This is a genomic window from Leuconostoc fallax KCTC 3537, from assembly GCF_000165675.1.
Classification (GTDB): Bacteria; Bacillota; Bacilli; order Lactobacillales; family Lactobacillaceae; genus Leuconostoc_B; species Leuconostoc_B fallax.
In genome coordinates this window covers 57,672-115,342 of the sequence record NZ_AEIZ01000002.1, presented here as the reverse complement: position 1 = coordinate 115,342, position 57,671 = coordinate 57,672, and the positions used below count along the sequence as shown (strand labels likewise).

The following is a 57,671-nucleotide window of genomic DNA, read 5'->3' as shown; positions in this document are numbered from 1 at the left end:
GAAGTGCTCATTAAATATGGCTTTAATCATTGCAAAGTCGTTATACTTGAAGGCATTTTGCGTAAAGATGTATATGGTGAAATGATATTGGATGCCAGTAAACAATTTGCAGAGGCTAATTTTAGATATTATTTGAATGTTTCATTCGAAGATACTATTAAGTACAATGCTTGGAAAGCGCACCCGTTTAGTGTGGAAACTTTGAAAAAATGGTGGCGTAATGAAGATTATTTGAATAAGTCAGATATTATATTAAATGAAAATAGTGTGGATAGTTTATGTCATCGCATTATTTCAGATGTTAGCCGATATATATAGAACGAAATGGTGTCTTTATAAGACTTTAATACAAGCACATAACGATTGCGTGTTATGTGTTTGTCTGGCATCGCATGCTGAATTATTATTCACGGTGAACAGTTCGGTGCATGAGCACACTCTGCTTGTTTAATACGATATGACAAATTTCTTGGGCAAAAAAATCTCGGGAAACTGGGCGGAGTTGTTTAAAGTAATTTATCCAGGTAAGATGTGCCAAAATAATACCAGGAATATAAGAACTTTTACGTGCTTTATCAAAGATAATACCAGGATAAACACTATATGATCGATTTGGTAGGCGCTCTGTCATCTCCTTTTCAACAGCATACTTAGCATTTAAATATGGTTTCATAAAGAAGGGACCACTGTTGGCTGAGATAAACAGGAACTTTGGTTTTGGCTCTCGAATGAGGACATCAATTATATTTTTAGCTGGCTGGTAACTACTATTATGGTAATTTTGCTTTTTGATTGGATTGGGTAATAATATTCCCACAGCATCGATAACCCAGTCAGCATTAGCAGCAATATGTTGCCACTGATCCGGCTGGCTTAAATCAACAGCATGATAGGTGGCATGGTCTATCAATCCTGGTTTAAAGCCATGTCGAGATAAACTGTGTATATCAAATAAATCAGGTGAAAGTGCTTTAATGATACCCTGGCCTACGAATCCCGTACCACCAGCGATAACAATTTTTGTTTTTCTAAATGTTGCATGACGTTACGTCCTTTCACATTTTTATTGATTAATCCGTCGCTGTACTTAGTATACAAATCAGATATTATATTTCACACAGAGATGCTCAATATGCATAAAATATTGTGCTTAAGATGATAATGTCGTTTAATCATTGACAAGCAAGGACCATTTGGTTATATTATCTTCACTATAACTATTTCGAATACAGACAAGGGGTATGCAATGTTTATTATTGATTTGACTTATACTAAACCATTATCAGAGGTGGAAAAATATTTACCAGATCATATTCAATATTTGGAAAAATATTATGAATCTGGGCATTTTATGATGTCAGGTCGTAAAGATCCTCGCGTAGGTGGTGTAATCCTTGCTAAGGGAGAGTCTCTTGAAACTATAACAAGTATTTATCATGAAGATCCTTTTTTATAAATGAAATTGCAACGTATACTGTCACAACATTCATCCCCTCAAAATGGGCAGCAGATTTTCAAAACATCTTGGGCTAATATCAGCCATATTTAGATTATAATGTGAGCTAAAGGAGGTGCTTTACGATGAATGTTATTTTTCATATTGATGAAACTAATCGATGGCAGACAGCGTTAGCTAATATTAAAAATTTTTCTGAATGGCAAAAACAACATGCTGATAAAGGAACAATTGAGTTGTTAATTAATGGTGAGGCTGTTGAGCAGGCTGTTACTGGAGACGCCATTAATCTTGAGCAATTGGTAAATAATGGTATTGATGTTGCTGTGTGTCAGAATGCCATGCGGCAACGTCAGATAACGCATACCGATTTACAACAAGGTGTCAGAATTGTACCTGCTGGTGTTGTCGAGTTGGCTATGAAACAAACAGAGGGCTTTAGCTACATTAAACCTTAACCTGCATCACTATTTTTGTGTACGAGAGAACATTTAAACTGAGTTTAATTTTGTGGGCTTATGCTATAGGTTGTAGGAGGATAGTTATGTCTAAACGTATTGCAATTAGCGTAATATTAGATAATCTAAAAGCCTTATTGGGGGAGTATTTAGGTGTCCAAATTTTTGATAAAGCGATTATGCATTTATCATTATCAGAACCAATTAGTGATGGTGCAATTTCAAGTGAGAATGCATTAAAAATTATGGATTTTGTACGATCTCAAGCACAGATACCAAAAAGCAAACTTATTTTGGTCGACAAATTTAGGCACGCAATTATTGAATCAGCGTAAATTAAAACAAAGAATCCGAAAGGGTTCTTTTTATTATGGTTTGCAAAATTATTTCAAAAAATAATTTTTTGTTAATTTTATTGTCATTTTGTTCTAAATGCGTTAGATTATACCGGAGATTCTTTTTAGGGGGACAGATTTTGTTGGAAAGAAAGCATGTAAATATTATATTCGGTGGTCTAAGCGCAATATTATTTGGTATCAGTGGCATCTTAGCGAGTGTGTTGTTTCAACGTATTAATATGGTGCCTGAATGGTTAGTTGGCATGCGTATGTTTTGGTCTGGTCTATTATTAATCCTTGTTTTAGCGTGTAAATTCGGTGGTTCAATTTTTAGCATATGGTATCGTAAGGCTGATGCTATATTGATTATTTTATTTGGCGTTATCGGTGTTTTATTAGCACAATCGAGTTTTTTCTTATCTGTTTATTTTGGTAATGCAGCGATGGCAACTATTTTACAATCGTTGGGACCCACTATTATTATTATTTTATTGAGTATATTTTATCGAAAATTACCAGTACGAATGGATACTGTATCGATTATTATTGCTTTAATTGGTGTCTTTTTATTGGTGACCAATGGTGATATTGGACATTTAAAAGTGACAACTCAAGCTCTTTTTTGGGGTATTATATCAGCATTTGGTGTAGCAGCATATACTTTAATACCACGACCATTACTTCAGCAACATCACGCATTGCTAGTTGTCGCTTGGGGATTATTAATCGGTGGTATTGCTGAAAATTTGATACAACCGCTGTGGCATATACCAAATAATTTACAAGTGATTGATTGGTCAATGATTGGCTTTATCATCATTGGTGGTACTTTAGTGCCCTATGCTTTATACGTTTTGAGCCTATGTCATCTCGCACCAACAACCGCAAGTTTGCTAGGAATTATTGAGCCGCTCACGGCTACGTTGATTTCTGTTACTTTGCTGGGTGTGCAATTATTACCTGTTCAAATGATTGGTGTGTGCCTCATTCTCTCAACAATTATTTTGATTAGCTTACCGGTGGAACGTATCGTTGAAAAATTTTTAAAACGGCGCGCATAATGTTTCACGTGAAACATTACTCAGAAAAACGCATTACGTTGGCCAGAACACAATTACTAATTTTTAACAATCAAGTTCAATATATCCAAACGCAACATTAGGTACCATTATGATTGAGTACAATTTAACGCCGTAAGCTGTAAAATACCTATAGGGAGTTAATTAAAAAAATGAAAATAAGTATTATTCAGCATGTCGCATTTGAAAAACCAGGTTTAATAGCGGAGTGGGCGCAATTTCATCAGCATGATGTTAATATAATTGAGATTTTTAAACAGCAAAAGTTACCTAGGATTCAGGACTTTGATTTGCTAATTGTTTTAGGTGGACCGATGAGCGCAGATGATGATATATCATGGTTATTTGAAGAACGCCGCTTGATTAAAGAAGTAGTGGATCAAAATAAACCAATGCTGGGTATTTGCTTGGGTGCTCAACAATTAGCAAAAGCTTATGGTGGCCGCATTGTAGCAACACCCAAGGAAGTGGGTTGGGCAAGTGTCACTAGTTCAGCAGCGATACAGCCATTGTTTTCTGAAGCTGTTCATTGTACTGCTTTGCATTGGCATGGTGAAGGTTTCACGTTGCCTGAGGGTGCTCAACGGCTTTTTACCAGTGATTTGTGGGAAAACCAAGGATTCATGTTGAAGAATGCTATTGGCTTACAGTTCCACTTGGAGACGACATTAGAAACACTGCAGAACATCATTAAAAATGATGCTGCATTTGTTGAAAACTCAAAATTAGAACAAAGTGTCGCAGACATATTAGCGACGACGCCATCGGCAATAAACAAAAAATATTATTTCAGATATTAGATTATTTATCTCAAGTAGCGTCATAATATAATGAACGGGGGAAATCAGATGTTATCTAAACAACCAATTGGGGTTTTTGATTCAGGTGTGGGTGGTATTAGTACATTAAGGGTACTGACACAAATGCTTCCTAATGAAGATTTTATATTCTTTGGGGATTCATTACATGCACCATATGGCAGTAAAACAGCAGGACAGGTGGTTGATCTATCACAAAAAGTTGTGGACACGCTTTTGGCGCAAAACGTGAAAGCAATTGTTATTGCTTGTAATACTGCGACAAGTTCTGCCAAACCATGGTTAGTTGACCATTATCCGAATGTACCAATTATTGGGATTGAACCAGCATTAAAAGAAGCGGTTGATGATGGTCATCAGGATATTTTAGTTTTAGGAACAGCCTTGACACTAAGCCTACCAAAGTTCCAAACGCAACTGGACCAATATCAAGAGAATCATCATATTACAGTATTACCCTGCCCTGGATTAGCAGATTTGATTGAGCAAGGTGATAAGCGATTAACCGATATTAAAGCATTACTGATTGATTTATTTAAGGATATTCAAAATAGGTCGTTTAGCGCTGTTGTTTTGGGCTGTACACATTATCCATTTATCCAACCGCTCATTGAAACGTATTTGGCACAGAAAAATAATATTAAGTTCTATACAGGTTATGAGGGAATTGGGCGTCAGTTAATTCGGACACTCGAACAAAAAATTTATTGCGTGAAAACCATGACAAACGTTATATTAAATTTTTAACGAGTAAAAAAGGGCAAGATGAACTTGAATTGTATAAGAAATTATTTAAAAATGGCATTCAATTATAAATGTGTGATTTCATGGTAAAATATTGACCACCTTAATATTATTAGGTACAATTGCTTTACTAGCTTTCTAGGGTTCCGCTATTCATAGGTCTGGTCCAAGAGAAAGCCTACAATATGATTGTATTGTAGCCACGGAAGGATAAAAGCCTGGGAGATATTTCTTAATTGGAGTATGTCTCGGGCTTTTTATATTAGGAGGAAATTATGGAACTTGTTGTATTGGCTGAGCCGTTATCTGTTTTTCAAATTCATGACGTTAAGGACATCGATTTGTCAGTTAGACCTTTGTACCTTGGTTTAACACAAGACGAATTGTCTGTTGTTGCGCCAACAACGGCAGTACCTGAACAGACTGTTAATCGTGAAGATGGATGGCGCGCTTTCAAGATCAGTGGTGTATTAGATTTTAGTTTGGTAGGTATTTTAGCTAAAATATCATCATTATTAGCGGACGAATCAATTAGTATATTTGCCATTTCAACTTATAATACAGATTATGTGCTAGTAAAAGAAGAAAATTATCATAATGCCGTAGCAGCATTACAACATGCGAATTATACAGTAATTACAGCGGATTAAATTATAAAAGAGCAGCCTATTTGGTTGCTCTTTTATAGTTATTTTTATAAAGTGAAATTAAATGTATTGTCGTCAGTGTATGCTACTTTGGAGGAAACACTATGTTGAATTTTGGCGTTATTGGTACAAATTGGATATCAAAGAAATTTATATCCGCCACGCAAACACATCATCATGCACAAACAGTGGCTGTTTTTTCAAGGCGTCAGCAATCAGGGCAGGCGTTTAAAGCGGATATTGGCATAGATTTTACGGTATATGATCAATTGGAAAGCTTTTTGAACCATCCATCAATGAATGTTGTCTATATTGCCTCGCCTAACCATGTTCATTTTGATCAAATTATGATGGCTTTAAAAGCCAACAAACATGTGTTGGTTGAAAAACCAGCAGTTATTTCATCACAAGAATTACAACAAATCCAAGATTATCTACGTGAGCACCCACAATTATACTTTATGGAAGCCGTGAAGCAAACTTTCTTTACTGCATTTCATGCTGTTGAAAAGGCATTACCAGGAATTGGTCACATTATTGGTGCTAATTTAAATTATTTAGCATATGATGAAAATAAAATTCAGTTTGCTAAGCAGGAGCCATTACCAAGTGTTTTATCCGCGGCGTGCAGCCAGAGGTGTCCTGTATGATTTAGGCGTGTATTTGGTGCATAATGCCTTGCGCTGGTTTGGGGAACCATTAGATTATCATTACAAAGCAAGTATTGTAGATCATCCTGATGGCGCGGATTATTTTGGTGTCGGGACACTCATTTATGATGACTATCAGATTAATTTTTCTGTTGGGAATCATACATATAGTGAATTAAAGAGTGAAATTTATGGTGACCATGGGACAGTGATTCTTGAACATCCGACACATTTGGAACATATTAAAGTGATAACTGATGATCAAAATCAGCAAAGCACCTCTTACCCAAAAATGGCCAATACGATGATGCCGGAATTGGATTATTTTATCAATATGGTTCAAGATAATCAGAGTCAGAAAATGTGGCGGCAAATGCATTTCACCGATAAGGCAGTTGAAATATTAGAAAATATGCGACAATCAGCGCATATTACTTTTAATTAAAATCTGAATACACCATCGTATAAATATTCATATACTTATATTTTAGAATATTTATACATTATGAACTATTTGTTTTAATTTGTATAAAAAAGCAGCCTCTGAACTATCGGAGGCTGCTTTTATTTGTATTATTTTTGGTTATCCAGTAATCGACCCATCTTTGGTTACTATAGGATTGGTTAATTTTTGAATCATAATAGCTAGAACGAAACCAATCAGACATGGGACTACCCAGCCAAGCCCGTGATTGGCTAGAGGGAATATTGCATAGTATGTGGTTGTTAACTGCGTCATGCTAGAAGATTGCGTTAAGGGAAGGTGCGTTAGAGCATCCATGATAGCGGGCAGAATTACTGCAGCAATGGTTATTCTATAAACAAGTGCAGAGTGGTTAAAATATTTAGCAGTTAGAGATAATAAGATTAAGGTTAGGACTAATGGATATAAGAACATAAGGACGGGGACGGCCCAGGACACAATGTTGGTGAGTCCAGCATTAGCAGTGATAAAGGAGCCAATTGATGTCACGCGTAACCAGTTAACATAGCTAACTTTCGGGAGTACCCGATGTAAATCTTGTGCAAATGATGAAATGATGCCCATTGCCGTAGTGAATACGGCTAATGTAATGACAATACTTGTTAAAATATTACCGAAGCTACCAGTATAATGTGTGATAATTGCCGCAAAAGTTTCACCGCCATTGGGATAAATTGCGAGTTGACCTAAGCTCATAACGCCCATTAGTACGAGTCCTGTATATAGAATAGCTTCGGCGATAATACTAATTAATCCTGCTTTGGCTAGTGTTTTAGGTAAATGATGATCAGCAAAGCCTAATCCTTTAACGGCATAGACGATGGTGACGGCAAAGGCAAGTAAACCTAAACCATCCATTGTATTATAGCCATCAAGAAAACCTTGAAAGAATGCAGCGTTTTTGTAGGCAGCCTGTACTGGCTGATTTAAGTTACCCATTGGTAAAGTAAAGGTAATCACAAGTACCGTACCAATTAAAATTAGAAATATTGGATTTAAATATTTGCCAATCCAATGTGTAAGATTTGTGCGATGAACCGTTGCAAGATAAGCTAAAACGAAGAAACATAATGAGAAGACAAACATGCCTAAACTCTGGTATTGCGTACCAATTAATTGTGAAATACCCATGGAATAGGCAGTAGCAGCTGTACGTGGGGTTGCAAAGAACGGCCCCAATGTTAAGTGTACGAGAATTAGAAAGGCAGTTGCAAACCATGGGGCAACGGGTTTGGCGATGTCATAAATGCCCTTACTACTGGTTACACCGATTGCCAACATAGCTAAAAATGGCACTAATGTTCCGGTAATTAAGAATCCTAATGTAGCCGGTAACCAATTACTTCCAGCAAGTTGCCCAAGTTGGATGGGAAAGATTAAATTCCCTGCGCCAAAGAACATACCGAAAATTAGGGATGCAACGAGCAATATTTTTTGGCGTTCATTTTTGTGTGTCATGAACAGTCTCCTCAAGATGTTATTAGCAAATAAAAAACCTGATGAACTGTAGAACAGCTGATCAGGTTTAAGTTAATAGTGCTTCACTTACCCATTATTAGCTGCCCATCAAAAATAGAATTGACGGGCAAAACAAAACGACGCCCGTCGTCAATAGACACTGACGACGACGCTAGGTAAAATTTGTTCAGTTGATGTAAATTGAATGGACATCATTAACCTCTTACTATAATTAGCATTATAAATGAAATAATCGAAAGAAGTCAATTTAATTTTTGGATATTTCTGATGAAATAACGCGTTATTTTAATTGCTGATTCATTAACTTTACGAGTTTAATTGCCAGTTTAGCTTCAAAATAGGGTTCATGGGTGTCGTTAATGGCCACTAAGAAAATGTGATCGTCTAATGTGACCTCAACCATACGATTACCTAATATTCTGATAAATAGCGTTGCACTCACTAATTCTAAGACAATCTTACTTTGACTCACTTTGTTAAATGATTTCATATAGGCACCAGATTGCTTTTCAAGCGCCTCTGGCAGGGCATCAAAGTTAATAATCAGTTGATTGTTAGCAGTAAAAATATTTTCAATTCTTTCTGCTAGTTCGTCAGCATTTATGTCCAAATTTTGTATATCATGGGTTATAATCATTTTTAAATCCTCTATTGTTATCTTGCAATAATTCAATTTAATTATAGTTTACTTATATTAAATTAGGATAAAATATGCCGTAAAATCAAGGGGTGCTCAACATTAGATAGGCATAACATTATATGAGAATGTACTGTAAGGAGGCTAATTATGGTCAATAAGGTGACATCTATTGGAGGATCGGATACTAGCGGTGGCGGTGGCATTGAAGCAGATATTCGAACATTTCAACAGTGCGGGCTGTTTGGTTTATCTGTAATTGAAAATATTGTGACAATGACACCACAGGACTGGCACGTGACACGTTACGCAATAGAAAATACTATTTTTAAAGCGCAACTGGATACTTTGAATGGTATTGCATTATCTGGAATTAAAGTTGGCATGATAGCAAATCAAGATAATTTTTGGGATTTGGTGAAATATCTAGATCAAGTACAGACAAAGTATATCCTACTTGATCCTGTATTAATGACCAAATTGGCTGTTTCAGATCATGATAATATTGCCTTGAATACCTATCGGGAGGCATTGCTACCCAAAGTACAGGTGATAACGCCAAATATTTTAGAAGCAGCTCTTTTAACGGGGATGTCATCGATTAATACCATTACAGAAATGCAAGTAGCTGCTCAGAAATTATTTGACCAAGGGCCACAGTATATTATTATTAAAACTGGCAGCCGTTGGCAAGGTGACACGGCGTTAGATTTGCTTTATGATGGCCATCACTTTTATGTATTTGAAATGAAACGCATAGCTGGTCAAGCTAACCATGGGGCAGGGTGTACTTTCTCGGCCGCAATATTAGCAGGTCTAGTATCTGGAAAAGATATTATAACTGCAGTAGCGGATGCTAAGCAATTGACGCATCGGGCAATATATCACGCTGTTAAAATTAATCAATATGTCGGCCATGTGTGGCAAGGAGTAAGTAATGAACAATCAACGAATCAAGAAAATGACGACGTTATCACTGTTAATCGCCTTTAATATTGCATTATCATATATTGTTAAAATTCCAGTACCTGCTACGAATGGCTTTGTTAATTTGGTTGAAGCAGGTATCTTTTTAGCTGCTTTGGGTGGTGGTGCCCGCAGTGGCCTGATTGTCGGCGGTGCCAGCGGGTTGTTACTTGATTTACTCGCCGGATACCCGCAATGGATGATTTTCTCATTGGTTATTCACGGATTGGAGGGATGGCTTGTAGGCTTAATTGGTGCTAAAAAAGGCTATTGGCAACAAGCTATCGCACTTCTGATTGGTGCACTTGTGATGATTGTTGGTTATGTATTGGCTGGGGCGGTGCTTTACAATTGGGCTGCTGGAGTAGCCTCAATTCCTGGTAATATTGCACAAAATGTTATGGGTGTTATTGTGGTTTTGATACTATTACCCATAGTGAAAAGATTACCTATAGTGAACGGCATAATATGAAAGTTGAGCTAGACCGAATTGTCAATAATACGGTCTGGCTTTTTATTTTCTATTGGGTAAGGAATTAAGTTATGGTGTTAACCTTGTTTGATTTGATAGTTGACCAAAAGTGTAGGGCATGCTATTATTTTATAAAATGACACATCTGTCATTTTATAATGTGGATTAGGATTAAAGCGTGATGAGTAGAACTGTAGATGAAAAAGTACATCAAAAAAAGCGACAACATATTTTAAAAGCAGCTAGACAAATTTTATTAAAAAAGGGATATTCAAATACTTCGATGTTGGATGTCGCATCTGCAGCTGGAATTAGTAGAGGTGGTTTGTATTTATATTTTTCATCTGTAGAAGAAATAATGCAAACGATCTTAATTGAAAAAGATCAGCATCGATTTGACCCAATTCGAGCTGCTATCATTGATAAACAAGACTTTTTACAAGTCTTAGATCAGTACTTAACAATTCAAAAGCAGCGGCTATTAAATATTTCAAAATCATTATTAATGTCAGGATATGAATATTATGCCTTTGAAAAGTCAGCGAGTTCGCAAGAATTTTTAACAAAAAGCTTAGCCGATACACGTCGAACAGTATTAGGCTTGTTGATGCTGGGGGTTGATCAAGAAAAAATGCATGATCAACAGATTGAAGACTTAGCTGACTATTGCATTTTAACGATTGAGGGATTGAGTCTCTTTTGTTACTTACATCAGGCAGATGAGAAATACATTAATCGCCAATTGGCATTATTGAAAAAACGATAATGAATAATAAAAGAAATTGAGAAAATAAAAATGAATAATGTCCGTAAAATTACAATTCTTTCGGTTCTTATTGCTTTGAATATTATATTAGGCAAGTTGAGTTTTGGCCCTGAATTTGCCAAGGTGAACTTGGGATTTATTGCATTGATTATCTCAGGTTTTTTATATGGTAGCCGTGCAACATTAGTTGTGGCAGGATTGGCTAATGTTTTAACGTTTACTTTGTTAGGTAATGGAACATTCTCTTTTTGGTTCTTAATACCAGCACTTTTGGCGGGTGCAACTTATGGGTTATTGGACAAGCCAACGTGGATACGCATCATTTTAGTTAACGTTGTTGTTATGGTGGGGATTAGCTTTATTTTAAATACTTGGCTGATTGCGGCTATTTATCATCTTGATTACAGTGCATTGCTAAGTGTGAGAATAATTAAAATGATTGTGAGTTTGTTGTTCCAAATTATTTTGAGTTTTATTCTACTTAGAAATCGAGTATTTCAACAATTTAAAGATAAATTAACGATGAATGTGTGGTAGAAAAGAGGACTTTTAATGTTAGATTAACGTCTATTTAAAGTGTACTTAATCGAGTAAGGACATACTTAATGCATGGACAACAAGCATACATTTCTTAACTCTTACTCATAAATATCTCTTCTCCCACAACGATATATTTCCAGTTGCTGTCCAAAAAATGCTACGATCTCACAAGATAGTAGCACTTTTTAATTGTTATGATTTAACTTTTAATAGCAGCATTAAGATGTTGTATTTCTTTTTTGCAGAATACATAAATACTGTCCATATCAAACAATAGATGATGATGTAAATCACAGTAAAGGAAATAAAGCTGGGTAAATTAATTGGAAACCAGCCACTTAAAATAGCCAGCGGTAGGAATAAACTATAGCAAATAATAAAATGGGTGATGGTCATTTTAGTGATACTCCAGTCAGTCTCTGAAAAATAAGGCTGCTAACAGAAAACACAATACCAATTAGTGACCATAATATAATAGAAATGGCAAAGGCATTTAAAGATGAGGCAAAGTGATGCATAAATCTAGGTGGCGCTGGAAGCAGCGTTGTGGACTGGTAAAAATAGGAAAAGAACAAAGAAAAACATAAGCCAATGAATGTACCACTAAATATACCAAAGCAAGTATGCTGAATTATTTTTTTAATCATAGTAATATTTCCTTAATTTTCTTTAAATAGCGTCGAGATGAATAGGTTTGTTGTTTGTCACTAAAAGTAATTCGTACAAGACCATTTTTACTTAAACTAAAATGATCGATAAAATCTATATTAATGATTTCAGTATGAGATATTCTTAAAAAATTAGTTGGTAATTTCTGTTCTAGTTCGTATAAGCGGTAAGCTGTTATGAATTCTGATTCTGTTGTGCGGACATAAATTTTTTGTCTTTGGAAAAGAATTGTATACAATGCGCGCTTGGTATCATATAATGTTTATCCAAAAATTTACCACGTACTGAAAAATGGTGAAACTCAATATTTTGAATAATCGACATGACCTGAGGGTTTTTTCTTTGGCACCAATGAGTAGCGTATCACGTGCTAGCTCAGCCATTGTTTGATATTGGACTTTCATTTGGTTGCTCCTTATTTGATTAATTTTTATCATATAATATTATTATTATGATAGATATGGCAATCAGCTAGGTGGCTAAATTTCAGAGATAAATGGTCTGCACACAAAAAGTCTAGAAGATATCTTCTAGATTTTTTTATAAAACTGTTATTAATTTTTTCGGAATGTAGCGAATACATCATAGACAACGGGAAGCTTTGTCGTACCATCGCGATCAATAAAATGTTGACCATGTGGCATCAAAATAAATGGAGCATCCAGATCACGTGCTAATTTTTCAGTATGTCGATAAGGTACGATATCATCATCCCGCGCAGATATAACAGTGATTTGATTGATTTTGGGCAATAGTTGCTGTATATCGAGCGGCTGTTGTGTAAATCCATCTAATTCAGGCAAAGTTTCAATTTTGTCATCAAAGCCAGAAACCAAAATTAAATTGACATTCTTGATGGTTTGTTTTTCTAGAAAACGAAGTGCTGTAATGCAACCAAGACTGTGCCCAATCAATGTTATGCCATCAGAACTATCAATATCACGTTCACAAGCACCGAGCCATGCTTCTAAATTAGGATGGTTGGTGTCGGGCATTGTCAGAATATTTAATTCTTGATTCAAATGTATGTTGAGCTGTGTTTTTAACCAGGGAAACCAGTTGGCTGTAGGCGTTGCTGAGTAACCGTGAATGAGATAGTTGTTTTGATCTGTTGTCATGATAACCTCTAATATATTTGAAATTTACTGCTTGATTACCTCGATGATATGTGGAATAAACCACGATAGGAAACCACCGATGGGGAATATGAGCCACCAATAGCTTTCAGCAAACTGCCAAAAATTGGTGGGGTGCTCATTATGTCTGTGATGAGACGAATCATTTAATACAAGTTCATCTAATGAAACATCAAATAGCCGGGATAATTGTACCAATTGACTTAAATTTGGGGTTGCCTCATCATTTTCCCATTGACTGATTGTTTCACGAGATATGAACAATTTATTTGCAATTTCTTCCTGTGAAAGATCTTGATGTCGTCTTATTTTTTAAATTGTTCCGAAAAAGTTGTTGTCATGATATATCTTCTCCTTTTTGTATTTTTTGTTCAGATCTGAACGTATAGTGAATATTGTATGAAAACAATTGTTTTGAAAGCGTTTAAGGTGTTAATTTGACCGTAGATAGTTTACAATTTACCTATATTATAAAGCATATCCTGGCTAGTGACGACTAATTGATAATGTTTCACGTGAAACATTATCATTAACAGCCACGTTACCTGATAAAAGTAGTGTCATCAGACACCATAAATAGAAAAAGTATAATAGAATTGTTGTGAATGAGGAGAGCGTATGAAGCGTGCATATGTCAAATGGTTAATTGCAGTCATGGTGATTATTTTGTTAATTGGCATGGTTTATACACTAGAACACCAAACGATTAATCGCCTAAAGAATCAAACGACAAAGACGAAAAACAGTGGAAATCAGACGACATTAAAGGCTGCGATAACCTCTAATCAGAATACACAGTCTTCAGCAGCAATGAGCAGTCGTTCGACTAGTCATGTAGATAGTCGCCAATCACAGTCAAGTGATGACAAAATGCAGTCAACTAAACTATGGAGTACGACCAAGCTGACTCAACTGGATAATTTCATTGCATCCTGGGGTGTCACTATGGCGCAAAGTTACAAACGTTATTATCCTGAAAACGGCGCTGGCGAAATGAATTATTATGGCGTTAGTTATCCACGAGATTTGGCTAAAAATAATTTTGCTGTTGATGATCACCAGGTGAATATGGGATTGAGTCAGGATGGTAGTGGTCATTATGATTATAATATTGTTGCGATTTATTCTGATTCGGCAGATAAAAATGTTGCGATGAATGCTCATTTGTATTTCTTCACTATTCATGAAGGACGTCCCGTAGTCTTGGTAACACAACAAAATCAAGGTATGCCGGATAATCTCATTCACTTTAAAGAAACAGCGAACGTTGATTTAAAAAGTGAATTTCAGAATTTAGTAAATCCTTAGTATTAGGTAGGGCATTGACATGACAATTTTAGAAACAAACCGTTTAATATTGAGACCTTGGCGCCTAGATGATGCGCCACAACTTTACCAGTATGCTAAAGATAGTCGCGTAGGTCCTGCAGCTGGTTGGCCTGCTCATCACAGTGTTCAAGAAAGTAAAAGTGTGATTGAAAATGTGTTGATGACCACTGGAACATTTGCAATGGCTTTTAAAGAAACACCGAATATGATTATTGGTAGTGCGGGATTGAAATTTACTCACAGTATAGATTATCCAACTTTTATGACTGATAAAAGCGCAGAAATTGGTTATTGGATTGGTGTGCCATTCTGGGGTCAAGGTTTAATGCCAGAGGCTATTAATCGACTGTTACTTTACGGTTTTAATCAACTCGAGTTAGCTGAAATTTGGGCTGGCTATTATGAAGGTAATCAGCAGTCAAGACGGGTTCAGGAAAAGTGTGGTTTAAGCTATCAACTGACGGTTGTCGATAAATATGTACCGTTATTAAAGCTTTATAAAGATGAACATTTTTTACGTATTACACGTGAAGAATGGCAAAATAAATGATATATGAATGCCATTAAGGTTAAAAGTGATGCCTATCTTAAAGGATAGTATCGCTTTTTTATATGGTAAGAAAAGATACTTATTTGCAGATAAGTTACCACATGTTGAGTGATACACAAAGATATTGTTATACTGATTATTGTGTGTTACCAAGGAATTTAAATTTAAATGGAGATGAGAGAAACGTGATGGAAGCTAAGCGGAGATTTAAATTATTTAAAAATGGTAAAAGTTGGTGTGTTGGTGCAGCGACTATCGCAGCATTGGGAGCTAGTGCGATCGTTCATCCTGCATTTGCAGATGATGTTAATCATGACACCCAAACAATGACAGTTGGTATTTCAGATAAACAGCCTGATGAGACGACAATGCATCATGACGACAGTAAGCAAACGACACCAGTAGTAGCGCAACAAAACACAACAGATAGTGTATCCACAGCGGATAGTGTGTCAACAGTCGATAATCAGCAAACTAGTAGTGATGTTAAGATGGCTACTAAAAACGATCAGAACGTTGCGGTAACAGTCGATAAGCAGGATACTACTAACATTGAACAATCAGCGCATGATGAAAAAGTAGTACAAATAGGTGCGAGTGACACAAAAGCACAAGACACAAAAGCACAAAATAATGTTAGTGATAATCAGACAACAACAACGTCGATAGATGTAAAATCAGTACAAGAAACAAGTGTACATATAGAACGTTCAGTAGCTACAAGCGCAGCGCAGCGCGCTGTTCAACAGCAGCCAGTACAAAATCGTGGTTTCGTTACGAACCAAAATAAAACATATTATTACAATGATCAAGGGCAAGTAACGTACGGCCAACAGAAAATAAATCAGAATTGGTATTTATTCAACGCGACAGATGGCGCCATGCAAGTGGGATTTCAAAATATTCCAGAACAAAAGAAAACCGTTTATTATGCGACAGATGGTCAAATGCAATATGGTCAACAGCGCATTCAATCTAAGTGGTATTTATTTGATAAACGAACTGGTGCCATGAAAACTGGTTTTCAAATCATACCAGAGCAACAGAAGACAGTTTATTATGCTAGCAATGGACAGATGCAGTACGGTCAACAGCGTATTCAAAAAATTGGTACTTGTTTAATGCACAAACGGGTGCAATGAAAACAGGATTTCAAAATATAACCAATCAACAGAAGACCGTTTATTATGCAACCGATGGTCGAATGCAATACGGTCAACAACGGATTAATCGTCACTGGTATTTGTTCCAAAAACAAACAGGTGCCATGCAAACGGGCATTCAATATATTCCTGAACAGCATAAGACCGTTTATTATGCAACAGATGGTCAAATGCAGTATGGCCAACAAGTCATTGCTAATGTATGGTATCAGAGTAACAAAATAACAGGTGCATTAATCTATGCACCTAATCAAGCGCACAAGGTAGATATTGTAAAAACTGTTGAGTGGTTTGAGGCGAATAAGAATAAGTTAACATACAGCATGTATGGCTCTCGGAATGGCACTGATGGGACTGCTGACTGTTCTGGTTCCGTAACCGAAGCATTGTATGAAGCAGGTGCAACACAACCAGATTATCTTTATAGTACGGAAGGTCTACATCGTTATTTATTAGCCAATGGGTTCAAATTGGTAGTTGATAATGATCAAAATGGATGGCATTCAAACTATGGGGATGTTGTCATTTGGGGTCAAAAAGGCTACAGTTTAGGTGCCGGTGGTCATGTTGGCTTAATCAGTTCTTCTGACGATGATAATCCAGCATTTATTTCAACATGTTATTATACAGGTGGTCAGAAAAATACTGCCGTTCAGGAGTTGAGTTATAATGATTTTGTTAAACGTGCAAATTATCCATATTATTATGTGTATCGATTAGCTTGATAAAAAAGCAGCCGCAGGGCTGCTTTTTTATTGGGAAAGATGTGGCGCATACAAATTGTATAAAAATGCGTAAATTTATGTTATGAATATTTATACAAAATAATATCTAATGGTGAGTTCATAAATGTTAAAGAAAGATGAGACGAAAGTGAGGAGATTGATTTGAAGGCGTTTACACAAGAAAAAATATAACGATTGTGGCTGTTATAAACAGATGATTTGCAATGCTTCTGATACGTTTGTTAGGGTTTACGTAAAGCAACTTCCTTTCTGGACTATTGAACAGTTTGGGGATTGCATGTTGCATTTAGTGGTAATAACGGAAGGAGGCTTTCATGACAGATCAAAAATATTTTTCAGGGGATTTTGAAAAGCAATCACAGCCTGAGCCGGGTTTACAAAAAAGATGATGCCAGTACCTGATGATGGTGCCACGACGTATCAAGGCGCCCAACGTTTATTACACAAGAAAGCATTGGTTACCGGTGGGGACTCGGGTATAGGACGTGCGGTGGCGATTGCTTATGCCAAAGAGGGTGCAGATATTGTTCTAAATTATTTACCAGATGAGGAAGAAGATGCACAAGACGTGCGCCGGATTATTGAAGCTATTGGTGGCACAGTTATTTTGATTCCGGGTGATTTAAAGTCGGAAGCCTTTAATCAAAATTTAATAACGCGTACGATTAATGAACTCGGTGGCTTGGATATCATGGCGCTTGTAGCTGGTAAGCAGCAGGCCCAAGAAGATGTGGTGCAGTTGTCAACGCAACAATTAGTCGACACGTACACGACGAATGTTTTCAGTTTAATATGGCTTGTCAAAGCTGCAGTGCCACATCTAGCAGCAGGGGCCAGCATCATTACAACTAATTCAATACAAGCTGTACAACCGTCTGAATTTTTGGTTGATTATGCTGGGACGAAAGCGGCTATTCGAAATACAACAATTAGTTTGGCCAAGCAGTTAGCTAGTCAAGGTATTCGTGTGAATAGTGTGGCTCCAGGCCCAATTTGGACACCGCTGCAGGTAGCAGGTGGACAACTGCAAGAGAACTTACCGCATTTTGGTCAACGCACACCCCTTGGTAGAGCGGGTCAACCAGCTGAATTAGCGAGTGCTTATGTTTATTTAGCATCAGATGACGCAAGTTATGTTACTGGAGAATCACTCAACGTGACGGGTGGATTAGTATAATCAAAGGAGAAATGATTTATGACAGATAAGCAAAAAGAATATCAAGAAGCCGATAATAAGAAGCAAAAGACAACAGATGTCAAGCAACCTGAGGCAGATAAAAACACTGAAAGTAATAAAAATGAGGCTAATCCTAAAGTGGCTGATTATAAGAAAGCGGACTAATTAATGAAGAAAAAGCAAAAAATAATCGTTACAGTTGGTGGTCTAAATTTTCGCTGTTTTTAACATTGTTTCAATTAACATGGGCAATATGGCGAGAGATTAAATCATATCGACGACGAGAAAAAACAAATAAATAATGTATTCGTTGGACGAAAAGCATGCAGATTTTTGCATGCTTTTTGCCTGTGAAATTCGAAGAAATATAATTTATTTTTTATCTAAAATATGAGGACGTGTCATAATGTCAAGTGTATTACGTACTATATAATACCAGCTGGAAATAGATGCAATATGCGCTTGAAATTTCTTGTGTGAGTGTAGTATAATAGTAAATTGTGAATGCACAAGAGTGTGCTCACTCCTTGCAGCCAAGGCTGCCAGAGACCAAAAGGAGGAAATAAACATGGCTACATCATACGAATTGACTTATATCGTTCGCCCTGATTTGGAAGCGGATGCTAAAAAGGCGCTTGTTGAGCGTTTTGATGGTATCTTGACTACTGACGGTGCAACGATCACTAAATCAGCTGATTGGGCAACACGTCGTTTCGCTTATGAAATTGATGGTTATCGTGAAGGTACTTATCACGTTATCAACTTCAACGCGGACAACGATGACGCAATCAACGAATTTGACCGTTTGGCAAAGATTTCACAAGATATCTTACGTCACATGGTTGTTAAGCGCGACGCTGAATAATTCATTTTCCACTGGGAAAGGAGCTTTTTAATGATTAATCGAGTTGTATTAGTTGGGCGATTGACCCGTGATGTGGAATTACGTTACACCCAGTCGGGTGTGGCAGTAGGATCATTCTCGTTGGCGGTTAACCGCCAATTTACCAATGCGAGTGGTGAACGTGAAGCTGATTTTATTAATGCTGTTATTTGGCGTAAATCAGCAGAGAATTTTGCAAACTTTACTGGCAAGGGGTCACTTGTGGCTGTTGAAGGTCGTTTGCAAACGAGAAATTACGAAAATAACCAAGGTCAACGTGTTTACGTTACTGAAGTTGTAGTTGATAATTTTTCACTTCTAGAGTCACGTGCTGAAAGTGAGAAACGTCGCGCTACTGGTGGCGGTTCATCTAATAATAATAATAGTGGCTTTTCAGACAACAATGCATTTGGTAATAACAATAATTTTAGTGGTGTTGATCCATTTGCTAATGCAAATGATAATTCTAATAAACAGAATCAAACATCATCACAAAATAATGATGCCCCGAACCCATTTGCGGCCGGTGGTAACGAAATTGATATTTCAGACGATGATTTACCATTTTAAATTTTGAATATAACAAACAAATGAAAGGAGTCTTGTCATGTCAGAAGAAAGAAAGACACAAAACAGTGAGCGTCCATCACGCCCACGCCGTCCTCAAGGTGGCCCACGTCGTCGCCGTAAGGTTGATTTTATTGCAGCTAATCACATTGAGTATATCGATTACAAAAATGTTGAATTGTTGGAACGCTTCATCTCAGAACGCGGTAAGATTTTGCCACGTCGTGTGACTGGAACATCAGCTAAAAATCAACGTAAAGTAACAACTGCTGTTAAGCGTGCTCGTATCATGGGCTTGCTACCATTCGTTACTGAAGACTAATATTAATTTAACTTAATCAGTCAAAAAGTGGTATTAACATACATGTTAATACCACTTTTTTTACCACTATGAATAGCTTGAGTTTATGGTAGCCTTGGTTATTTTGTAAATGTGTTAAAATAGGAAAGATAGTAAATTACGAAACGTCGTTTGAAATTGCCCAAAAGTTAGAGGTTGATTACTTTGAAGAAATTTTTTGATTTTAAAAATCTACCAATATTTTTCCAGAATTCTAAATTAGGAGCAGTTGCATTTCTGCTCCTGGCAGTCAGCGTACTCAGCGTTATTTTTGCAACACTTTATAATTGGATATTTGGTTTACTGTGGTTTGTCATTGTTGTGATAAGTCTTTTTTATAGCACGCGAGCGCTTAGAGAGGTAAATGAAAATACGCAAGCTTATTTATCAGGCCTTGGATATCGTATTTTGCGTAGTGAACAAGAAGCATTAATTCGCATGCCAATTGGTATTATTCTTTTAAATGATGCAGGTAAAATCGATTGGATTAATCCCTATATGCAAATGTATTTTGGCGAACGAGATATTTTAGGCTCAACGTTAAAAGAAGTCGACGAACAATTAGCCAATAGTATTGATAGTTATTCTGATTCAAAGAAGACGAATACGATTACTTGGCAAGATAAGCAGTTCTTAGTATATGTACAACATAATTTGAGAGTTGCTTATCTAACTGATATTAGTGAATATGCAGCAATAGCAGAAGAGTATAAAGATCACCAGATATTTAGTGGGTTGATTTCTGTGGATAACTATGAAGAAGTTACTGACGGTATGAGCGAGTCAGAGGCTTCCGGACTTAGAACATACGTGACACGCGCTTTATCAGATTGGGCATTGGCGAACGATATTTATTTGCGCCGTCTTAATTCTGTACATTATATGATGTTTGGTTATCAAAAAGCATTGCAAGTGGTTGAGGATGATAAATTCAGTGTCTTAAAGGTAATTCGAGAAACAACGGCTCAACAAAATTCTCCACTAACGTTATCCATGGGGATTGCTTATGGCGAACGAGATATTAATCAGTTAGCTAAGTTAGCTCAAACAAACTTAGACCTGGCTTTGGGTCGAGGTGGTGATCAGGTTGTTGTGAAATCCAACAAAGCAGCAGCACGTTTTTATGGTGGTGCTACTAATCCAATGGAAAAAAGAACGCGTGTACGTGCGCGCATGATTAGTCAAACAATCGGCGAACTCGTTGAACAAGCAGATAATGTGATGATTGTTGGACATGCTTCACCAGACTTAGATGCTGTTGGTTCAGGGTTAGGCGTTTGGCGATTGGCGCAAACTAAAAACAAGCCGGCATTTTTGGTGTTAGATGAAAAAACGGTATACAGTGATATCATATTATTATTGAAAGAGTTACGGAAACAACCAAATGATATTGTCGCACCTGGTAGTGAGATTAATGATTCGATTGTAGATGAGGCTCGGGCGCTAAAGCTTGTACGTGAACAAACGCTGATCGTCTTAGTCGATCATGCGCGCGCATCTATTACTAGTGCACCAACATTACTCAAACGATTAGGTAATCGTGTTGTGGTGATTGATCATCATCGTTTATCAGAAGACGGATTATCTGAAAAGCCACTGTTGTCATATATTGAACCCTATGCATCATCCACTTCCGAGTTGGTAGTTGAGCTTTTGCAGTATCAAGATCAAAGTGAAGCCCCAATTACCAAATTAGAAGCCACAGCAATGTTAGGTGGCATTCAAATTGACACGAAAAACTTTACGTTGCGTACTGGTTCGCGAACGTTTGATGCCGCTAGTTACTTGCGTGCCAACGGTGCCGATAATAATTTGATACAATCATTTATGAAAGAGCAATTTAGTGATTTTAAAGCACGGACACATCTTGTGAACATGGTTGAAATATTAGAAGATAATGCCATCGTAACAGGTGAAGATGATAGCATATATTCTGGTATTATTACCGCTCAAGCAGCAGATGAATTATTGCAAGTGAGTGGTGTTGATGCTTCCTTTGTTATTACTAAACGTAATGATGGTCGTGTCGGTATTTCAGCACGATCAACGGGCGAGCGTAACGTTCAAACAATTATGGAAGCAATGGGTGGCGGTGGACATCTGTCTAATGCGGCTACTCAAATAGATGATATAACACCTGAGGAAGTCAAATCACAATTATTAGATGTTATTTCACAGCAATATAGTGAGTAATCACAATAAATTCGGAGGATGATATGAAAGTTATATTTTTAGAAGACGTTAAAGGACGCGGTAAGCGCGGGGAAGTCAAGAATGTTCCGGATGGTTATGCCAATAATTTCTTAATTAAAAATCATAAAGCGTTACCAGCAACACCAGCCAATGTGTCAGCACAAGCTGGTAAAGAAAAATTCGAAGCCAAAACAGCAGCAGCGGTTTTGAATGAGGCAAAGCAACTAAAATCAAAGTTAGAAAATGCAAAAACGGTTGTTGAGTTAACTGGAAAAACAGGTAAAGATGGTCGCCTATTTGGTGCAGTATCAACTAAACAAATTGTTGCGGCGCTATCTGATCAATATAGTATTAAGATTGACAAGCGTAAGATGGATTTAAAGATGCCAATCAGAACATTGGGGTATACTGATGTACCGGTTAAGTTACATCACGAAGTTACGGCTAACCTACGTGTTCATGTTAGCGAGGGATAAGCATGGATAATCCTGCATTAGGGGCTGAGTATCGGCAAGTACCACAAGACATTGATGCTGAAAGAGCGGTTCTTGGTGCGATTTTTTTGATATCAATTCTGATTCTGCTATGGTTGCAGCAAGTGCGATTTTAGATCCTGATGATTTTTATCGGCAAGCACATCAACAAATTTTTAAAGCCATGCAGTTATTGGTAGATGAACAGCGACCTGTCGATATGTTAACCCTTCAAGACAAACTTAACAGTATGCAACAGTTAGATAATGTTGGGGGAGTCGCTTATTTGGCTGAAATATCAGAAGCCAGTGCTTCGGCTGCCAATTTGCGTCACTATGCAAATATTGTACGTGAAAAAGCTGTCTTACGCCGGATTATCGAGACCCTGACCCGTACCATTTCAACGGCGTATGAGGCTTCTGAATCAAGCGATACGGTTTTAGATCAGTTAAGTCGCCAAATCGATAATATAGCTGATAACCGTGGGGATGAAGATTTCAAAACAATTAAAAAAGTTTTGGAAGAATTCAACGAAAATCTTGAAAATGCTGCTAATAATGAAAGTGATGTGACGGGATTAGCTACTGGTTATCCTGAATTGGATCATTATACACATGGTTTCAAAGAAGATGAGCTAATCATTGTTGCTGCCAGACCTGCTGTGGGAAAGACAGCTTTTGTATTGAACCTTGCTAAGAATGTTGCTAAAAATGAAAAAGTACCTGTGGCCATCTTTAGTTTGGAAATGGGTGCGGTTTCATTAGTCAATCGTTTGGTTGCTGCCGAAGGTGCTATTGACTCTAATCATCTGACTACTGGTCAGATGACAAATGATGATTGGCAAGCTTTGACATTAGCTATGCAGTCTTTATCAAATATGCAAATTTATATGGACGATACACCAGGTATTAAAATGAGCCAGATTACGGCTAAGTTGCGTACCTTAGAAAAAGATTTATTAAATCAAATGACCAAGGAACAACGCATTGAAAATCCGCATCCTGTTGGCATGGTGGTCATTGATTACTTGCAATTGATTGAATCAAATAATCATGAGAATCGACAGCAAGAAGTGTCAGATATTTCACGTTCTTTAAAGAAGTTGGCTAAAGAATTACATACGCCTATTTTGGCATTATCACAATTGAGTCGAGGTGTGGAAGCGCGTCAAGATAAGCGTCCGGTATTATCGGATATTCGTGAGTCGGGTTCTATTGAGCAAGATGCAGATATTGTGGCTTTCTTGTATCGTGAAGATTACTATCGAGATAGCGAATCAGATGATGAAGGTGATCCGCGAGACCAAGAGCAGCAGGAGACAGGACCGATTGAAGTTATTATTGAAAAAAATCGGTCGGGTGCTCGAGGCACTGCAACATTGATGTTTAATAAACCAACATTTAAATTTAGTCCAATGGCGCCAATATATCGTGATGATATGGCTGCTGGAGCGCCAGATCCAAAAGTTTGGTAATAAAAAATGAGCTATTAATTTAGCTCATTTTTTTATTCGTTGATATTAATCATCGTTGTGCTCTAATAGGTCAGCAAAGTCGGCTTGCACGAGTGTTGCCATTTGTTGTGGGTTTACTTTATCAGATTGACCAAGTTCACCAGCACTGACAATAATGTAGTCAGCATTTTGTGCGGTCATATCAAAATAAATGGGGAACTTTTTATTTTGCCAAATACCTACTGGATTGTTGGCACCGTGAATATAACCAGTTGTCTTCTCTAATTCTTTCATGGGAATCATTTTGACTTTTTTATTATGAGAAGCGCTTGCCAATTTTTTAGTTGAGAGATGTTGTGTGATTGGTAGAACAGCAACAACCGGCCCTGTTTTGTCACCGTGAGCAGCTAGTGTTTTGTAGATATCTGATTTTTTAACTTGAAAATGATCAAGTAATTGTGTAATTTCTTCATCAGTTTTATCCAAAATATTTAATTCGAGATGTTCATAATTAACCTGATGGGCATCCATAATGTGCTCAGGTAATGTTTTCTTTATTTTTTCTTTGCCATAATATAAATATTTTACCACGATTAGAATTAATTACTGCTGACTATTAATTGGTCTGACCAGTATGCTATACTATTACAGTTATGTTAGAAGCTATTTATATCAAGGTGCAAGCCGACTTAAAACAAAAAATATATCGTGGTGAATTTCCCAGTATGAAGTTACCGGATGAGCGTACATTAGCTGAACAGTATCATGTCTCGCGTTCATCAATTAAAAGAGCACTGAATGTCTTAGCACAGCAGGGTGTTATTTTTAAGAAACGTGGTAGTGGTACTTTTGTGAATCCATTATATCTGAAAAATCAAGATATTTTTAGATATAATGGCTCTAATCTTGGGGTCACCGACTCATTTCGTATTCATGGCGAAACACCTACGATTGAAGTGTTAGATTTTCAGGTCTTACCTGCAACGAAAGAACAGCAATTGGCACTGTTTCTAAATGAAGATGACTTTGTTTATTGGATTAAGCGATTACGTCGATTAGCAGGTAAACCCTTCATGATTGAAAATGGGTATGTGCCGATTCGTGTATTACCTAGTTTAACGCAAAAAGATGTATCAGGATCAGTTTATGAGTATGTTGAACGCACAAAAAAGCGTAGTGTTACTAAATCATTTATGACGATTATGGCAGAACCTAGTAACAACGAAGATCAAACATTGTTAGAGTTGTCTCCAACCGAACCTGTGGGTATTATGGAGGGAATCTTTTTTATGGATGATGGGACGCCATTAGAGTATACAACTATGCGACTTCATTACCAGTATTTACACTATAGCGCTTTTGTAAGCTTGGATGGCGAGTAAATTTTAGCCATTATAACGATTGGGTCGCACCAATGATTTAAAAAGTTGAAACACTTATCTAAAATGCGTTATAATTAATAGTGTAAATAGCGGAGCAATCGATTCGTGGTTTACGATTCTCGCAAAGATTAAAGGAGTAACTAATCTCATGGTAGATTACGATTCAAAAGAGTACTTGGAACTCGTTGATAAGTGGTGGCGTGCAACAAACTATTTGTCAGCTGGGATGATCTTCTTGAAGAGCAACCCATTGTTCTCAGTTACTAACACACCTATTAAGGCTGAAGATGTTAAAGTTAAGCCTATTGGTCACTGGGGTACAATCTCAGGTCAAACATTCTTGTATGCACATGCAAACCGTTTGATCAACAAGTATGATGTTAACATGTTCTACATCGGTGGCCCTGGTCACGGTGGTCAAGTCATGGTTACAAACGCATACTTGGATGGTGAATATACTGATGATTATCCTGAAATTACTCAGGACGTTGAAGGTATGAGCCGTTTGTTCAAGCGTTTCTCATTCCCAGGCGGAATTGGTTCACACATGACTGCTCAAACACCAGGTTCATTGCACGAAGGTGGTGAATTGGGTTATTCATTGAGCCACGCTTTCGGTGCAGTATTTGATAATCCTGATCAAATTGCCTTTGCAGTTGTTGGTGATGGTGAATCTGAAACAGGTCCATCAATGGCCTCATGGCATTCAAACAAGTTCTTGAACCCTAAGAACGATGGTGCCGTATTGCCTATCTTGGATTTGAACGGATTTAAGATTTCAAACCCAACAATCTTCTCACGCATGAGTGATGAAGAAATTACAAAGTTCTTTGAAGGTTTGGGTTACTCACCTCGCTTCATCGAAAACGATGATATCCATGATTACGCAGCTTACCACGAACTTGCTGCTAAGGTTTTGGATCAAGCTATTGAAGATATTCAAGCTATCCAAAAGGATGCACGTGAAAATGGTAAGTACCAAGACGGTACAATTGCTGCATGGCCTGTAATTATCGCACGTTTGCCAAAGGGTTGGGGTGGACCTACTCACGACGCTGATGGTAATCCTATCGAAAATTCATTCCGTGCGCACCAAGTGCCATTGCCTTTGGAACAAGGTGATCTTTCTACATTGCCAAAGTTTGAAGAATGGATGAATTCATACAAGCCAGAAGAATTATTCAATGCTGATGGTTCTTTGAAGGATGAGTTGAAGGCGATTGCACCTAAGGGTGACAAGCGTATGTCAGCTAACCCTATCACAAATGGTGGCTTGGACCGTTCAGACTTGAAGTTGCCTAACTGGAAGGACTTTGCTAACGATATCAACGATGATACACGTGGTAAGGAATTTGCAGATAACAAGCAAAACATGGACATGGCAACATTGTCTAACTACTTGGGTGCCGTTTCAGAATTGAACCCAACACGTTTCCGTTTCTTCGGTCCTGATGAAACAATGTCAAACCGTTTGTGGGGCTTGTTCAAGGTAACACCTCGTCAATGGATGGAAGAAGTTAAGGAACCTAATGACCAACTTGTTTCACCAGAAGGTCGTATTATTGATTCACAGTTGTCAGAGCACCAAGCTGAAGGTTGGCTTGAAGGTTATACTTTGACAGGTCGTGTTGGAATCTTCGCTTCATACGAATCATTCTTGCGCGTTGTGGATTCAATGATTACTCAGCACTTCAAGTGGTTGCGTCATGCATCAGAACAATCATGGCGTCATGATTACCCATCATTGAACTTGATTGCAACTTCAACTGCTTTCCAACAAGATCACAACGGTTATACTCACCAAGATCCAGGTCTATTGACACACTTGGCTGAAAAGAAGAGTAACTTCGTTCGTGAATATTTGCCTGCTGATGGAAACTCATTGTTAGCCGTTCAAGAACGTGCTTTCTCAGAACGTCACAAGGTTAACTTGTTAGTTGCTTCTAAGCAACCACGTCAACAATGGTTTACAGTTGAAGAAGCTGAAGAATTGGCTAACGAAGGTTTGAAGATCATTGATTGGGCTTCTACTGCACCTGAAGGCGATGTAGATATTACATTTGCATCGGCTGGTACAGAACCAACTATCGAAACTTTGGCTGGTTTGTGGTTAGTTAACCAAGCATTCCCAGATGTTAAGTTCCGTTATGTGAACATTGTTGAATTACTTCGTTTGCAAAAGAAGTCAACACCTAAGATGAACGACGAACGTGAATTGACAGATGCTGAATTTGACAAGTTCTTCCAACCTGACACACCAGTTATCTTTGGTTTCCACGGTTTCGAAGACTTAGTCGAAAGTTTCTTCTTCGAGCGTAAGTTCCGCGGCGATGTTTACCCACACGGTTACCGTGAAGATGGTGACATCACAACAACTTACGACATGCGTGTATACTCAGAACTAGATCGTTTCCACCAAGCTAAGCAAGCCGTTGAGGTATTGTCAGCAAATGGTGTTGTTGATCAAGCTAAGGCTGATTTGTTCATCGAACAAATGGATAAGACTTTGGCAAAGCACTTTGATGTTACTCGTAACGAAGGTCGCGATATTGAAGAATTCACTAAGTGGGAATGGAGTCCTTTGAAGTAATCTTATTACTTTGAAGCATTCGAACACTTAAATGATTTCGGATAACTTATAAAAGTTAGTTTTTGGTTAAAACCAAGAGCTAACTTTTTATTTTGAAAAAATGTGATATTTTAGTTTGCTTTTATACGTGCAAACGATAGAATAAAACTATTAATATCATAAGAGGTAATGATTATGCTAAAAAAGATGGCCATACCCATACAAAATGGTCGCATCATGGCTCGAATCAATCACTAGAAGAATATATAGAACGTGCAATTGCTTTAGGATTTGATGAGTATACAGTGAGTGAACATGCGCCGTTGCCTCTTGATTTTTTAAAAAATTCGATTGGTCCTATAGATGATAGTGCGATGCATTGGGAAGAGCTTAATGACTATCAGGCTGAAGTGACCCGCTTGAAGAAAAAATATGCAGCAAAAATCAATATCAAGCAAGGCTTTGAAATTGATTATATTGCTGATTATGAACCACAAATTCGAGCATTTTTACGTGATAATAGTGATTGGATTGATGAAATTGTGCTGTCCGTTCATTTTATGAAAAATCGTGCTGGTCAATTATATGGTATTGATTATTCACCAGAGTTATTAGCCGAAGGTTTTAAGCTAGAGTTAGCAAATCCACAAGAACTTTTCCAACGTTATTATGCAACGTTAGCCCAAAGTGTAGAATTTATTACAGGGTTACCCCAAAATATTAATATTAGAATTGGCCATATGACACTGATTAGAAAGTATCAAAAGTATTTTGATTTACCGGATTTTGATCATAAAATTTATAGCACTATTCGTGATATTTTGGAAATGTTGCATAATCGCCATTATCAACTTGATTTTAATGCGGCTGGTATCAGCAAACCATACAATGGGGAGCCATACCCTAGCTTGGATATCGCAAAAGCTGCACATGAGATGGGCATTACGCTGGTTTATGGATCTGATGCACATCAAGTTCAAGACGTTGGTCAGCATTTTGATATCATCCAACAAGCCATGCAATCTTTTGACAAGATAGTTCATGATGAACAGGCTTGATTGATAAATAGTATTGTGAAATCACGTGAGTAACGTATAATGGAAGTAATTTATTAACTAAAAATAAGGATACTAATTATGGCCGCAGTAAAAGTTATTTCAATTGATATTGATGGCACATTGCTTAATGATGACCGTCAAATTACGACTGATGTTAAACAAGCCATTCAAACAGCGCTAGCACAAGGTATTAAAATTGTGATTACAACTGGAAGACCCTTACCTGGTGTTCGAGATATTTTAGATGAACTTGGCATTTATGGTTCGGACCAGTATGTGATTACTTATAATGGCGGTATGGTTCAAACAGCAGATGGGCGAAAAACATTATTTAGCCTGCCGTTAGATGTCAAAGAATTTCATAAAATTAATCAATTTATGCGTGAACAATCAACATATGTTCAAGTTGAAACACGAGATGCTGCGTATACAACACATCATACAATTCATCGCTGGGCAAGTTTTGAAAATAGTTTAGTTAATTTACCACTATATGTACTTGACCAAGATGCACAGCTAAATGAAATCGACTTCATTAAGGCTATTGCCAATGCTGAGAGTGATGAATTGGATGCCGTTCAAGCAGCCATTCCAGCAGAAATCGCAAATCATGTTAATGTTATTCGTTCAACTGCCAATAATTTGGAATTTATTGATGCCAAAGCCTCTAAGGGTAATGCTTTAGCAGCGTTAGTCGAGGTGTTAGGCATTGATATTTCCGAAACAATGGCCATCGGCGATCAGGAAAATGATTATTCTATGATTGAACGAGCTGGTATTGGTGTTGCAATGGGCAACGCAATTGATAAAATTAAGGCAGTGGCTAATTGTCAAACAGATACGAATAATCGCTCAGGTGTCGCGCGAGTAATTGAACAGTATGCATTGGAGGTGCAACTATGAACGTTACAGTAGAAGGTAAAATCGTTGAATTAGAAGGAACACCAGTAGCAGTTGGCGAAACACTACCACATTTTAAGTTAGAAGATGACAGTGGTAATAAAGTTAAAACCGCTGATTTAATTGGTCAATTAACGTTGATTTCTGTTGTACCAGATTTAAATACGGGGACTTGTACATTACAAACACGTCACTTTAATAAAACCGTTGACCAGTACCCAAATATTCAATTTTTGACGATATCAACCAATACACCAGCCGAACAAAAAGATTGGTGTGCGGCTGAAGGTATTAACAACTTGAAGATGCTATCTGACGAACAAGAGTCATTTGGCTATGCCATGAATCTGTATGTACCTGCACTAGGCTTTGATACGCGTGCTCTTTATATTGTTGATGCATCAGGCACTGTACAATATGCACAAATCGTACCAGAGGTTGCAGATGAACCGGATTATGACGATGCACTAAAAGTGTTGAATCAACTAATGTCTTAAAATTAACCACGATCATGATTGAGATTCGATTAAGCTATAGGCTTAGTCGGATTTTTTTGCTAAAATAGAAGTAGTGTGATTTAGAATATATCGTAAAAAATTATTTGGAGCCAGACATGACAGAACCTAAATTGAAACTGTTTTCATTGAGTTCAAACGAACCACTTGCGCAAAAAATTGCGAACGTTGTTGGTGTTCCGCTAAGTAAAATTTCAGTTAAGCGATTTAGCGATGGTGAAGTACAAATTAACATTGAAGAGAGTATTCGAGGAGACAATGTCTTCGTGATACAATCAACCTCAGCGCCGGTTAATGATAATTTGATGGAATTGTTAATTATGATTGATGCACTTCGTCGTGCGAGTGCCAATCAAATTAATGTTGTCTTGCCTTATTATGGGTATGCGCGTCAAGATCGTAAAGCACGATCACGCGAACCCATTACGGCAAAACTTGTTGCAAACATGTTAGAACGTGCGGGTGCAACACGTGTTTTGGCTTTGGATTTACATGCTGCTCAAATTCAAGGATTCTTTGATATCCCAATGGATCATCTTCAGGGTGCTCCATTATTAGCAGATTATTTAATTGAATCAGGTATTGCGGACAAAGAAAACGCCGTGGTTGTATCACCTGATCATGGTGGCATGACGCGTGCCCGTAATTTGAATAACTTACTCGAATTAGAAGCACCAGTGGCTGTGATCGATAAGCGTCGCCCTAAGCCAAATGTGGCTGAAATTGGTAGTATTGTTGGTGATGTTGATGGTAAAATCGCCATCATGGTTGATGATATGATTGACACTGCCGGTACAATTACACAAGGTGCCGAACTCGTCATGAAGCATGGCGCCAAGGAAGTTTATGTTGTGGCTTCACACGCTGTTTTGTCTGGACCAGCCGTTGAGCGTCTACAAAACTCACCATTTACTAAGGTCATTTTAACGGATTCAATCCAATTACCAAAGGATAAATATTTCGATAAGTTGGAGATTGTAACAGTTGCTGAGTTAATTGGTGAAGCAATTCGTCGTGTCAGCAATAATGAGGCGATTAGTTCATTATTCGTGACGCGTTTTCACAGACTTGATAACTAAGCTAATATCCTGTTTTAAAGCAGCCAAGGGCTGCTTTTTAGTATACAAAGATGATCAATTATGACATAGTCTTTAAAAATGATATACTAAATTAGTAATACTATAATGCATAAGCGTTTTTAAAAAGGAGTACGGCCATGAGTAAAATTTTGGTTGTCGATGATGAAAAACCGATTTCAGATATAATTAAATTTAACCTTACTAAGGAAGGCTATGATGTCATTACTGCTGCAGACGGTAAAGAGGCATTGAGCTTATATAGCGATGAATCACCTGATTTGGTATTATTGGATCAAATGTTACCAGAAGTTGATGGTATTGAGGTCCTCAGACAAATTAGATCAAATGATGATACCCCAGTTATTATGGTGACCGCTAAGGATAGTGAGATTGATAAGGTACTTGGTTTAGAGATGGGTGCTGATGATTATGTCACAAAACCTTTTTCAAATCGGGAATTAGTTGCACGTGTTAAAGCAAACTTACGTCGCCAAAAGGTAACCGTGCAAAATACAGATGCAGTGGTAGATAGCACTGAGGATATTGAGTTAGGGGACTTAACGATTCATCCGCAAGCTTATATGGTTTCAAAAAACGGTGTGGACATTGAATTGACGCATCGAGAATTTGAATTATTGTACTATTTAGCACAACATATTGGCCAAGTCATGACACGTGAACATTTATTACAACAAGTATGGGGTTATGACTATTTCGGTGATGTCCGTACAGTTGATGTGACCGTGCGTCGTTTGCGTGAGAAAATTGAAGATAATCCTAGCCATCCAAATTGGTTAGCTACTCGTCGAGGTGTTGGTTATTATCTACGACCAACTGAAGAGTAAGTTGTCTTTAATAAACGATGTGTGATAATATATGACAAACGTTTAACAAATAACGATTCTTTTAAAAATCAGTAGGAGACATGCAATAGTGAAAAATGTAACTAAATTTTTTCAATCTATTCGTTTTCGCATTGCGCTTGTATTTGTGCTACTGATGATTGTGGCGCTCGAACTTTTGGGTGCCTTTTTTGTACGCCAAATGGAACGGCAGAATTTACAAACATTCCAGCAACAGATCAAGTTACAAAAATACGTGACGGATCAGTTGAATGGGGCATTGCAAAAATCGAATACCAATGATGCGAATCATAGAATTCAAGATATTCTATCTGGATTAAATAATACTGACATTGAAGAAATTCAAGTCATTGATAATACAGGCGTTATTAGAGGTACAATATCTGTCTCAGGTCAACAAACAATTGGCCAAAAAACAACAGATATTAATGCACAAAAAGCGTTATCTGATGACCAGTCCTATCTAAAGTCACAAATGGTCAATGAAAGTGGTGTGCGTAAGCAAATCTTAACCATGCCTTTAACTGTCAATTCTGGCCGAACGAACGATGCTATTGGTGTTGTGGTGATCAAAGCTAGTTTGGCAAAAGTCTATCGTAATATTAACAATGTGATGCGTCTTTTTGTGATTGCCGGTGCTTTAGCGCTATTTGTTAGTATTACCTTAGCGCTATTTTTGGCACGAACTTTAACACGTCCCATTGAAAAAATTAATGAGCAAACAACACGTATTGCTCAAGGTGACTATTCAATGGTGAACCATATTTATGGCGTTGATGAGTTGAGTCAGTTGGCCATATCTGTGAATGAGTTATCAACAAGAGTGGAAGAATCCACGGAAGCCGTTAACTCGGAACGTAATCGGCTTGATTCTGTTTTGACACATATGGCAGATGGTGTTTTGGCAGCAAATCGTCGTGGAGAAATCACAATTATTAACCAAGCTGCAGCTAATTTTGTGGGTAAAACTCCGGAGGAAGCATTGGGTTCCAATGTTATTGATCTATTACATTTACAAGGTAAGCGTAAATTACGAGACATGCTGGAGAATTTAGACGATTTTCTCATTGATTTATCGGATGATAGTCATGACTTGTTGGTGCAAGCTTATGTTTCATTGATTAAACGACAATCTGGTTTTATTTCTGGTCTAGTGGTTGTTTTGCATGATATTACTGAGCAACAACGTATCGACTCGGAAAGAAGAATGTTTGTCTCTAACGTATCACATGAACTACGGACACCATTAACATCAGTGCGTTCATATGTCGATGCTTTAGCTGATGGCGCGATTGACGACCCTGAAATGTCACATAACTTTTTGGGTGTGGTTCAAGATGAAACACAGCGCATGATCCGGATGATTAACGACTTACTAGAGCTTTCTCGTTTGGATCAAGGCACTATGGAAGTGAAGTTAGAGATTGTTAACCTGAATAGTTTATTCAATTTTGTATTGGATCGCTTTGATATGATTTTGGAAAATGATGCCAAAAAAGATAACGGCAATAAACAGTATAAAATTCAACGTGAATTTACAAAACAAGATGTTTGGGTGGAAGTTGATCCAGATAAATTTACCCAAGTTTTAGACAACATTATGAATAATGCGGTTAAATACTCTCCTGATGGTGGCACGATTACAGCAAGACTGATCAAAACCAAGACGCGTGCTATTTTAAGTATTAGCGATGAGGGATTAGGTATTCCACGTAAGGATTTGGACAATATCTTTAATCGTTTCTTCCGAGTTGATAAATCACGGTCACGTGCGCAAGGTGGTACGGGACTAGGATTGGCTATTTCCAAGGAAGTTGTGGAAAAGTTTAAAGGTCGTATTTGGGTAGATTCTGTGGAAAACAGGGGCTCAACTTTCTATATTTCGCTTGCCTATGTTGAGGATGACTTAATCGAGGGGGAAGATTGGGATGCATAATCAAAATGCAAGACTACAAGCTTGGGTTTTAGGTGTCACTTTATCGGTACTTTTACTTGGCAGTTTTGCATTAACGGGTATGATTTTTATGAATTCTGAAAAGAAGGAAAATACTACGCCCGATGCGCCAATTACCCAAACATTAGATATTTTTAGACCAACGCAATATATTTATAGTGATGAACATGCCAAACAGTATCTCATTCAACATCCGCAAACACGGCAATTACGCAGTATTTATCATTTACTGAATAAACTTGAATTTTCGGATGTGGGAACCAAAAAAGCGAGTAATCAAGAAATGTTGACACTGTTAAAGCAGTCCAACACACAAATTTTCCGTTATTCTGATGTGATACCAATGCAATACTTTAATTCTTACTATAATCAAGATATTTCAGCTAAGAAAAATTTTAGTTTTGATTATTTTGTTTTGTCATTAGGCAGTTCTGGTTCTGGATACTTTATTAATACACGAACTCACAGTATTACGACTGTCAAAGTGAGTCATGTGAATGCCGTCCAAACACGAGAGCAGTTGGTTAAATCAACAGAAAAAACGCGGGTAACTTTTGGCAATATTAATCAAAAAATTAGCGTCTTTTATCAAGATAAAATTCATTTGCCGACTTATTCTTATTTGATTAATCGACGTGATCCATCTATTTATGTTTCCGCGCTTCTGGGTACTTTAAACCAAATTGACATTACAACAAAGAATCAGCAACGCACATACGTGAACAAAATCACTGGTCAAAGCTTGGTCTACGATGGCAATGCCAACACTGTACGTTATCGGGATTCAGACAAAACGCGTAATACTGTGACTAAATATAATGAACGTATGGCGATTGCTTTCGCACAGTTGAATTTACTAAAAATTAATTTTTCTGATACACGATTCTACGAGAATTTTGATGATGGGAAAAAGTTGACTTTCCGTACGATTGTAGAAGGCATTCCTGTTTATTATCAGTCCCCGAGTGGTGCAATTACGATTTCCTTCGATAATAAGGGACGTGTCACAAGTACGTATTCATTAAATGAACTCGGTATTCCGGTACCTAATGATGGTGCGGATGTCACATTGGCAGATACTGCAACAGTGCTTAAAGAGCTTGAAGATGCTAAAATTAGCGCCAATGATTATCAGTCTATTACGCCTGGTTATCAGTGGGTATCCAATAATAATTCGAATGCTGCGGTTGACATGAAGCCGACTTGGATGATCGAAACCCATAATCAATGGATGAGTCTAGAACAATTTTTAAAAGAACATGCTAAGTCATAGCCCACAAGTCAGGAGGAACAATGCAATTTAAACGAATTCAAGTTTTGATGATTATATTGTTTATTGCGGTTGATTTGTTCCTGTTTAACTGGTGGCGTAGCGGGCGACAAAGTGATACGCAAGTGACCAACGCATCAAGCAACGTGATCCAAGAAATGCGTCGTCAGAAAATTGACTTACCACAATTTAGTAACAAAAGAGAATATGCGAACTACATTGCAGCTAAGCCAGATTACCAATTTGATGAAACGTATCAATTGTTGCCGACCTATTCTAGTAAAATTAGACAAAATACATTGGAAGTGCAATTTAGTCAGCGCCACAATATACAATTACCTACACAGAAAGTGGCAAAAAAATTGCCAATGCACAAGGCTATCAACATAATGCCTTATTGACACAATTGGCTGATGACCAATCTTATTACTCACAAACTATGGCTGGCTTACCAGTGTTAAGTGTTGGCGGACAGCTGATTTTCTCGTATAATAGGAAACAAGAACTGACTCGTTTTACACAAACTAAAGTCACGCATATTAAACGGCTACGTGATGAACGTGTGACGATTACCGAAAAAGATGCTTTAATCGATTTGTATCAGTTTAATGAACTCAATAGTGGGGATGTTGTTGGCCGTGGTCTTTTGGGCTATGATACGCAATTAACAGTTAATGGTTATGACATTTATTTGCCGGTTTGGATATTTGTTGTGACACATTCTAATGGTAAGCAGCAGTTAGTTAAAATCAATGCTTTTACTGGTGAAAATCTAACAAGCTAGGTTAATTTAAAGTTATTTTAATCCCATATGTTATCCTGTATGTAATTATTGTGAGAAATGAGGGTTGATATGAAAAAGGAAGCGTTAACAAAAATTATTGGAACGGGCATCATAGCTGGTGTCATTGGCGGTGTGTTAACTTTAGGTGGCCAGTACGGCTATAATCAATTGCAAGCCAATCAAAGTAATCAAGCAACGGTAACGTCATCTAAAGAAACAAAGAAGATTTCAACAAGTAAAAATAACGCCACCACAGCATACAATAAAATTGCCAATGCTGTTGTATCTGTTTTGAATTATCAACGTTCGGGCACAAGTAGTACAGGACAGCTATCTACCGCATCAGAAGGTTCTGGCGTCATTTATAAGCAGGCGAATGGTCAAGCTTATATTGCAACGAATAACCATGTTATTGATGGTGCTAGTAAGATTCAGGTCCTATTACATAACGGTAAAAAGCTAGACGCAACCCTCGTTGGTCATGATGCAATGACTGATTTAGCCGTTTTAAAAATTGATGCAGCGAATATTAGTACAGTAGCGAGTTTTGCTGATTCGGATAAATTAAATGTGGGACAGACCGTTCTTGCAATTGGTTCACCGTTAGGTTCGGAGTATGCATCATCAGTGACACAAGGGATTGTGTCCGCAACGAAACGATTAGTTGAAGAGCAGTCTGAGAATGGTCAGAGTTATGGCGGTTCTACTGTTATTCAAACTGATGCAGCGATTAATCCTGGAAATTCGGGCGGTCCATTAATCAACTTGGCCGGTCAGGTTGTCGGGATTAATTCGATGAAATTATCATCGTCATCTTCTGGAACAAATGTTGAGGGGATGGGATTTGCTATTCCGTCTAATCAAGTCGTTGACATTATTAATAAGTTAGTTAAGGATGGTAGTGTTATTCGACCTGCCATCGGTATTGGCCTTGTTAATCTATCTGAAGTACCTGCTGATGTACAGAAGAATACATTGAAGATACCTGATACTGTAACGGGTGGCGTAGTGATTATGAGTGTAACAGCGAATGGTCCTGCGCAAAAAGCTGGATTACAGAAATACGACGTTATTACCGGTATTGATGGTCAGTCAATTAGTGGTCAAGGTGAGTTACGTGAAGAACTTTATAAGCATAAGTTAGGTGATACGATTAAGGTGACTTATTATCATGGTTCGGACAAGAAGACTGTTAATGTTAAGTTAACGCAAAAATTAGCAAGTTAAAATAAAAGGGCTGTGAACTCAGCCTTTTTTATTTTGCTTAAGAAACATCAAAATTGTGGATAAATACAATAAAATGTTGAAAAGTTATAATAACTTTTAATATTTTTTGGAAAACTTTTGATAAAATGTTGAAAAGTACCTTTATTTATTAAGAAATATTAAAATCGAACAAATTTACGGCTAAAATCAGGGGATGTTAAGCAAAGAGGTATTTTATTTTGTTAATAAAATTATTTGTTCGTAAAAAACCAAATAGTAAGTGATTTTAAATCTAATATTTGGAAAAATGATGTCAAAAACTGAACGAAAAATAGAAACAATTCAGTGATTATAAACCCGAACATGTGTGCTTATCCACAGATGTTCATAAGTATGTGGATAACTGTGGATAAATCATAATAGATTCAACATATTTTGATAAAATCAATAAATAAAACAGTTGAAAAAGTTTTCCACATTTTTTGATAAATAACGGATTATCTGTTGATAACATATAAGACGAACAGATTAAATGCTGATATAATAAGGATTGTTCGTTATCTAAAATTAATTTGTTCGTGTGGATAACTTGTTAAAAACAAGATGCACTACATCGAAACGAGTAGTTAGCGAGAACTGATAAATATTTAAAATATATGAGGGTTTAAAATGAATATTAAGTTAATTACTGTGGGTAAGTTAAAAGAAAAGTATTTGAAAGATGGTATCGCTGAATACGCAAAGCGTCTATCACGTTTTGCACATGTTGAAATCATTGAATTAGCCGATGAAAAAACACCAGAAAAAGCTAGTGCTGCACAAAACCAACAAATTATGCTAAAAGAAGGTGATCGTATTCAAAGTAAAATTGGTGATCGTGACTATGTCATTGCATTAGCAATTGAAGGAAAGCAAGTGCCGTCGGAACAGTTTGCGGACAAGATGGCCAACATTACGTTAGATGGCTTTTCGACAATTACGTTTATCATTGGTGGTTCATTAGGTTTAACGCCAGAAATTAAACAACGCGCTAATTTTAAGATGAGTTTTGGTTTATTAACTTTGCCACATCAATTAATGCGGTTAGTTTTAATTGAACAGATTTATCGCGCCTTTATGATCCAACAAGGTAGTCCGTATCATAAATAAAAAACACGATCCAACGTAAGTTGGGTCGTGTTTTTATGTCATTATTTAGTTACGTTTATTCCAATTAAGTAGTGAATAGCCACCAACTAACATCATGAAGAAAATGATTGTCGCAATGACTGAGATACGGGTTTCTGGGTTGAAGGCGAGGATCACAAGTACACTAGCGAAGAAAGCAATGGTTAGGTAATTGCTGTATGGTGCAAACGGCATTTTAAACGCATGCTCTTTACGGTTAGGTGTTCGACGGTATTTCAAGTGAGCCACAAGTAATAGAATCCAGACGAAGATAAAGCTCATAGTTGCCACACCGGTAATCAAAGTGAAAATCTGTGAGGGATAGAAATAATTTAATAGGACGATAGCTAGAAAGATAGCTGAAGAGACGATTAAACCATTCACCGGTACTTGATGACGTGAAATTTTCCCGAAGAAAGCTGGCGCTTGCTTGTTTTTGGCAAGGACGTACAAGGTACGACTTGTTGAGAAAATAGCCGAGTTGGCAGCTGACAAAGCAGACGTCAAGACAACAAAGTTAACAATTGTAGCAGCAAAGCTAATACCCATACCAGAGAAAACCTGAACGAACGGAGATTGTGCAGCGTTAATATTATTCCAAGGATAAATTGACATGATAACAATCATTGATCCAACATAGAACAAACCGATTCGCATTGGCACTGAGTTAATAGCTTTAGGCAAGTCTTTTTCAGGATTTTCAGTTTCTCCGGCAGTTAACCCAACCATTTCGATACCAGTAAACGCAAAAATGACCATTGGAAAGGCAAATAGGAAACCGTGCCATCCTGTTGCAAAGAAGCCACCGTGGTTCACTAAATTAGTTAAAGAAGCGGTGTTATCACCAGTGTGAAAGCCAGTTGTGATCATACCGGCACCAACAATAATTAAGGCCAAAATGGCAATGATTTTAATTGATGCAAAACCGGATTCTAATTCACCAAACCAGCGCACATTCATTAGATTCATAGCAACCAGTAAAAGGATGACAATGAGTGGTGTAACCCATTGTGGTAACCAAGGGAACCAGTAACGCAAGTAAATTCCTGTGGCAGTTAAATCAGCCATGGCCAAACTTGCCCATGATAACCAGTAAGCCCAACCGATGGCGAATTCCCATTTTTCACCGAGATAGACACGGATAAAATCAATGAATGAACGCATTTTAGTGTTAGAAAGTAATAATTCACCAACTGCACGCATCATCAGATAGGCAAAACCACCGGTAATCATATACGCTAAAATTAATGATGGACCTGCTGATTTAATAGCTGATCCAGATCCAAGGAACAATCCTGTTCCAATAGCACCACCAATGGCAATCATTTGAATGTGGCGCGACTTCAAACTTCGCGATAGTTCGCGAGAATTCTCGTTGTTCATATTAAACCCCTTTTGCATGGGCATATAAAAATCCCCATGCCAAATGTAATTTGACATAGGGACGTCAATTAACGCGGTTCCACCCTATTTCTTGACTCAAGGGTCAAGCAACTTCATATCATGACTTAATTACAATTCTCCAAGAGTTGCCATAACAAGTTAAAAAGTACTTATTTTCACCAATAACATAAGCTCTCTACAACATTTTTAATTTGCTTTTCTCTCTTCATCAAAGTGAACTTAAGATTAGCAATAACTATACTAGGTTAGATCATGGACGTCAAGACATTTTGATAAATTACATTATGTTGTCACAATATTTAAATTCGCATAACATTTACCATTTTTTGTGTACAACGTTGAATATTTAATGTTTAATTAAAATACGGGTTTTACATGGCCCAAAAGTTTGAAAATTTATTTTTTCATATCCATAATGGGAGAGATTAATGAGACAGCAAGAGTCAATCACACGGAAGAAGTTATACAAAGCCGGTAAAAGTTGGGTTGTAGCCGCAACAATGTTCGCCGCAATGGGGACGGCAAGTGTTACAACAGTTGCGCACGCTGACGTACAACAAGATACCGCAGTCGTTGCCACGAATTCTAAGGTGGGAGACGATACCACGAAGTCTGCAGCAGATACAAATACTGTAGACACTAAAGCCGTGGTTGAAACAGCCAAGACGACAACAGCAACTGATAAGGCCACAGATACAAACGCCACTACTGATAAAAAGGTAGAAGATGCTGTTAAGCCAGCAAGTACAGATGTTGCAGACAAGACAGCAACTGATAAGGCCACAGATACAAACGCTACTACTGATAAAAAGGTAGAAGAAGCAGTTAAGCCAGCAAGTACAGACGTTGCAGGCAAGACAGCAACTGATAAGGCCGCAGATACAAAGACATCAACTGATACGTCTAAAAATACTACTAAAAAAGTAGCAGATAAAAAGGCTGTAACAGCTGAAAAGCAAGAAGTTGTTACTGGTGGACATTATGAGGCTAAGGGTGACGGTTTTGTTTATATCTCAAAAGATGGTAAACAATTAACTGGCTTACAAAATATTGATGGTAATGTACAGTATTTCGGTACCGATGGTTTACAAGTCAAGGGACAGTTTGTTGAAGCCAATGGCAAGACCATTTATCTCGATCCTAACAGTGGTAATGCAGTAGCTAATACTCAAAAAGTTAATGGACAACTACAAGGTTATGATGCACAAGGTAATCAAGTAAAAAAGTCCTTTAGTAATGATGCATCCGGTAATACTTACTACTTTGATGATAGTGGTAAAATGCTAACTGGTTTACAATCAATTAATGGTAAAAGCTATTATTTGGATGAGCAAGGGCATCTTAAAAAGAATTATGCCGGTATTTTCAATAAGCAATTTATGTATTTTGATGCTGAGACGGGTGTTGGTAAAACAACAATTGAGTATCAGTTTGAACAAGGATTAACATCACAAAATAACGAAAACACACCACATAACGCTGCAAAGTCTTATGATGCTAAGAGTTTTGAAAATGTTGATGGCTTCTTAACAGCAGATACTTGGTATCGGCCTACAGATATTTTGAAAGATGGCCAAACATGGACCGCATCATCTGATTCTGATTTGCGTCCATTATTGATGACTTGGTGGCCGGATAAAGAGACACAGGTTTCTTACCTTAACTATATGCAAAATGTTGGTCTAAACGACCAACCTAAAGTTTATACTGTCGACGATTCACAAAACACATTGAACGAAGCAGCTATAGGTGTTCAAGCTAATATTGAACGAAAGATTACGCTAACGAATAATACGGCATGGTTGCGATCAGAGATGGAGAAATTTGTTAATAGTCGTCCTGCTTGGAATATTGACAGTGAAAATCCAGATACGAGTACAACGTCGTTAACAAAAGGATTCGTTAAATATTTGAATAATGATGCGACACCAGATCAAAACTCTAAGTACCGTTTATTCCATCGTGTGTTAGCTAATTTGGATGGTAGCAACCCTAGCGCCGGAGGTTTTGAATTACTGCTTGCAAATGATGTAGATAATTCAAACCCTGTTGTGCAAGCTGAACAGCTAAACTGGCTATATTACTTGATGAATTTCGGATCGATTACTGCTAATGATAAGGATGCTAATTTTGATAGTATTCGTATTGATGCTGTTGGAAATGTGGATGCCGATCTACTTAAGATAGCTGGTGATTACTTTAAGCAAGCATATCAGATTGACCAAAGTGATAAGAACGCTAATCAACATATTTCAATTCTGGAAAATTGGGATTTTGATTCAGTAGATAAAAACGCTCAATTGGGTAATAATCAACTAACGATGGATGCTAATCAGCAATTTTCATTAGTGGATAGTTTGACTAATTCTGCAAATAATCGAAAGTCCATGTTAGATTATTTGAATCATGGGTCATTAGTTAGTCGTAAGAATACTGCAGATAATGGCACTATAACACCTAACTATAGTTTTATTCGAGCACATGATAGTAAGGTTCAAGAAAATCTTGCTAGCATTATTTCAATGATGTATCCTGGGACAAATGGTTTCATGGCAACTCAGGAACAAGTTGACGCCGCTTTTAAGAAATATAATGAAGACGAGTTTGGGTCCAACAAAGTTTACACACTTTCCAACTTGCCAAGTGCCTATTCATTGCTATTAACAAATAAAGATACTATTCCTCGTGTGTATTATGGTGATCTATATACTGATAACGGTAAGTATATGGCTGAAAAAACACCATACTTTGAAGCTATTGATGCTTTGATGAAAGCCAGAATTAAGTATGTAGCAGGTGGACAGTCACAACATTCTGGTGATGAGTTTGTGAATGGACATGATGACATTTTGACAAGCGTTCGATATGGTAAAGGTATCGATGATGCTAATACAGTCGTTGACAAAAATGCCGAAGGTGTTCACGAAGGTATCGGCGTTGTTATCAGTAATAACCCTAATTTGAACTTAGCCAATAATGAAAAAGTTATTTTGAATATGGGTAAGTCTCATGCCAATCAAGATTATAGAGCGTTACTTTTGACGACAAAAGACGGACTAAAAGTATATAATACTGACACTGGTGCACCGGTATTACGTACAAATAGTGATGGTCAGCTAATACTTGGTAATGACTTGATTTATGGTGTTGAAAATGTTCAAGTTTCTGGTTATCTCGGCGCATGGGTTCCTGTTGGTGCTGCCTCAGATCAAGATGCTCGTACGCAAAGTACGGATACTGTTACTAATGATGGTTCTAGTTTCCACTCAAATGATAGTTTGGACTCGCAACTGATTTATGAAGGCTTTTCTAATTTCCAAGAGAAACCAACAGATAGTACACCTGCAGATGAATATACTAATGCAATTATTGCAAAACCAGAAAGTTTGGAATTATTTAAGAGCTGGGGAGTTACGAGTTTCCAGTTAGCACCGCAATATCGTTCTAGTCAAGATGGTACTTTTATTGATTCAACGATTGATAATGGTTATGCATTTACTGATCGATATGATTTAGGTTTTGATACACCAACTAAATATGGTAATGTTCAACAATTGCGTGATGCCATTAAAGCGTTGCATTCTATTAATACAATCAATAATACCGGCATTCAAGTTATGGCTGATTGGGTTCCTGATCAACTGTATAATTTCCCTGATTATGAAGTTGTTGCGGTTAATAAAAGTACAGTTAATGGGGATGCGGTTAATGATTCTGAACTGAACGATGTCTTGTATGCTGCTAAGACTAAGGGTGGTGGCAAATATCAAGCACAATATGGTGGAGAATATCTATCACTTCTTCAAAGTTTGTATCCAACACTGTTTAGTGAAATCCAAGCAACAACTGGGGAACCAATTGATCCATCTGTCAAAATAAAGGAATGGTCAGCTAAGTATCTTAATGGTAGTAGCCTACAAGGTCGCGGTGCACATTATGTTTTGAAAGATTGGGCTTCAAATCAATACTTTAACATTGCTAAAACAGATGAAGTTTTCTTACCATTACAATTAATGAATAAGGAATCTAATACAGGCTTTACGAGTGATGCGACAGGTGTTAAGTATTATTCTACTAGCGGTTATCAAGCTAAAGATACATTTATTGAAGATGGTAACGGTAATTGGTATTATTTTGATGACAAGGGATACATGGCACGTTCTCAAGATGGAAAGAGCCCATTGACAGTTATCAGTACTAATACTGATACAAAGAATGGTACTTACTACTTCATGCCAAACGGTGTTGAGTTGAGAGATGGATTTGGTCAAGATGATAGTGGGAATACTTATTACTTTGATAAATTAGGTAAAATGGTAACAAACCAGTATATCTTTGATAAGGCAAATAACACTTATCATGTCAACTCGGATGGTACGATGTCACGTGGCTTGGTTTGGATTGATAATAATTTACAATACTTTGCTGCTAACGGTGTTCAGTTAAAGGGTGTATATGCCAAAGACACTGATAATAAGTTATATTATTTCGATGCGAATACCGGAAATAATGATTCTGATTTTGCTAATAAAAGTTGGCAAAGTAATTGGACAACAAATGACTATATTGCCATTGAGCGTGATGCTGTTAATACAATAGGTGTTCGTACGGATTACACAGCATATATTTCAAGTGCTATACGTCAAGATGGTATTTATAAAGATGCGCCTTTGGGTACTAGTGTGAAGGACCAGAATAACCAAACTGTGTCGGCATCATTAGTAGGCAATACGTCAGAGTATAACCACCAGAAAGTACAAGTCAGCCGCCAGTACACAGATAGTCAGGGTGTTGTTTGGAATTTGATCAACTTTGAGAATAAGACTTGGTGGGTTGATAGTAATGCACTCGTAACGGTTAACTTTACATCACAAAAGCCAACTAAGCATTTTGTTCAATTCGGTATGCGTCAAGGTAAGTATGATGGCTTCTATCTTAGTGCACCATATAAGCAAACTGAGTCAAAGTGGGTTGCTTCTACACGAACACACCAAGGACAGTTATTGGAAGTTGTTGGTCAATATACAACAGGGTCAGGTAGTCGTAAGGTAACTTGGTACTTGGTTGGCCTTGATGGTAAGCAAGTTTGGGTAGACAGTCGAGCTGTCGGTACTAATTTCAGTCATAAGACAAATATTAATTTGTTGATTAATAGTGCCACACGCAATGATGGTATGTACTTGAATGCACCGTATGGTCAGAAGGGTTATAAGCGAGAAACATCAAGTCGCTTCTATAATGAAAAGCTCGTAACAGTTAGTCAACAATATTACGATAATAAGGGTGTTATTTGGAACCTTATTACTTTGAATGGTAAACAGCTTTGGGTAGATAGTCGTGCATTTGCGTCAACTATTGAGAAAAGCATTAATCAAAAAATGTTTATTGATAGTAGTCAACGTAACGATGGTATGTATTTGAATGCACCATATCGTGCACAAGGTGCCAAGCGTTCAGCTTCGACTAAGACATATAACGGTCAGTTGGTTCAAGTTACAAAGCAGCGTAAAGATAGTCATGGCGTAACCTGGTATTTGGCGACTGTGAACAATCAAACACTTTGGGTAGATAGCCGAGCATTTGCAACAGTTATTGATAAGAAAGTTAACCAAAACTTGTATATCAATAGTCGTAATGATGGTATGTACTTGAATGCACCATATCGTGCACAAGGTGCTAAACGATATGCTTCAACGAAGACATATACAGGGCAACGTGTGCAAGTGACATTACAACGTAAAGATACTCACGGTGTAACTTGGTATCTCACTAAGGTAGATGGTAAGCAGTTGTGGGTAGACAGCCATGCATTTGCACCAACCTTCACACGTAATGTGTCGCTCAATGTTAAAGTGAACAGTTCAAAACGTAATGATGGGATTTACTTAAACGCACCATATGGCAATAAAAAAGCCAAGCGTATTGCATCAACAAAGGCATACAATGGTAAGCGTGTAAAAGCTAGTAAAGAATATAAAGATGCTAAGGGAGTAACTTGGTATTTGGTAAACCTTAATAATAAACAAGTGTGGATTGACAAGCGTGCATTTTAATTAATGTGCGGTACATTCTGCATACGTAATCAATAAAAAGCATGACAGTCTAAGACTGCCATGCTTTTTTATTTATTAAGATTAAATTACAAAAAATATAAATTGTGTACAACGTTTGATATTTAATGTTTAATTAACATAAGAATGTAATAGAAAAGTAAGGTATTTACTAACTCATCTATTTTTTCATATCCATAATGGGAGAGATCAATGAAACAGCAAGAGTCAATCACACGGAAGAAATTGTACAAAGCCGGTAAAAGTTGGGTTGTAGCCGCGACGTTATTTGCCGCGACGTTATTTGCCGCAATGGGTGCAGCCGGTGCCACAACTGTAGCAAGTGCTGATGTACAAAAGGATACAGTAGTTGTTACTGCAGATAAAAATACTACTGATAAGGACAAAGAACCGATTAAGACAGCGGGAGCAAATGTTGTTGATAAGGGAGTTGCCCAGACAACGGACACAAATACTACTGATAAAAAGACGATAGAAGTAGGTAAGTCAGTAGACATGAGTGCTACTGATAAGAAAGTGACAGAAACAGTTAAATCAGTGGACACGAGTGCTACTGATAAAAAGACAACAGAAGCTGTTAAACCAGTAGATACGAATGCTACTGATAAGAAAGCAACAGAAGCAGTTAAGCCAGTAGATACGAATGCTACTGATAAGAAGACGACAGAAGCAGTTAAGCCAGTAGACACAAATACTACTGATAAGAAAGTAACAGAAGCAATTAAGCCAGTAAACACAAATGCTGATGATAAGACAGCAGAGCCTGTTAAGACAATATCAGCAACCAAAGATACCGTTAAAACCATAGCTAATAAGCAAAAGGGGGCAACTGAAGAGCAAGCAGTTATTACTGAAGGGCATTACGAAGCCCAAGGTGATGGTTTTGTTTATATTACTAAAGATGGTAAACAATTAACGGGATTACAGAATATTAATGGTAATACTCAATACTTTGATCCTGCAACAGGACAACAGCTGAAGGGCGATATTAAAGCAGTTGCAGGCACAGTCTATTACTTTGATAAAAATAGCGGTAATGCACGCGTATACCAAAAAGTAGCAGATGGTACTTATTCAGAGAATAATGAGCATTGGCAATATATCAGTAAAGTAGATAATAAGCCGGTTGAGGGCTTATATAATGTACAAGGTAACCTACAATACTTTGATATGTCCACTGGAAATCAAGTAAAAAATGATATTCGCTCTGTGGACGGCGTCACTTACTATTTTGACAAAGATAGTGGTAATGGATCAGCATTTAATGCATTATCAGCTGGTGAATACGTTGAAAAGAAGGAGACGGACGCACAAGGCAATCAGAACTCATATTGGACATATAGTGGATTAGATGGTAATCCGGTTAAAGGATTGTATGATATTAACGGTTCACTACAATATTTTGATGAAAAGAATGGTGCACAGTTAAAAGGTGGAACAGCCACAGTCAATGGCGTAACATATTATTTTGAACAAGATAAGGGTAACCTGATTAGTGTTGTTAATAGTGTTGAGAGTGGTCAATATAAAATTGATAATGACAACGTTTATTATATTGACAATCAAGGTAACACGTTAAAAGGTCTATATGCTATTAATGGACAATTAAATTATTTTGACATGAGCACTGGTGTTCAACTAAAAGGTGCTAGTGAGAATGCTAATGGTGTCGGTTATTACTTCGATAAAGATAAGGGTAATGGTCAGTATCAATATAGTTTGATTACTTCGACACTTGCTAATGCATTTTCAAAACATAATGCAGCTAATGATTACACTCAGAGTAGTTTTACTCATACTGTTGATGGCTTTTTGACAGCTGATACGTGGTACCGACCAACAGAGATACTCAAAAATGGAACGACATGGGTTGCTTCAACATCACAGGATTTGAGACCAATGATTACTGTTTGGTGGCCTAATAAAAATGTACAGCTTAACTATCTTAAACTTATGCAAACAGAAGGGTTGTTGGATAGTGGCCAAGTATATGATTTGAATAGCGATCAAGCACTGCTCAATCAAGCAGCACAAACGGTGCAAGTGAACATTGAAAAAAGGATAACTAAAGCAGGAAATTCTGATTGGCTTAATGATTTGCTATATAACAGTCACGGTGAAACACCTTCGTTTGTTAAGCAGCAGGCTATTTGGAATGCTGATTCTGAATATCATGGCGGTTGGTTCCAGGGTGGATATTTAGCATATCGGAATAGTGATTTAACACCATATGCGAATTCATCATACAGACATTACACCGGAATGGAATTTTTGTTGGCTAATGATGTTGATAATTCCAATCCAATTGTACAAGCTGAAGACCTTAACTGGTTATACTATCTAATGAATTTTGGAACGGAAACAGGCAATGATCCGCAAGCCAATTTTGATAGTATCCGTATTGATGCTATTAGCTTTGTCGACAAACAAGTGGCTAAGAAAGCTTATGAATTACTTCATGATATGTATGGCTTATCAGCTAGTGACGCTGTAGCAAATAAGCATGTTTCTATTGTAGAAGCAAGTGCCGATCAGACACCAGTTACGACAGAAAATCATGATGCATTAATTGAGTCTTACTGGCGTGACACTATGAAAAATTCATTGTCCAAAGATGCGTCAATTGATTCATCTGCTGGATCGTTATCTGCAATGATAAATGATGGAAATGTTGATCGTGCTAACGATAGTACTACAGAAAGTTCAATATTCCCAAACTATACAATTGTTCATGCGCATGATAAAGATATACAAGATGCTGTAAGCAATGTTATGAAAATTGTAAATAATGATCCATCCATTTCACTAGATGGTTTTACAATGGAACAGTTAGAGAAGGGATTGTCAGCATTTTATGCTGATCAGAGATCTGCTGTTAAGCAATATAATCAATATAATATTCCAAGTGCTTATGCGGTTATGTTAACTAACAAAGATACTGTGCCACGTACATTTTATGGTGATATGTATCAAGATGATGGTCAATATATGGCTAATAAGTCACTATACTATGATGCTATTGATACAATGATGAAGGCTCGCCTGAAATATGTTTCCGGTGGTCAAACTATGTCTGTTACAAAAATCAATAATGCAAATAGTCAGAAATCTGGAGAAGTATTAACAAGCGTTCGTTTTGGAAAAGGTGTTATGGATGCTACAGATGCCGGAAGTGCTGAAAGTAGAACACAAGGCATTGGTGTGGTTGTGTCTAATAGTAGCGGTCTTCAATTGAACGATAATGATAAAATTGTGTTACATATGGGTGCGGCGCATAAAAACCAAGAATACCGTGCATTAATGTTAACAACTAATGATGGTATTAAATCCTTTAATAACGATGAAGCACCAATTAATTATACTGATGATAATGGTGATTTAATTTTTGATGGACACAATATTGATGGTCAAGAGAATACAGCAATCAGAGGTTATCTTAATCCGCAAGTTGCTGGATATTTAGCGGTATGGGTACCAACTGGTGCTAAAGATGATCAAGATGCTAGAACACAACCTTCCAATGAAAAATCTACTGATGGCAAAGTATTACACACAAATGCTGCTTTGGATTCTGAATTGATTTATGAAGGATTTTCTAACTTCCAACCCATGCCAACAACTAAAGATGAATATACGAATGTGATGATTGCTAAAAATATTGATCTCTTTAAGTCATGGGGTATCACTAATTTTGAATTAGCACCACAATATCGATCAAGCGATGGCAAAAATATTAATGATCGTTTTATTGATTCACTTGTTCAGAATGGTTATGGTTTGAGCGACCGATACGATCTTGGGTTTGAGACGCCAACTAAATATGGTACAGATCAAGATTTGAGAACAGCGATTAAAACATTACACCAAGCCGGTATGACTGTCATGGCTGACTATGTTGCTAACCAAATTTATGGATTGAATACAAGTCAAGAAGTGGTTGATGCGCAACGAGTTAATTCGGATAATAATGCAGTCGAAGTTCGCTACGGTCAGCATTTGAATGTTGTAAACTCAATTGGGGGCGGTGAATATCAGAATTTGTATGGTGGAAAATACCTAGAAATTTTGAATAAACTTTATCCTGATCTGCTGGTCGATGAGAATGGTAATAAAATAGATATTGATACCAAAATCAAACAATGGTCTGCTAAATATCTTAACGGCAGTAATGTAACCGGACTCGGTATGGGGTATGTTCTAAAAGATTGGTCAAATGGACAATACTTTAATATTTCTAATACTGATGGCAAAGTTATGTTGCCAGAACAGTTAGTTAAACATATGCCTGCCGTAGAAATTGGTACGCAAACGAATTATACGGCGTATATTTCAAGTACAATTCGTCGTGATGGTCTTTATAACAATATGCCATGGGGTGTCACTGCTACAGGACAAGATGGCAACGAGATAAAGTGGGAACGTCAAGGTAGTACGTCTGATTATAATCACCAGAAGGTACAAGTAAACCGACAGTATGTTGATAAGCAAGGTGTTGTTTGGAACTTAATTAATTTTGATGATAAAGATCTATGGGTTGATAGTAATGCACTCGTAACGGTTAACTTTACATCACAAAAGCCAACTAAGCATTTTGTCCAATTCGGTATGCGTCAAGGTAAGTATGATGGCTTCTATCTTAGTGCACCATATAAGCAAACTGAGTCAAAGTGGGTTGCTTCTACACGAACACATCAAGGACAATTATTGGAAGTTGTCGGTCAATATACAACAGGGTCAGGTAGTCGTAAGGTAACTTGGTACTTGGTTGGTCTTGATGGTAAGCAAGTATGGGTAGACAGTCGAGCTGTTGGTACTAATTTCAGTCATAAGACAAATATTAATTTGTTGATTAATAGTGCCACACGCAATGATGGTATGTACTTGAATGCACCGTATGGTCAGAAGGGTTATAAGCGAGAAACATCAAGTCGCTTCTATAATGAAAAGCTCGTAACAGTTAGTCAACAATATTACGATAATAAGGGTGTTATTTGGAACCTTATTACTTTGAATGGTAAAAAGCTTTGGGTAGATAGCCGAGCATTTGCAACAGTTATTGATAAGAAAGTGAACCAAAGCTTGTATATCAATAGTCGTAATGATGGTATGTACTTGAATGCACCATATCGTGCACAAGGTGCTAAACGATATGCTTCAACGAAGACATATACAGGGCAACGTGTGCAAGTGACATTACAACGTAAAGATACTCACGGTGTAACTTGGTATCTCACTAAGGTAGATAGTAAGCAGTTGTGGGTAGACAGCCATGCATTTGCACCAACCTTCACGCGTAATGTGTCGCTCAATGTTAAAGTGAACAGTTCAAAACGTAATGATGGGATTTACTTAAACGCACCATATGGCAATAAAAAAGCCAAGCGTATTGCATCAACAAAGGCATACAATGGTAAGCGTGTAAAAGCTAGTAAAGAATATAAAGATGCTAAGGGAGTAACTTGGTATTTGGTAAACCTTAATAATAAACAAGTGTGGATTGACAAACGTGCATTTTAATTAATGTGCGGTATATTCTGCATAGGTGATCAATAAAAAGCATGACAGTCTAAGACTGCCATGCTTTTTTATTGATCTTTATGATTTTAACAAACGTGCATTTTGCCAACAATATGTTGTCAAAACATAACTTACAATCATGACGACAATCAACCAAATAACAGATTGGACTATATCATGCCATGTAGCCGTTTCGGCTAGAAAACTATCGGTGGCGATAAAAGCGAGATAATCACCAACACCATGAATCATCATAACTAAAATGATATTACCGCTCCATGCATAAATTTGGCCCATTATAATACCAAAAGTTATGGCAAAGATGACTTGACCAATAACGCCACTTATTGGTGCGCCAGCAAGAATGTTGGAGGTGTGCCACAGCCCAAATAGCAGTGATTGGCTCCAAATCGCCCATAATATGCGGTGTTTACTTTGTTTTAAGACACGATAGATGAGAATGAGTATGAAAAATCTAAAGATTAATTCTTCACCAACACCTGCCCTGAAGGCAAGTGAGAAAAAGCTTGGATGCCACGTTATCGCTTTTAATCCTGTAGCATTACTGCCCCAAAACATCATGATCACCAACAAAATTAACAAGCTTCCCCACCAATGACGATATAAATGAGCCCAATTTGGTCGAGGCAATACCACATTTGCAAGAGATAGACGTGTCGCCAACCATATAAATAGTAGTGGTAGAGCAATGACCCCATTCACTACAAACGCTTGTAACACATTATTTGAGAAATCATTGTTTAAGATCAACACGGATGGATAACTTGTATAACTGTCAAAAACAATGAGAATTAACCAAAAAATCTCGATAATGGTGCTACGACGTGAACTGGGTAAAGGCAAAGCAATAGTTGTAACGACTGGTAGTAATAATAGCCATGAAGCCAAAATGAGTAAGATACCCATGATATCGGATATGTGCTGAGAAAATCCCATGAGTAATTGTATTTGCACACACAATTTTTGCAAAGCAAGCGGTACAAGTTGAAGGTATAACGGTAGTGCAATCCAACTATAGATGGTCTGGCCAATTTGCGAATGAAAAGATTGTGTTAGTCGCTTAAGTGGTCCGCTGTTAAATAAATCAAATTTAGCACCAAAAAAGACGAGTACTAGACTAAAGACGATAAACCAAGTCATATCAACAATATGATGTACTTGCAGAATACAAGTCAGTAACATAACACTAATAGTTATTATGAACAGAATTGATCTAATGCGATGATGATAAAATTTTTGTAACAATGTAGACACAGTATAAATCCCCCTAAAAATCACCTTTTACTGATGTATAACATTCAAATTTTAGCGTAATACTGGTCGTAATGTACTAGAGTTTTCAATATTTATGAAAATATTAACTGAAAGTTTACAAATCAATTTGCTTTTCAATCCAACCGTGTCTATAATATATCCATAGATAATTAATATACACGAATATAGTATGAGGTAAGAAGAATGAGGTTGTGGAGAAGTGCGGAATGGCAGCGCGTACGATCAAGGCGTGGTTTGTCTATTTTATTAGTCGGGATTATGTTAATTCCAAGTTTATATGCTGTAATATTTTTATCGTCGCTTTGGGATACATACGGTCAATTGGATAAATTACCAGTCGCAATTGTGAATCAAGATAGAGCAGCAGTGGTTAACAATCAACAGTTAACATTAGGCGATGATTTAACGCAAAATTTGCTAAAAAAGAAGCCACTTAAATTAACAGAAACAACGGCTGCTAAAGCTAAAAAAGGCTTACATGATGGTAAATATTATATGACAATTACCATCCCCGAGGATTTTTCAAAAAATTCAGGGACACTATTAAATAGTCAACCGAAAGTATCACAAATCAAAATTGCTCAAAATGGTGGCCAAAGTTTTATTGCCGAAAAGATGACGGCTTCAGCGGCACAAAAAATTCACAGTAAAGTTGAAAGTTCACTACAGCAAGTCTATAGCGAAAACTTGTTAAGTGCATTGCAATCATCAAAAGATGGCTTCAAGAATGGAGCTAAAGGCGCTGATAAATTGCATAGTGGTCTCACGCAACTACAAGGTGGTAGTGCTAAGCTAGCAAGTGGTACGGATCAACTAGCAAGCGGTGGTCAATCACTTGCCAACGGCGTCCAAACATATACGCAAGGTGTTTCTCGAGCTCAAAGTGGCAGTCAAACTTTAACGAATGGTATTGGTCAATTACAATCACAATTACCAACACTTTCAACAGGTGTGAATCAATTAGCTACTGGTGCATCACGTTTGAGTACTGGTATTCAGCAATACACACAGGGCGTCAACAAAGCCTATGATGGTAGTACACAATTGTCTGCTGGTTTGAGTAAAATGCAAAATGCATTAAACAGTCAAGATACTGCACAATTACTGTCTGGTATCAAAACTTTTCAAAGTAGTTTGGACAAATTAGAATCTGGCCTATCCGCCACCAATTCGAGTGAGAGTGAACAGGCAAAAATTACCGCCTCCGTCACAAATCTGGCAACTCAAATTAAATCTCTTGCTAGTATTCAAAGTAAGTTAGCAAGTACGGCTAAAGCACAAAATTTAACGTCGCAACAAACACAGGCGTTGGAACAAGCTATTTTACCGACGGTATCTACCACGACACAAGCAATGGCATCTGATTTAGGCACCCTTACAACAGAGCTAAATACCATGAAATCAGGAACGCAGTCATTAACAACGTTGAAAGATAGTGTGGCGCAGTTGAATAACGGCTTTGGTGGGATTGCTTCAGGTGTAACGACGCTTGTCACCACGTCAAAATCAGGCGTGGCAACCTTAAATACAGGTGCAACATCACTCAATAGTGGTTTAGCAACCTTAAATACAAATGCGACTTCATTAACGAGTGGTGCTAATCAGTTGGCAGGCGGTTTAAATACCTTGAATCAAAAAATACCAACATTGAGTTCTGGTGTATCACAATTAGCATCAGGTAGCCAATCACTAAGCAGTGGATTAGGCCAATTGACCGCAAATAATACTTCATTAACAAATGGTGCTGACCAGCTGTCTAGTGGTGCTGCAGCATTGAATTCTGGTGCTAAGCGCTCGCAACAAGCTGTTACACAAGTGACGGATGGGACGAATACACTGGCACAGAAGTTAGCAGATGGTGCTATCGAACTCGATGTTATTAAGACAAACCGTGCTAACGCTAAGGCATTAGCTAACCCAGTGCATCAGAAGACAACCAATTTGTCTAGTATCAAGAACAATGGGACGGGTATGACACCTTACATGATGTCCGTTGGTTTATTTGTTGGTATGCTGACAATGACAATGATTTATGACTTCATGGTAGTCGCCAAAAAGCCCCGTAATGGCTTTAGATGGTGGTTAGACAAGCAAACCGTTATTGGCCCAGTTGTTTTAGCTCAAGCAGTTGTGATGTTAGTTTTGTTAATGTTAGTCGATCAATTAAATCCTGTAAATGTTGCTGGTACCTTCATAGTGGCAATTATTATGGCCTTTTCATTCAACCAATTGGTTGTCTTATTCAATGTCGCTTTCGGAAAATTAGGTTCTGGTCTCATGTTAGTATTGATGGTACTACAGTTGAGTGCCAGTGCCGGTACGTATCCAATTCAATTATCCAATCGTTTCTTTGAGGCGATTAATCCCTATATGCCAATGACGTATAGCGTACGTGCACTACGCGAAACAATTTCACTAGGTGGCAGTTACGCCAGTGAAATCTTGATTTTGTTGGTCATTGGTTTAACCAGTATGGTTCTAACATGGGTTGTTTATCAAATGAAGTTGAAGCACAACCAGTTGGCTTTTGCTGATTAGGCTTGTGATAAGATAGAGAGTACAAAGGGAGGATGGCGTTATGAAGATGTCGCAAGCAGTTGAACAAAGCTTAGTGGTTTTAATTATGCTAGCTGTTCAACAAGACAATGCACCAGTAAAAAGTCATATTTTAAGTAGTCGTCTAGAAGTATCTGAGTCTTATTTTAAAAAGACGATGCGCAAGTTACGTATTGCTGGCATTGTGACGGCGATTGCCAGCAAAGAGGGTGGCTTTAAATTAGCGCGACCACTTCATCAAATTACATTATTAGATGTTTACGAAGCCATTGAAGGTGAAGACAGTTTTATTCACTCTACTCAATTAGCAGACCGTATTTTTAAAGGTAGTGATGAATTGGTTAAGAGCGGTACTAAAGAGGTACTGGCTATTATCTATGATGCTGAACAAGCTTTTAAACAAAAGCTTGCAGACTACACGATTGCTGATATATTAAGCCATATCGGTGAAGAGTCTATTGAAGCGATTGACTGGCGTGAATAAATTGTGTTTCACGTGAAACATTTAAAAGTATTAAGATTTTTAATCTTATTTTAATCTCATCAAGATAAGATATAAATATCAACATGAATTGATATAACGAAACCCCGTTGAGATAACGGAAACTCTCTCTCAAACATTTCTCTCAAATCTCTCTCATAAAAATCCCCGTATCTCTTTGATACGGGGTTTCGTTTTGTATTCAGTAAAATATTGACAAAATAAAGTGTACTGTGTATCATAGTACACGTAATACAGTGGGGAAAATAATGAAACTCTGTAATAAAGGAAGGACGCAATGATGATGGCTAAGATACAACATAATCAGCCGCTATATGAGCAGCTCATGTGGCGCATCAAAGCTCAGGTTGCGACCAGTGTTTTAAAAGTTGGTGATAAGTTACCTTCAGTTAGAGAGATGGCATTAATCGAAGGTCTAAATCCCAATACTGTTGCCAAAGCATACAAAGCTTTGGAGGGGCAACAAGTTATTGAGACTGTGGCTGGTAAAGGGACTTTTGTCAGACAAGTAGACACTGTTGTTGATGAAAAAGCGATTAACGAATTGCGTAATGATTTCAATAACATGATGATTGAAGCCAAACGGCTACAAGTAACACCAGAACAATTACATCAATGGATCGATGAATTTTATTTGGAGGGCCAACAATGACCTTAACAATTGCTAATATTTCAAAAAAGTTGAATAAAAAGCCGGTCATTGAGAATGCTAGTTTTCAAATAAATGAGGGCGAAATTGTTGGACTAGTTGGTCGAAATGGTGCGGGAAAAACGACTTTGTTTCGTATTATAAGTGGTGAGATATTACCAGACTTTGGCAGTGTTGGTTTAGATGACCAAGATTACCATCGAATGGTGGCTTTACATGATCAACTCTTCTATGTTGATATGCCCAATAATTGGATGACCAATTTTAATTCACAGCAAGTTAAACGTATCGTGCAAGCCTCTTATGAGAATTTCGATACCAGTTGGTATGACCAACAGATTACGCGATTCAAATTAGACGGTCGCCAAAAATTGAAGCAATACTCAAAGGGAATGCGCGCATTATTTACATTAATCGTGAGCTTTGCTAGTAATGCACAATACGTTTTATTGGATGAACCGCTAGACGGTTTAGATGTATTAGTACGTGATGAAGTGAAGCGTCTCATTGTTGAACGTGTGACGAATCAAAACACATCAGTATTGATTGCTTCTCATAATTTAGTGGAATTGGATACATTAACAGATCGTATCTTATTACTGAAGAATGGCACGATTATACGTTCATTTGAGGTCGATGGCGAACAAGATATTAAGAAATACCAAGTTGCCTATCGTTCAGAGACACTACCGGCCTTTTTGTCGGAACGTGGGATG

The 57,671-nt window shown here is 37.4% G+C and carries 51 protein-coding genes, 4 pseudogenes and 1 riboswitch (2 of these 56 cut by a window edge); of the genes and pseudogenes, 45 read left to right on the top strand and 10 right to left on the bottom strand.

Annotation, left to right across the window (positions count from 1 at the left end; genetic code table 11):
- Positions 1–318, top strand: the 3' portion of a protein-coding gene (locus tag LEUFL_RS0100765) for a P-loop NTPase family protein (protein WP_010006839.1). The gene continues 177 nt to the left of window position 1, outside the view; the window shows 318 of its 495 coding nt (coding positions 178–495); its start codon lies off the left edge, out of view; it ends in the stop codon at positions 316–318.
- Positions 319–403: 85 nt separating this feature from the next.
- Here LEUFL_RS0100765 and LEUFL_RS0100760 read toward each other — a convergent pair whose 3' ends face one another.
- Positions 404–1,018 carry an NAD-dependent epimerase/dehydratase family protein gene (locus LEUFL_RS0100760; protein WP_029508578.1) on the bottom strand — a complete coding sequence of 205 codons (615 nt, stop codon included), beginning with the start codon at positions 1,016–1,018 and terminating at the stop codon, positions 404–406.
- A gap of 228 nt (positions 1,019–1,246) precedes the next feature.
- On the opposite strand from LEUFL_RS0100760, the pseudogene LEUFL_RS10765 reads away from it, so the two are divergent.
- The 9 genes and pseudogenes from LEUFL_RS10765 to LEUFL_RS0100715 all read left to right on the top strand — a co-directional run bounded on the left by LEUFL_RS10765 (position 1,247) and on the right by LEUFL_RS0100715 (position 6,635).
- Positions 1,247–1,533 (top strand): annotated as a pseudogene (locus LEUFL_RS10765) (YciI family protein).
- Between the two features lie 48 nt (positions 1,534–1,581).
- On the top strand, positions 1,582–1,914 hold the full coding sequence (locus tag LEUFL_RS0100750) for a DsrE family protein (RefSeq protein WP_010006836.1): 333 nt from the start codon (positions 1,582–1,584) through the stop codon (positions 1,912–1,914).
- 86 nt (positions 1,915–2,000) lie between these two features.
- Entirely contained in the window at positions 2,001–2,249 is a 249-nt protein-coding gene (locus LEUFL_RS0100745; protein ID WP_010006832.1) for a hypothetical protein, read from the top strand.
- A 140-nt stretch (positions 2,250–2,389) separates the two neighbouring features.
- Complete coding sequence (locus LEUFL_RS0100740; protein ID WP_010006831.1) at positions 2,390–3,313, top strand: DMT family transporter; 924 nt, start codon at positions 2,390–2,392, stop codon at positions 3,311–3,313.
- A gap of 170 nt (positions 3,314–3,483) precedes the next feature.
- Positions 3,484–4,131 (top strand): type 1 glutamine amidotransferase, encoded by a 648-nt coding sequence (locus tag LEUFL_RS10760; protein WP_010006830.1) that lies wholly within the window; start codon positions 3,484–3,486, stop codon positions 4,129–4,131.
- 48 nt (positions 4,132–4,179) lie between these two features.
- On the top strand, positions 4,180–4,896 hold the full coding sequence (murI, locus tag LEUFL_RS10755) for a glutamate racemase (protein ID WP_010006829.1): 717 nt from the start codon (positions 4,180–4,182) through the stop codon (positions 4,894–4,896).
- A gap of 124 nt (positions 4,897–5,020) precedes the next feature.
- A riboswitch (guanidine-I (ykkC/yxkD leader) is annotated at positions 5,021–5,120 on the top strand.
- 48 nt (positions 5,121–5,168) lie between these two features.
- A complete protein-coding gene (locus LEUFL_RS0100725) occupies positions 5,169–5,543 on the top strand; it encodes an ACT domain-containing protein (RefSeq protein WP_010006828.1) in 375 nt (124 codons plus the stop codon).
- Positions 5,544–5,644: 101 nt separating this feature from the next.
- Positions 5,645–6,190 carry a Gfo/Idh/MocA family protein gene (locus LEUFL_RS0100720; protein WP_010006826.1) on the top strand — a complete coding sequence of 182 codons (546 nt, stop codon included), beginning with the start codon at positions 5,645–5,647 and terminating at the stop codon, positions 6,188–6,190.
- The gene (locus tag LEUFL_RS0100715) at positions 6,150–6,635 is read left to right on the top strand and encodes a Gfo/Idh/MocA family protein (RefSeq protein WP_133264119.1); all 486 of its coding nucleotides are present in this window, start codon (positions 6,150–6,152) and stop codon (positions 6,633–6,635) included. The genes LEUFL_RS0100720 and LEUFL_RS0100715 overlap by 41 nt, the downstream gene beginning before the upstream one ends.
- Before the next feature lie 138 nt (positions 6,636–6,773).
- Here LEUFL_RS0100715 and brnQ read toward each other — a convergent pair whose 3' ends face one another.
- On the bottom strand, positions 6,774–8,132 hold the full coding sequence (gene brnQ, locus LEUFL_RS08890; protein ID WP_010006823.1) for a branched-chain amino acid transport system II carrier protein: 1,359 nt from the start codon (positions 8,130–8,132) through the stop codon (positions 6,774–6,776).
- A 301-nt stretch (positions 8,133–8,433) separates the two neighbouring features.
- Positions 8,434–8,790, bottom strand: coding sequence for a hypothetical protein (locus tag LEUFL_RS0100705; RefSeq protein ID WP_010006822.1), 357 nt, complete (start codon positions 8,788–8,790; stop codon positions 8,434–8,436).
- 150 nt (positions 8,791–8,940) lie between these two features.
- Here LEUFL_RS0100705 and thiD point away from each other — a divergent pair, with 150 nt between their 5' ends.
- From thiD to LEUFL_RS0100685, 4 genes are all read left to right on the top strand, one after another.
- The gene (gene thiD, locus LEUFL_RS0100700) at positions 8,941–9,783 is read left to right on the top strand and encodes a bifunctional hydroxymethylpyrimidine kinase/phosphomethylpyrimidine kinase (RefSeq protein ID WP_010006821.1); all 843 of its coding nucleotides are present in this window, start codon (positions 8,941–8,943) and stop codon (positions 9,781–9,783) included.
- Positions 9,728–10,228, top strand: a complete 501-nt coding sequence (locus LEUFL_RS0100695) for an ECF transporter S component (RefSeq protein WP_010006820.1) — start codon at positions 9,728–9,730, stop codon at positions 10,226–10,228. Before thiD ends, LEUFL_RS0100695 begins: the two co-directional genes overlap by 56 nt.
- Before the next feature lie 181 nt (positions 10,229–10,409).
- Positions 10,410–10,994 carry a TetR/AcrR family transcriptional regulator gene (locus LEUFL_RS08885; protein WP_010006819.1) on the top strand — a complete coding sequence of 195 codons (585 nt, stop codon included), beginning with the start codon at positions 10,410–10,412 and terminating at the stop codon, positions 10,992–10,994.
- Between the two features lie 30 nt (positions 10,995–11,024).
- Positions 11,025–11,531, top strand: coding sequence for a folate family ECF transporter S component (locus LEUFL_RS0100685; RefSeq protein WP_010006817.1), 507 nt, complete (start codon positions 11,025–11,027; stop codon positions 11,529–11,531).
- Between the two features lie 195 nt (positions 11,532–11,726).
- On the opposite strand, the pseudogene LEUFL_RS12545 reads toward LEUFL_RS0100685, so the two are convergent.
- The 4 genes and pseudogenes from LEUFL_RS12545 to LEUFL_RS12535 all read right to left on the bottom strand — a co-directional run bounded on the left by LEUFL_RS12545 (position 11,727) and on the right by LEUFL_RS12535 (position 13,648).
- A pseudogene (locus LEUFL_RS12545) lies at positions 11,727–12,181 on the bottom strand (DUF3021 domain-containing protein).
- Positions 12,178–12,441: a LytTR family DNA-binding domain-containing protein gene (locus tag LEUFL_RS13445; protein WP_081458689.1), complete on the bottom strand. Its 264-nt coding sequence runs from the start codon at positions 12,439–12,441 to the stop codon at positions 12,178–12,180. Before LEUFL_RS13445 ends, LEUFL_RS12545 begins: the two are co-directional and overlap by 4 nt.
- A gap of 316 nt (positions 12,442–12,757) precedes the next feature.
- Positions 12,758–13,321, bottom strand: a complete 564-nt coding sequence (locus LEUFL_RS0100675; RefSeq protein ID WP_010006815.1) for an RBBP9/YdeN family alpha/beta hydrolase — start codon at positions 13,319–13,321, stop codon at positions 12,758–12,760.
- A 24-nt stretch (positions 13,322–13,345) separates the two neighbouring features.
- Complete coding sequence (locus LEUFL_RS12535) at positions 13,346–13,648, bottom strand: helix-turn-helix domain-containing protein (protein WP_029508577.1); 303 nt, start codon at positions 13,646–13,648, stop codon at positions 13,346–13,348.
- A 309-nt stretch (positions 13,649–13,957) separates the two neighbouring features.
- On the opposite strand from LEUFL_RS12535, the gene LEUFL_RS0100665 reads away from it, so the two are divergent.
- The 12 genes and pseudogenes from LEUFL_RS0100665 (at position 13,958) to dnaB (ending at position 24,234) form a co-directional block, all read left to right on the top strand.
- Positions 13,958–14,647: a DUF4767 domain-containing protein gene (locus tag LEUFL_RS0100665; protein WP_010006811.1), complete on the top strand. Its 690-nt coding sequence runs from the start codon at positions 13,958–13,960 to the stop codon at positions 14,645–14,647.
- Between the two features lie 19 nt (positions 14,648–14,666).
- Positions 14,667–15,218, top strand: coding sequence for a GNAT family N-acetyltransferase (locus LEUFL_RS0100660; protein WP_010006810.1), 552 nt, complete (start codon positions 14,667–14,669; stop codon positions 15,216–15,218).
- A gap of 188 nt (positions 15,219–15,406) precedes the next feature.
- A complete protein-coding gene (locus tag LEUFL_RS12305) occupies positions 15,407–16,360 on the top strand; it encodes an N-acetylmuramoyl-L-alanine amidase family protein (protein ID WP_029508576.1) in 954 nt (317 codons plus the stop codon).
- Positions 16,357–17,106: a peptidoglycan amidohydrolase family protein gene (locus LEUFL_RS10750; RefSeq protein WP_081458692.1), complete on the top strand. Its 750-nt coding sequence runs from the start codon at positions 16,357–16,359 to the stop codon at positions 17,104–17,106. Before LEUFL_RS12305 ends, LEUFL_RS10750 begins: the two co-directional genes overlap by 4 nt.
- Positions 17,107–17,441: 335 nt before the next feature.
- A pseudogene (locus LEUFL_RS10745) lies at positions 17,442–18,304 on the top strand (SDR family oxidoreductase).
- A gap of 18 nt (positions 18,305–18,322) precedes the next feature.
- Positions 18,323–18,469: a hypothetical protein gene (locus LEUFL_RS12830; RefSeq protein ID WP_010006807.1), complete on the top strand. Its 147-nt coding sequence runs from the start codon at positions 18,323–18,325 to the stop codon at positions 18,467–18,469.
- 403 nt (positions 18,470–18,872) lie between these two features.
- Entirely contained in the window at positions 18,873–19,169 is a 297-nt protein-coding gene (gene rpsF, locus LEUFL_RS0100635; protein WP_010006806.1) for a 30S ribosomal protein S6, read from the top strand.
- 30 nt (positions 19,170–19,199) lie between these two features.
- Positions 19,200–19,757: a single-stranded DNA-binding protein gene (gene ssb, locus LEUFL_RS0100630; RefSeq protein ID WP_010006805.1), complete on the top strand. Its 558-nt coding sequence runs from the start codon at positions 19,200–19,202 to the stop codon at positions 19,755–19,757.
- A gap of 37 nt (positions 19,758–19,794) precedes the next feature.
- Positions 19,795–20,076, top strand: coding sequence for a 30S ribosomal protein S18 (rpsR, locus tag LEUFL_RS0100625; protein WP_010006803.1), 282 nt, complete (start codon positions 19,795–19,797; stop codon positions 20,074–20,076).
- 183 nt (positions 20,077–20,259) lie between these two features.
- Entirely contained in the window at positions 20,260–22,287 is a 2,028-nt protein-coding gene (locus tag LEUFL_RS0100620) for a DHH family phosphoesterase (protein ID WP_010006802.1), read from the top strand.
- A 23-nt stretch (positions 22,288–22,310) separates the two neighbouring features.
- Entirely contained in the window at positions 22,311–22,763 is a 453-nt protein-coding gene (rplI, locus tag LEUFL_RS0100615) for a 50S ribosomal protein L9 (RefSeq protein ID WP_010006800.1), read from the top strand.
- Positions 22,764–22,765: 2 nt separating this feature from the next.
- Positions 22,766–24,234, top strand: a pseudogene (gene dnaB / locus LEUFL_RS10740) (replicative DNA helicase).
- 45 nt (positions 24,235–24,279) lie between these two features.
- Here the strand turns inward: dnaB and LEUFL_RS0100605 are convergent.
- The gene (locus LEUFL_RS0100605) at positions 24,280–24,744 is read right to left on the bottom strand and encodes an aminoacyl-tRNA deacylase (RefSeq protein WP_050792555.1); all 465 of its coding nucleotides are present in this window, start codon (positions 24,742–24,744) and stop codon (positions 24,280–24,282) included.
- A 122-nt stretch (positions 24,745–24,866) separates the two neighbouring features.
- On the opposite strand from LEUFL_RS0100605, the gene LEUFL_RS0100600 reads away from it, so the two are divergent.
- The 13 genes from LEUFL_RS0100600 (at position 24,867) to rlmH (ending at position 38,942) form a co-directional block, all read left to right on the top strand.
- Positions 24,867–25,595, top strand: a complete 729-nt coding sequence (locus LEUFL_RS0100600) for a GntR family transcriptional regulator (RefSeq protein WP_010006794.1) — start codon at positions 24,867–24,869, stop codon at positions 25,593–25,595.
- 148 nt (positions 25,596–25,743) lie between these two features.
- Positions 25,744–28,185 (top strand): phosphoketolase family protein, encoded by a 2,442-nt coding sequence (locus LEUFL_RS0100595; protein WP_010006793.1) that lies wholly within the window; start codon positions 25,744–25,746, stop codon positions 28,183–28,185.
- Positions 28,186–28,343: 158 nt separating this feature from the next.
- A complete protein-coding gene (hisJ, locus tag LEUFL_RS0100590) occupies positions 28,344–29,222 on the top strand; it encodes a histidinol-phosphatase HisJ (RefSeq protein WP_033192875.1) in 879 nt (292 codons plus the stop codon).
- 78 nt (positions 29,223–29,300) lie between these two features.
- On the top strand, positions 29,301–30,125 hold the full coding sequence (locus tag LEUFL_RS0100585) for a Cof-type HAD-IIB family hydrolase (protein WP_010006791.1): 825 nt from the start codon (positions 29,301–29,303) through the stop codon (positions 30,123–30,125).
- Entirely contained in the window at positions 30,122–30,619 is a 498-nt protein-coding gene (gene tpx / locus LEUFL_RS0100580; protein WP_010006788.1) for a thiol peroxidase, read from the top strand. Before LEUFL_RS0100585 ends, tpx begins: the two co-directional genes overlap by 4 nt.
- A gap of 116 nt (positions 30,620–30,735) precedes the next feature.
- Entirely contained in the window at positions 30,736–31,716 is a 981-nt protein-coding gene (locus tag LEUFL_RS0100575; protein ID WP_010006786.1) for a ribose-phosphate diphosphokinase, read from the top strand.
- A 137-nt stretch (positions 31,717–31,853) separates the two neighbouring features.
- The gene (yycF, locus tag LEUFL_RS0100570; protein WP_010006785.1) at positions 31,854–32,561 is read left to right on the top strand and encodes a response regulator YycF; all 708 of its coding nucleotides are present in this window, start codon (positions 31,854–31,856) and stop codon (positions 32,559–32,561) included.
- Between the two features lie 88 nt (positions 32,562–32,649).
- A complete protein-coding gene (walK, locus tag LEUFL_RS0100565) occupies positions 32,650–34,515 on the top strand; it encodes a cell wall metabolism sensor histidine kinase WalK (protein ID WP_010006784.1) in 1,866 nt (621 codons plus the stop codon).
- Entirely contained in the window at positions 34,508–35,806 is a 1,299-nt protein-coding gene (locus tag LEUFL_RS0100560; protein ID WP_010006783.1) for a two-component system activity regulator YycH, read from the top strand. Before walK ends, LEUFL_RS0100560 begins: the two co-directional genes overlap by 8 nt.
- Before the next feature lie 20 nt (positions 35,807–35,826).
- Positions 35,827–36,204 carry a two-component system regulatory protein YycI gene (locus tag LEUFL_RS08865; protein ID WP_033192874.1) on the top strand — a complete coding sequence of 126 codons (378 nt, stop codon included), beginning with the start codon at positions 35,827–35,829 and terminating at the stop codon, positions 36,202–36,204.
- Positions 36,201–36,587 (top strand): two-component system regulatory protein YycI, encoded by a 387-nt coding sequence (gene yycI / locus LEUFL_RS08860; protein ID WP_050792552.1) that lies wholly within the window; start codon positions 36,201–36,203, stop codon positions 36,585–36,587. Before LEUFL_RS08865 ends, yycI begins: the two co-directional genes overlap by 4 nt.
- A gap of 69 nt (positions 36,588–36,656) precedes the next feature.
- Complete coding sequence (locus LEUFL_RS0100550; RefSeq protein ID WP_010006780.1) at positions 36,657–37,814, top strand: S1C family serine protease; 1,158 nt, start codon at positions 36,657–36,659, stop codon at positions 37,812–37,814.
- A gap of 648 nt (positions 37,815–38,462) precedes the next feature.
- Entirely contained in the window at positions 38,463–38,942 is a 480-nt protein-coding gene (rlmH, locus tag LEUFL_RS0100545; RefSeq protein ID WP_010006779.1) for a 23S rRNA (pseudouridine(1915)-N(3))-methyltransferase RlmH, read from the top strand.
- Positions 38,943–38,987: 45 nt separating this feature from the next.
- Here the strand turns inward: rlmH and LEUFL_RS0100540 are convergent, their stop codons facing one another.
- Positions 38,988–40,343 carry an amino acid permease gene (locus LEUFL_RS0100540; RefSeq protein WP_029508572.1) on the bottom strand — a complete coding sequence of 452 codons (1,356 nt, stop codon included), beginning with the start codon at positions 40,341–40,343 and terminating at the stop codon, positions 38,988–38,990.
- A 449-nt stretch (positions 40,344–40,792) separates the two neighbouring features.
- On the opposite strand from LEUFL_RS0100540, the gene LEUFL_RS08855 reads away from it, so the two are divergent.
- Together LEUFL_RS08855 and LEUFL_RS12300 are read left to right on the top strand one after the other, a co-directional pair.
- Entirely contained in the window at positions 40,793–46,417 is a 5,625-nt protein-coding gene (locus LEUFL_RS08855) for a glycoside hydrolase family 70 protein (RefSeq protein WP_010006777.1), read from the top strand.
- A gap of 210 nt (positions 46,418–46,627) precedes the next feature.
- Positions 46,628–51,952 carry a glycoside hydrolase family 70 protein gene (locus tag LEUFL_RS12300; protein ID WP_010006776.1) on the top strand — a complete coding sequence of 1,775 codons (5,325 nt, stop codon included), beginning with the start codon at positions 46,628–46,630 and terminating at the stop codon, positions 51,950–51,952.
- A gap of 78 nt (positions 51,953–52,030) precedes the next feature.
- Here LEUFL_RS12300 and LEUFL_RS0100525 read toward each other — a convergent pair whose 3' ends face one another.
- Positions 52,031–53,227 (bottom strand): CPBP family intramembrane glutamic endopeptidase, encoded by a 1,197-nt coding sequence (locus LEUFL_RS0100525; RefSeq protein WP_010006774.1) that lies wholly within the window; start codon positions 53,225–53,227, stop codon positions 52,031–52,033.
- A gap of 204 nt (positions 53,228–53,431) precedes the next feature.
- On the opposite strand from LEUFL_RS0100525, the gene LEUFL_RS0100520 reads away from it, so the two are divergent.
- The 4 genes from LEUFL_RS0100520 to LEUFL_RS0100505 all read left to right on the top strand — a co-directional run.
- A complete protein-coding gene (locus tag LEUFL_RS0100520; RefSeq protein ID WP_010006772.1) occupies positions 53,432–55,786 on the top strand; it encodes a YhgE/Pip family protein in 2,355 nt (784 codons plus the stop codon).
- 40 nt (positions 55,787–55,826) lie between these two features.
- On the top strand, positions 55,827–56,288 hold the full coding sequence (locus tag LEUFL_RS0100515; RefSeq protein ID WP_010006771.1) for an RrF2 family transcriptional regulator: 462 nt from the start codon (positions 55,827–55,829) through the stop codon (positions 56,286–56,288).
- Between the two features lie 301 nt (positions 56,289–56,589).
- Positions 56,590–56,958, top strand: a complete 369-nt coding sequence (locus LEUFL_RS0100510; RefSeq protein ID WP_029508571.1) for a GntR family transcriptional regulator — start codon at positions 56,590–56,592, stop codon at positions 56,956–56,958.
- A protein-coding gene (locus LEUFL_RS0100505; protein WP_010006769.1) for an ABC transporter ATP-binding protein crosses the window boundary here: on the top strand, positions 56,955–57,671 show its 5' portion. 189 nt of this gene lie beyond the right edge of the window; only the first 717 of its 906 coding nucleotides appear in the window; the start codon lies at positions 56,955–56,957; the stop codon falls past the right edge of the window. The genes LEUFL_RS0100510 and LEUFL_RS0100505 overlap by 4 nt, the downstream gene beginning before the upstream one ends.

Excerpts from the sequence above, each read along its gene's own strand:
- LEUFL_RS0100595 (WP_010006793.1), top strand. The coding sequence starts at position 25,744 with ATGGTAGATTACGATTCAAAAGAGTACTTGGAACTCGTTGATAAGTGG.
- ssb (WP_010006805.1), top strand. The coding sequence starts at position 19,200 with ATGATTAATCGAGTTGTATTAGTTGGGCGATTGACCCGTGATGTGGAA.
- LEUFL_RS0100705 (WP_010006822.1), bottom strand. The coding sequence starts at position 8,790 with ATGATTATAACCCATGATATACAAAATTTGGACATAAATGCTGACGAA.
- LEUFL_RS0100725 (WP_010006828.1), top strand. The coding sequence starts at position 5,169 with ATGGAACTTGTTGTATTGGCTGAGCCGTTATCTGTTTTTCAAATTCAT.
- LEUFL_RS0100685 (WP_010006817.1), top strand. The coding sequence starts at position 11,025 with ATGAATAATGTCCGTAAAATTACAATTCTTTCGGTTCTTATTGCTTTG.
- LEUFL_RS10750 (WP_081458692.1), top strand. The coding sequence starts at position 16,357 with ATGAAAACAGGATTTCAAAATATAACCAATCAACAGAAGACCGTTTAT.
- LEUFL_RS0100515 (WP_010006771.1), top strand. The coding sequence starts at position 55,827 with ATGAAGATGTCGCAAGCAGTTGAACAAAGCTTAGTGGTTTTAATTATG.
- murI (WP_010006829.1), top strand. The coding sequence starts at position 4,180 with ATGTTATCTAAACAACCAATTGGGGTTTTTGATTCAGGTGTGGGTGGT.
- LEUFL_RS12830 (WP_010006807.1), top strand. The coding sequence starts at position 18,323 with ATGACAGATAAGCAAAAAGAATATCAAGAAGCCGATAATAAGAAGCAA.
- LEUFL_RS10760 (WP_010006830.1), top strand. The coding sequence starts at position 3,484 with ATGAAAATAAGTATTATTCAGCATGTCGCATTTGAAAAACCAGGTTTA.
- LEUFL_RS0100560 (WP_010006783.1), top strand. The coding sequence starts at position 34,508 with ATGCATAATCAAAATGCAAGACTACAAGCTTGGGTTTTAGGTGTCACT.
- LEUFL_RS08865 (WP_033192874.1), top strand. The coding sequence starts at position 35,827 with ATGCAATTTAAACGAATTCAAGTTTTGATGATTATATTGTTTATTGCG.
- LEUFL_RS0100540 (WP_029508572.1), bottom strand. The coding sequence starts at position 40,343 with ATGAACAACGAGAATTCTCGCGAACTATCGCGAAGTTTGAAGTCGCGC.
- LEUFL_RS0100510 (WP_029508571.1), top strand. The coding sequence starts at position 56,590 with ATGGCTAAGATACAACATAATCAGCCGCTATATGAGCAGCTCATGTGG.
- LEUFL_RS12300 (WP_010006776.1), top strand. The coding sequence starts at position 46,628 with ATGAAACAGCAAGAGTCAATCACACGGAAGAAATTGTACAAAGCCGGT.
- LEUFL_RS0100660 (WP_010006810.1), top strand. The coding sequence starts at position 14,667 with ATGACAATTTTAGAAACAAACCGTTTAATATTGAGACCTTGGCGCCTA.
- rplI (WP_010006800.1), top strand. The coding sequence starts at position 22,311 with ATGAAAGTTATATTTTTAGAAGACGTTAAAGGACGCGGTAAGCGCGGG.
- brnQ (WP_010006823.1), bottom strand. The coding sequence starts at position 8,132 with ATGACACACAAAAATGAACGCCAAAAAATATTGCTCGTTGCATCCCTA.
- LEUFL_RS0100695 (WP_010006820.1), top strand. The coding sequence starts at position 9,728 with ATGAACAATCAACGAATCAAGAAAATGACGACGTTATCACTGTTAATC.
- LEUFL_RS0100750 (WP_010006836.1), top strand. The coding sequence starts at position 1,582 with ATGAATGTTATTTTTCATATTGATGAAACTAATCGATGGCAGACAGCG.
- rlmH (WP_010006779.1), top strand. The coding sequence starts at position 38,463 with ATGAATATTAAGTTAATTACTGTGGGTAAGTTAAAAGAAAAGTATTTG.
- yycF (WP_010006785.1), top strand. The coding sequence starts at position 31,854 with ATGAGTAAAATTTTGGTTGTCGATGATGAAAAACCGATTTCAGATATA.
- rpsF (WP_010006806.1), top strand. The coding sequence starts at position 18,873 with ATGGCTACATCATACGAATTGACTTATATCGTTCGCCCTGATTTGGAA.
- LEUFL_RS0100585 (WP_010006791.1), top strand. The coding sequence starts at position 29,301 with ATGGCCGCAGTAAAAGTTATTTCAATTGATATTGATGGCACATTGCTT.
- LEUFL_RS0100605 (WP_050792555.1), bottom strand. The coding sequence starts at position 24,744 with ATGGATGCCCATCAGGTTAATTATGAACATCTCGAATTAAATATTTTG.
- LEUFL_RS0100600 (WP_010006794.1), top strand. The coding sequence starts at position 24,867 with ATGTTAGAAGCTATTTATATCAAGGTGCAAGCCGACTTAAAACAAAAA.
- tpx (WP_010006788.1), top strand. The coding sequence starts at position 30,122 with ATGAACGTTACAGTAGAAGGTAAAATCGTTGAATTAGAAGGAACACCA.
- LEUFL_RS0100520 (WP_010006772.1), top strand. The coding sequence starts at position 53,432 with ATGAGGTTGTGGAGAAGTGCGGAATGGCAGCGCGTACGATCAAGGCGT.
- LEUFL_RS12305 (WP_029508576.1), top strand. The coding sequence starts at position 15,407 with ATGGAAGCTAAGCGGAGATTTAAATTATTTAAAAATGGTAAAAGTTGG.
- LEUFL_RS0100665 (WP_010006811.1), top strand. The coding sequence starts at position 13,958 with ATGAAGCGTGCATATGTCAAATGGTTAATTGCAGTCATGGTGATTATT.
- LEUFL_RS08885 (WP_010006819.1), top strand. The coding sequence starts at position 10,410 with ATGAGTAGAACTGTAGATGAAAAAGTACATCAAAAAAAGCGACAACAT.
- LEUFL_RS0100575 (WP_010006786.1), top strand. The coding sequence starts at position 30,736 with ATGACAGAACCTAAATTGAAACTGTTTTCATTGAGTTCAAACGAACCA.
- rpsR (WP_010006803.1), top strand. The coding sequence starts at position 19,795 with ATGTCAGAAGAAAGAAAGACACAAAACAGTGAGCGTCCATCACGCCCA.
- LEUFL_RS0100745 (WP_010006832.1), top strand. The coding sequence starts at position 2,001 with ATGTCTAAACGTATTGCAATTAGCGTAATATTAGATAATCTAAAAGCC.
- LEUFL_RS08855 (WP_010006777.1), top strand. The coding sequence starts at position 40,793 with ATGAGACAGCAAGAGTCAATCACACGGAAGAAGTTATACAAAGCCGGT.
- thiD (WP_010006821.1), top strand. The coding sequence starts at position 8,941 with ATGGTCAATAAGGTGACATCTATTGGAGGATCGGATACTAGCGGTGGC.
- LEUFL_RS0100675 (WP_010006815.1), bottom strand. The coding sequence starts at position 13,321 with ATGACAACAGATCAAAACAACTATCTCATTCACGGTTACTCAGCAACG.
- LEUFL_RS0100550 (WP_010006780.1), top strand. The coding sequence starts at position 36,657 with ATGAAAAAGGAAGCGTTAACAAAAATTATTGGAACGGGCATCATAGCT.
- LEUFL_RS0100720 (WP_010006826.1), top strand. The coding sequence starts at position 5,645 with ATGTTGAATTTTGGCGTTATTGGTACAAATTGGATATCAAAGAAATTT.